Annotated in this window: 42 protein-coding genes (2 of these 42 running past the window's edge); 24 read left to right on the forward strand and 18 right to left on the reverse strand. The window is 33.5% G+C overall.

Annotation, left to right across the window (positions count from 1 at the left end):
• A protein-coding gene (locus ACZ0AH_RS13015; RefSeq protein WP_463476224.1) for an MFS transporter crosses the window boundary here: on the forward strand, nt 1-1,246 show its 3' portion. It extends 161 nt beyond the left edge of the window; the window shows 1,246 of its 1,407 coding nt (coding positions 162-1,407); its start codon lies beyond the left edge, outside the window; its stop codon occupies nt 1,244-1,246.
• A gap of 251 nt (nt 1,247-1,497) precedes the next feature.
• On the opposite strand, the gene ACZ0AH_RS13020 is transcribed toward ACZ0AH_RS13015, so the two are convergent.
• Nucleotides 1,498-1,746, reverse strand: a complete 249-nt coding sequence (locus ACZ0AH_RS13020) for a hypothetical protein (protein WP_463476225.1) — start codon at nt 1,744-1,746, stop codon at nt 1,498-1,500.
• A 485-nt stretch (nt 1,747-2,231) separates the two neighbouring features.
• On the opposite strand from ACZ0AH_RS13020, the gene ACZ0AH_RS13025 reads away from it, so the two are divergent.
• The gene (locus ACZ0AH_RS13025; RefSeq protein ID WP_463476226.1) at nt 2,232-2,837 is read left to right on the forward strand and encodes a DNA-3-methyladenine glycosylase; all 606 of its coding nucleotides are present in this window, start codon (nt 2,232-2,234) and stop codon (nt 2,835-2,837) included.
• Between the two features lie 141 nt (nt 2,838-2,978).
• On the opposite strand, the gene ACZ0AH_RS13030 is transcribed toward ACZ0AH_RS13025, so the two are convergent.
• On the reverse strand, nt 2,979-3,998 hold the full coding sequence (locus tag ACZ0AH_RS13030; RefSeq protein WP_463476227.1) for a hypothetical protein: 1,020 nt from the start codon (nt 3,996-3,998) through the stop codon (nt 2,979-2,981).
• Nucleotides 3,999-4,198: 200 nt separating this feature from the next.
• Here ACZ0AH_RS13030 and ACZ0AH_RS13035 point away from each other — a divergent pair, with 200 nt between their 5' ends.
• From ACZ0AH_RS13035 to ACZ0AH_RS13070, 8 genes are all read left to right on the forward strand, one after another.
• Nucleotides 4,199-4,714 (forward strand): RNA polymerase sigma factor, encoded by a 516-nt coding sequence (locus ACZ0AH_RS13035; protein ID WP_463476228.1) that lies wholly within the window; start codon nt 4,199-4,201, stop codon nt 4,712-4,714.
• 49 nt (nt 4,715-4,763) lie between these two features.
• Nucleotides 4,764-5,663, forward strand: coding sequence for a FecR family protein (locus tag ACZ0AH_RS13040; protein WP_463476229.1), 900 nt, complete (start codon nt 4,764-4,766; stop codon nt 5,661-5,663).
• Nucleotides 5,664-5,690: 27 nt separating this feature from the next.
• Nucleotides 5,691-8,198: a TonB-dependent receptor gene (locus tag ACZ0AH_RS13045; protein WP_463476230.1), complete on the forward strand. Its 2,508-nt coding sequence runs from the start codon at nt 5,691-5,693 to the stop codon at nt 8,196-8,198.
• A 314-nt stretch (nt 8,199-8,512) separates the two neighbouring features.
• Nucleotides 8,513-9,439: a COG4315 family predicted lipoprotein gene (locus ACZ0AH_RS13050; protein WP_463476231.1), complete on the forward strand. Its 927-nt coding sequence runs from the start codon at nt 8,513-8,515 to the stop codon at nt 9,437-9,439.
• Nucleotides 9,440-9,656: 217 nt separating this feature from the next.
• Nucleotides 9,657-10,052 (forward strand): OB-fold protein, encoded by a 396-nt coding sequence (locus ACZ0AH_RS13055; protein ID WP_463476232.1) that lies wholly within the window; start codon nt 9,657-9,659, stop codon nt 10,050-10,052.
• A gap of 2 nt (nt 10,053-10,054) precedes the next feature.
• Complete coding sequence (locus ACZ0AH_RS13060) at nt 10,055-10,897, forward strand: DUF5777 family beta-barrel protein (protein ID WP_463476233.1); 843 nt, start codon at nt 10,055-10,057, stop codon at nt 10,895-10,897.
• Between the two features lie 11 nt (nt 10,898-10,908).
• Nucleotides 10,909-11,259 carry a cytochrome c gene (locus ACZ0AH_RS13065; RefSeq protein ID WP_463476234.1) on the forward strand — a complete coding sequence of 117 codons (351 nt, stop codon included), beginning with the start codon at nt 10,909-10,911 and terminating at the stop codon, nt 11,257-11,259.
• 12 nt (nt 11,260-11,271) lie between these two features.
• Nucleotides 11,272-11,814 carry a YceI family protein gene (locus tag ACZ0AH_RS13070; RefSeq protein ID WP_463476235.1) on the forward strand — a complete coding sequence of 181 codons (543 nt, stop codon included), beginning with the start codon at nt 11,272-11,274 and terminating at the stop codon, nt 11,812-11,814.
• Between the two features lie 219 nt (nt 11,815-12,033).
• Here the strand turns inward: ACZ0AH_RS13070 and ACZ0AH_RS13075 are convergent, their stop codons facing one another.
• The 7 genes from ACZ0AH_RS13075 to ACZ0AH_RS13105 form a co-directional block, all read right to left on the reverse strand.
• Nucleotides 12,034-12,759 carry a hypothetical protein gene (locus ACZ0AH_RS13075; protein ID WP_463476236.1) on the reverse strand — a complete coding sequence of 242 codons (726 nt, stop codon included), beginning with the start codon at nt 12,757-12,759 and terminating at the stop codon, nt 12,034-12,036.
• A complete protein-coding gene (locus tag ACZ0AH_RS13080) occupies nt 12,719-16,798 on the reverse strand; it encodes a DUF6443 domain-containing protein (RefSeq protein ID WP_463476237.1) in 4,080 nt (1,359 codons plus the stop codon). The genes ACZ0AH_RS13075 and ACZ0AH_RS13080 overlap by 41 nt, the downstream gene beginning before the upstream one ends.
• 86 nt (nt 16,799-16,884) lie before the next feature.
• The gene (locus ACZ0AH_RS13085; RefSeq protein ID WP_463476238.1) at nt 16,885-22,674 is read right to left on the reverse strand and encodes a fibronectin type III domain-containing protein; all 5,790 of its coding nucleotides are present in this window, start codon (nt 22,672-22,674) and stop codon (nt 16,885-16,887) included.
• A gap of 779 nt (nt 22,675-23,453) precedes the next feature.
• Nucleotides 23,454-24,224 (reverse strand): alpha/beta hydrolase, encoded by a 771-nt coding sequence (locus ACZ0AH_RS13090; protein WP_463476239.1) that lies wholly within the window; start codon nt 24,222-24,224, stop codon nt 23,454-23,456.
• Between the two features lie 405 nt (nt 24,225-24,629).
• The gene (locus tag ACZ0AH_RS13095; RefSeq protein WP_463476240.1) at nt 24,630-24,914 is read right to left on the reverse strand and encodes a hypothetical protein; all 285 of its coding nucleotides are present in this window, start codon (nt 24,912-24,914) and stop codon (nt 24,630-24,632) included.
• 405 nt (nt 24,915-25,319) lie between these two features.
• The gene (locus ACZ0AH_RS13100; RefSeq protein ID WP_463476241.1) at nt 25,320-27,440 is read right to left on the reverse strand and encodes a M56 family metallopeptidase; all 2,121 of its coding nucleotides are present in this window, start codon (nt 27,438-27,440) and stop codon (nt 25,320-25,322) included.
• Entirely contained in the window at nt 27,437-27,799 is a 363-nt protein-coding gene (locus tag ACZ0AH_RS13105) for a BlaI/MecI/CopY family transcriptional regulator (protein WP_463476242.1), read from the reverse strand. The genes ACZ0AH_RS13100 and ACZ0AH_RS13105 overlap by 4 nt, the downstream gene beginning before the upstream one ends.
• Before the next feature lie 472 nt (nt 27,800-28,271).
• On the opposite strand from ACZ0AH_RS13105, the gene ACZ0AH_RS13110 reads away from it, so the two are divergent.
• The 8 genes from ACZ0AH_RS13110 (at nt 28,272) to ACZ0AH_RS13145 (ending at nt 39,304) form a co-directional block, all read left to right on the forward strand.
• The gene (locus ACZ0AH_RS13110; protein WP_463476243.1) at nt 28,272-29,738 is read left to right on the forward strand and encodes a glycoside hydrolase family 130 protein; all 1,467 of its coding nucleotides are present in this window, start codon (nt 28,272-28,274) and stop codon (nt 29,736-29,738) included.
• A gap of 247 nt (nt 29,739-29,985) precedes the next feature.
• Nucleotides 29,986-32,667: a T9SS type A sorting domain-containing protein gene (locus ACZ0AH_RS13115; RefSeq protein WP_463476244.1), complete on the forward strand. Its 2,682-nt coding sequence runs from the start codon at nt 29,986-29,988 to the stop codon at nt 32,665-32,667.
• A gap of 197 nt (nt 32,668-32,864) precedes the next feature.
• Nucleotides 32,865-33,458 (forward strand): hypothetical protein, encoded by a 594-nt coding sequence (locus tag ACZ0AH_RS13120; protein WP_463476245.1) that lies wholly within the window; start codon nt 32,865-32,867, stop codon nt 33,456-33,458.
• Nucleotides 33,459-33,719: 261 nt separating this feature from the next.
• Entirely contained in the window at nt 33,720-34,640 is a 921-nt protein-coding gene (locus ACZ0AH_RS13125) for an SDR family oxidoreductase (protein WP_463478110.1), read from the forward strand.
• Between the two features lie 228 nt (nt 34,641-34,868).
• Nucleotides 34,869-35,606, forward strand: coding sequence for a hypothetical protein (locus tag ACZ0AH_RS13130; RefSeq protein WP_463476246.1), 738 nt, complete (start codon nt 34,869-34,871; stop codon nt 35,604-35,606).
• A 442-nt stretch (nt 35,607-36,048) separates the two neighbouring features.
• Nucleotides 36,049-37,590, forward strand: a complete 1,542-nt coding sequence (locus tag ACZ0AH_RS13135) for a hypothetical protein (protein WP_463476247.1) — start codon at nt 36,049-36,051, stop codon at nt 37,588-37,590.
• A 186-nt stretch (nt 37,591-37,776) separates the two neighbouring features.
• Complete coding sequence (locus ACZ0AH_RS13140) at nt 37,777-38,337, forward strand: contractile injection system tape measure protein (protein ID WP_463476248.1); 561 nt, start codon at nt 37,777-37,779, stop codon at nt 38,335-38,337.
• Nucleotides 38,338-38,359: 22 nt separating this feature from the next.
• Nucleotides 38,360-39,304: a phytanoyl-CoA dioxygenase family protein gene (locus tag ACZ0AH_RS13145; RefSeq protein WP_463476249.1), complete on the forward strand. Its 945-nt coding sequence runs from the start codon at nt 38,360-38,362 to the stop codon at nt 39,302-39,304.
• A 103-nt stretch (nt 39,305-39,407) separates the two neighbouring features.
• Here ACZ0AH_RS13145 and ACZ0AH_RS13150 read toward each other — a convergent pair whose 3' ends face one another.
• Nucleotides 39,408-40,175: a phosphatidylinositol-specific phospholipase C/glycerophosphodiester phosphodiesterase family protein gene (locus ACZ0AH_RS13150; protein ID WP_463476250.1), complete on the reverse strand. Its 768-nt coding sequence runs from the start codon at nt 40,173-40,175 to the stop codon at nt 39,408-39,410.
• Nucleotides 40,176-40,345: 170 nt separating this feature from the next.
• Between ACZ0AH_RS13150 and ACZ0AH_RS13155 the strand changes: the two genes are divergently transcribed.
• Both ACZ0AH_RS13155 and ACZ0AH_RS13160 read left to right on the forward strand, forming a co-directional pair.
• Nucleotides 40,346-40,909 carry a Crp/Fnr family transcriptional regulator gene (locus ACZ0AH_RS13155; RefSeq protein ID WP_463476251.1) on the forward strand — a complete coding sequence of 188 codons (564 nt, stop codon included), beginning with the start codon at nt 40,346-40,348 and terminating at the stop codon, nt 40,907-40,909.
• 174 nt (nt 40,910-41,083) lie between these two features.
• The gene (locus tag ACZ0AH_RS13160; RefSeq protein WP_463476252.1) at nt 41,084-41,473 is read left to right on the forward strand and encodes a RidA family protein; all 390 of its coding nucleotides are present in this window, start codon (nt 41,084-41,086) and stop codon (nt 41,471-41,473) included.
• Nucleotides 41,474-41,659: 186 nt separating this feature from the next.
• Here ACZ0AH_RS13160 and ACZ0AH_RS13165 read toward each other — a convergent pair whose 3' ends face one another.
• The 3 genes from ACZ0AH_RS13165 to ACZ0AH_RS13175 all read right to left on the reverse strand — a co-directional run bounded on the left by ACZ0AH_RS13165 (nt 41,660) and on the right by ACZ0AH_RS13175 (nt 44,091).
• Nucleotides 41,660-42,439 carry a polysaccharide deacetylase family protein gene (locus ACZ0AH_RS13165; RefSeq protein ID WP_463476253.1) on the reverse strand — a complete coding sequence of 260 codons (780 nt, stop codon included), beginning with the start codon at nt 42,437-42,439 and terminating at the stop codon, nt 41,660-41,662.
• A gap of 107 nt (nt 42,440-42,546) precedes the next feature.
• Entirely contained in the window at nt 42,547-43,284 is a 738-nt protein-coding gene (locus tag ACZ0AH_RS13170; RefSeq protein ID WP_463476254.1) for a hypothetical protein, read from the reverse strand.
• A gap of 150 nt (nt 43,285-43,434) precedes the next feature.
• A complete protein-coding gene (locus ACZ0AH_RS13175; protein WP_463476255.1) occupies nt 43,435-44,091 on the reverse strand; it encodes a LysM peptidoglycan-binding domain-containing protein in 657 nt (218 codons plus the stop codon).
• A 322-nt stretch (nt 44,092-44,413) separates the two neighbouring features.
• On the opposite strand from ACZ0AH_RS13175, the gene ACZ0AH_RS13180 reads away from it, so the two are divergent.
• The 3 genes from ACZ0AH_RS13180 (at nt 44,414) to ACZ0AH_RS13190 (ending at nt 46,171) form a co-directional block, all read left to right on the forward strand.
• Nucleotides 44,414-45,484: a BamA/TamA family outer membrane protein gene (locus ACZ0AH_RS13180; RefSeq protein ID WP_463476256.1), complete on the forward strand. Its 1,071-nt coding sequence runs from the start codon at nt 44,414-44,416 to the stop codon at nt 45,482-45,484.
• 110 nt (nt 45,485-45,594) lie between these two features.
• Nucleotides 45,595-45,897: an ArsR/SmtB family transcription factor gene (locus ACZ0AH_RS13185; protein WP_463476257.1), complete on the forward strand. Its 303-nt coding sequence runs from the start codon at nt 45,595-45,597 to the stop codon at nt 45,895-45,897.
• A 40-nt stretch (nt 45,898-45,937) separates the two neighbouring features.
• On the forward strand, nt 45,938-46,171 hold the full coding sequence (locus ACZ0AH_RS13190) for a hypothetical protein (RefSeq protein ID WP_463476258.1): 234 nt from the start codon (nt 45,938-45,940) through the stop codon (nt 46,169-46,171).
• A 33-nt stretch (nt 46,172-46,204) separates the two neighbouring features.
• Here ACZ0AH_RS13190 and ACZ0AH_RS13195 read toward each other — a convergent pair whose 3' ends face one another.
• Nucleotides 46,205-47,194 (reverse strand): LysR substrate-binding domain-containing protein, encoded by a 990-nt coding sequence (locus ACZ0AH_RS13195; RefSeq protein WP_463476259.1) that lies wholly within the window; start codon nt 47,192-47,194, stop codon nt 46,205-46,207.
• A gap of 243 nt (nt 47,195-47,437) precedes the next feature.
• Between ACZ0AH_RS13195 and ACZ0AH_RS13200 the strand changes: the two genes are divergently transcribed.
• Nucleotides 47,438-47,872: an META domain-containing protein gene (locus ACZ0AH_RS13200; protein WP_463476260.1), complete on the forward strand. Its 435-nt coding sequence runs from the start codon at nt 47,438-47,440 to the stop codon at nt 47,870-47,872.
• A gap of 240 nt (nt 47,873-48,112) precedes the next feature.
• On the opposite strand, the gene ACZ0AH_RS13205 is transcribed toward ACZ0AH_RS13200, so the two are convergent.
• The 4 genes from ACZ0AH_RS13205 to ACZ0AH_RS13220 all read right to left on the reverse strand — a co-directional run.
• Nucleotides 48,113-50,356, reverse strand: a complete 2,244-nt coding sequence (locus tag ACZ0AH_RS13205) for an OmpA family protein (RefSeq protein WP_463476261.1) — start codon at nt 50,354-50,356, stop codon at nt 48,113-48,115.
• 449 nt (nt 50,357-50,805) lie between these two features.
• Entirely contained in the window at nt 50,806-52,743 is a 1,938-nt protein-coding gene (locus ACZ0AH_RS13210; protein ID WP_463476262.1) for an OmpA family protein, read from the reverse strand.
• Between the two features lie 11 nt (nt 52,744-52,754).
• A complete protein-coding gene (locus tag ACZ0AH_RS13215; RefSeq protein ID WP_463476263.1) occupies nt 52,755-53,672 on the reverse strand; it encodes a PorP/SprF family type IX secretion system membrane protein in 918 nt (305 codons plus the stop codon).
• A 61-nt stretch (nt 53,673-53,733) separates the two neighbouring features.
• Nucleotides 53,734-57,671 carry the 3' end of a DUF7507 domain-containing protein gene (locus tag ACZ0AH_RS13220; RefSeq protein ID WP_463476264.1) on the reverse strand. 12,835 nt of this gene lie beyond the right edge of the window, so 3,938 of the gene's 16,773 nt are visible here — the last part of the coding sequence; the start codon falls outside the window, past its right edge; its stop codon occupies nt 53,734-53,736.

Genomic DNA, 57,671 nt, shown 5'->3' on the forward strand with positions numbered 1-57,671 from the left:
AAATGCTATTATTAGTTATGTTTTAACGCTGGCGCTTTTTATGCCGGTAAGCGGTTTTTTATCGGATAAATTTGGCACAAGAAAAGTCTTTATTTTTGCTTTAATACTTTTTAGCATCGGATCTTTGTTTTGTGCACTTTCTCAAAATTTAACTCATTTAATTTTTGCACGTGTAGTTCAGGGTGTTGGAGGAAGTTTAATGACTCCGGTGGGAAAACTTGCCCTTATTCGGACATTTCCCAAAACAGAATTATTAAAAGCAATGAATTTTGCTATTATTCCCGCCTTGATTGGTCCTGTTTTAGGTCCGTTGGTTGGTGGTTATATGGTTGATTATTTATCGTGGCACTGGATTTTTCTTATCAACATTCCGTTTGGTATAATTGGTATTCTTTTAAGTTTGAAATACATGCCTGATTACAAGTCTCCAATAATCGATTTTGATTTAAAAGGCTTTCTTATTTTTGCAGCAGCTTCGCTCCTTTTGTCTGTTTCTTTAGAATTATTTGGAAATACAGTTCGTGTATCTCCGGTTTTACTCGTTTTAATGGCAGGATTTTTAATGCTCTATTGGTATTATCGCCATGCAATAACAGACAATAATCCGCTTTTTCCGCTCAATTTATTTCAGGTAAGAACCTTTCGCGTGGGCATTGTAGGCAATTTGGCAACACGTTTGGGTTTTAGCTCCATTCCTTTGTTATTGCCCATGATGATTCAGATTGCTTATGGTCAATCGGCCGTTACATCCGGGTGGATTGTGGCGCCAATGGCTCTTACTGCCATGTTTGGAAAATCGGCAGTAATTAAAATTCTAAATACTTTTGGTTACAGAAAAACCTTGATGGTTAACACTTTTATTATTGGTGCCTTAATTTGTGCCTTGGCGATTCCTTCAATTCACACCTCTATTTATTGGTACGTTCCTATTATTTCGGTTTTGGGTTTCTTTAATTCCATACAGTTTACCTCTATGAATTCTATTTCTATTGCCGATTTAAGAGTTTACCACACCAGCAGCGGAAACTCCTTGGTTTCTGTCAATCAGCAGCTGGCAATTGGTTTTGGTATTGCTTTCGGATTATTGGTGCTCAAAGTTTTTCAGGGTGATGTAAAACTCATTCACAACGAAATTCACAATGCTTTTCGTTATACCTTTTTGGTTGTAGGTTCTTTAACCATTTTATCCGGATTCGTTTTCAGAAGATTGCATTATAAAGACGGTGACAATTTAAAATCAGCTTAGTTAAATAAAAATCAAACTATTATTATAAATTTCATTAACGTGATTTCGTTTTCTTATAATTTCACTCTATAAAATACCTGGCAAAAAAAACAGCATCCGAAAGGAAACGAAATAAAATAATGCAACCTGTTTAAAGCAAAAAAGTGTTCAGAATCTGAACACTTTTTGTTTTTTGATTTATGGTTATTGTATTGTTGAGGGTAATTTTTTTTCCATTCTAAATTGTAATTCAAAAATTATAAAACCATACATCATTTGTATAGTGTTATCATATCACTTAGATTTTCTTTATTAATAAATGCTGTAATATATTCTTGTACTTCATTAGTCGTTTCAGCGGGTGTTTCAAACGAATTGATATGAAATTCATCATCCTGATCCAGAATGTGTATTATTTCTGTATATCCTTTGGAAATTAAACTTCCCTTTAACTTAATTATATTAAACTGTTGCTGACCATCTAATTCCTTGCGTACTTTTAGTTTTATAGCTTTTTCCATAGTAAAATAATTTAAATTAATAAGCCGTTAATTATTTCAAATATAAATATTAATTACTTCCGTTAATCGATGAAAATAAACTATAATACATTATTTATCAACACATTAATAACAATTCAAATTTTAACATTATTTAATCTGCCGAATGATTTCGTGTAAAGCCATATTATTTATTTAAATTCAGAAAATTTACTTTTACTTTTGAAAGTGCCGAAGAAGCTGCATTCAAAGAAAGCATTTTGATTTGGTTGGAAGTTTTTCTAATAGCTGTTATCTTAACAGAAATCGTTCAGTTTGCCTGAATTCGAAAGATTCAATTTGGAACAAAATAATCACAATGACAATATCCAAAGCAAATCTATTTTAGAAAAAAAATTATCCAATCAATTGATTCGTTACTTTAAGTAAAGCAATTTTTATTTAAATTAAATAACTAAATTACAAATAGTTATATTTATTTTATTAAAGTATTAAATTAATATGTTTTGAAATTACAATTATCATATTATCTCAATCCGGATGTCCTTTTTCTGGCGAAAGATTTGTTAGGAAAAGTACTTTATACGCAAATTAACGGAGAAATTACTGCCGGCATTATCGTAGAAACTGAAGCCTATTTTGGCGAAATGGACAAAGCTTCTCACGCTTACGGCGGACGAAGAACTAACAGAACCGAAATAATGTACAGTCAGGGCGGCGTTTCTTATGTTTATTTATGTTACGGAATTCATCATTTATTCAATATCGTGACTTCTGTTAATGGCGAGCCCCATGCTGTATTAATACGAGGAATCGAACCTTTGATTGGCAAGGAAATAATGGAACTCAGACGTAATATGCCTGCTATTAAAGGCGCAATTTCTGCTGGTCCGGGTTCTGCTGCAAAAGCTTTGGGAATTAATGGCTCTTTTAATGAAAAAGATTTGGGTGGAGAAGAAATCTGGATCGAAGATCATGGCATAAAATATACTGCTGATGAAATTGCAGAAACGCCAAGAGTTGGTGTTGCATATGCACAGGAAGATGCTTTTTTGCCTTGGCGATTTTTTGTAAAAGGCAATAAATATGTCAGTAAACCCAATAAGGTTTAAGCTTTAAAATATGATAAAGCATTACATTAAAAAAGCCTTGTTATCCATCAGAATAACAAGGCTTTAATTTTACACTATTGTTTTTATCTATAACTGTTTTATGACTTAAAAATCAATAATTTGATGGTATTTTAAAACGAATTACTGTTTTTGAAAATAAAGATAATTAGTAGAAGTACCTACATCACGTAATCTTATCTGTGAATTATTAAACTCGAATAATTTCCAGTTGTAATTCAATTTTCCCAGTAATTCAGAGCTGAAAGTTAGTTTCAAATTCCTGACATTATTTTGTATGGTACTCTCCCATTGACCCGTTTCTGAAGTTCCTCCTTTGGTTGCAACTACTGATTTATCACTTTTAAAGACAAATGAATATCCGGTATAAGAAGACGTTTTTTCTGAATCATCAAAATAATAGGGTATTGACCAGGAGCCTTTAGTTATTGTTGCCACAAAATCAAGCGTTACAATATTATTTTCCGGGCAATAATCAATCGCATATTTTATTGCATTTTCAAAATCCGAATTATTCGTAATCGATTTTGTCTGATTATTATAATCTATTATAGAAATTGGATATTGCAATGAAATATATTGACTGCTGCTCAGGTTTTTTATAAAATTAAAAAATGCCTGATCGCTTATTATCGATACCGCACTTGCAATTTGATTAGCGCTGTTATAAATATTAATTGTTATGGGATAATTAATATTTAGTCCGTTAATTTTGGATAAAAGATCAGGATGAAGATTCCAGTAATCGATTAAAGTATCAAAATCAGCTTCATTCGGAATGTTTTTTTCGATGTAATTATAGTAGACCATTGTTACCGGAAAATCTATTTTTACAACATCATCATCGTACGCATTTGCATTGACATTATCGATTACTTTTTGATAATCTGCGGTAGTATTAACGGCAATTTTTGTGTTGTTAACCGTAACGGTATAAGGAAGTTTTATGGTACAATAAGTAGACCTGTCGATTATATTATCCTGCACGGTTTCGACCATTGCAACCCTTTGCAAATAAGTGGTAAGAGGCGAAACACTTGTAACTGTCTGTTGCGGATTATAATCTTGCTCATCTATGTCACTCTGGCAAGACAATAAGAACAGAAAGGCTGTTATTGATACATATTTTTTTAAGGGTAACATACTTATATTTTTACAAAGGTAATAAAATTAAAGAAACTGTTTTATAAATTCAACTTCAGGGTTTTAGGGTTTCATTTTTATAAATCCCTAATTATCACGTCAAAATAACATTTCTAACTACTATAAAACAATCAGCTTTACTTTTACCCTACTTAAACTAAAAACAAATACTTTTGCTACGTACAAATTGAAAAATCCAGATGCCAAATAAAACCGAATCAAATACTTGTGACGAAATAATTTTTTCGTCTTTTTTTAAAAGTCACGTAAAAGCGCTTCGAAATTTTCTTTTTTACAAATTCGGCAATATCGATCAGGCAGAAGATGTAGCACAGGAAGCATTTGTAAAACTTTGGCAAAATTGCGCTTCTGTACCTTTAGAAAAAGCCAAATCTTATGTTTATACGATTGCCAATAACAGCAGTCTCAACGAAATTGCACATCAAAAAGTGGTTTTGAGATATGAAAAAAACTTCACCGGTTTAGACAAAACAAATGAAAGTCCCGAATATCTTTTGGAAGAAAAACAATTTCAGGCTAAACTTTTGAAAGCCATTGAAAACTTAAACGAAAAACAACGCATCGCCTTTTTGATGCATCGAATTGACGGAAAAAAATACAGCGAAATTGCCCTTGAATTAAACATTAGCGTAAAGGCTGTAGAAAAACGCATTCATTTAGCTTTATTAAGCTTACGTAAAGAAATTGATTTATAAAAGTAGGGTAAATTTAGTTCCAACTGTTTTAATATATAATACCAGCACAATGAAAAAAAATCGATTATTAGCAAAATGGCTCAACAATGATTTGTCGGAAGACGAATTAGCTGAATTTAAAGCAAGTCCCGATTTCGAAAAATATCAAAAAATTAAAGACTATACAGAACATTTAGAAGTGGATGACTGGAATGAAAACGCTATGTTAGCAAACATTCTGAAGCAGAAAAAAGTGACTCCAAAAGTGGTTCCCTTATACAAAAAAGGGTTATTCAGGGCAGCTGCAATCTTTGTTCTGGTGCTTGGAATTACCTTTGCATTGAAAATGCTGGTACATCAAACCGAAACAGCAGATTTTGGAGAACGCACCACTTTTTCATTGCCTGATAATTCTGAAGTGGTGTTGAATTCAGGTTCTGAAATAAAATATAAAAAATGGAACTGGGACAATAACAGACGTCTCGAACTAAAAGGAGAAGCTTATTTCAGGGTCGCAAAAGGCAGACGATTTGAAGTACAGACCAATCTTGGGAAAGTAGCTGTTTTAGGAACCCAGTTTAATGTAAAAGCCCGAAAAAACAGGTTTGATGTTGTATGTTATGAAGGTCGTGTAAAAGTAAATTATGCCAATATCCAAATTTTATTAACGCACGGACAAGGTGTTAGTTTTGAAAATGGAAAGCAAACTAAAATAACAATAAATGCATCGAAACCAGAATGGACGGAAGATCAGATATGTTTTTATAAAGAAAACATCAGAACGCTGTTAGATGAAGTTGAAAGGCAATATAATATTAAGATCGAACTAAATACCAAAGATACAATCTCCTTATTTACAGGAAAATTACCCGCCAAAAACCTTGATATAGCCTTGCAGATTATTAGTACAACCTATCATTTAGAGTCTAAAAAAGTCTCAAAAAATAAAATAATTTTTGACGAAAAATAAATGTTGCTCCCCAAACAATTTCATTTTTTGTTTTTTATATTTTTCCTTGTCCTGAATGCTTTTTCTCAGGACAAAGGGAAAAGCATGCCTTTTAAAAAAATCATAATTGATATTGAACAACAGCATAAAGTTACTTTTAATTACACGGAAGATATAATTGCCGGTTTGCAGTTAAGTCCGCCAAAAAAATCACTTTCTTTAGATGAAAAGCTGCAATATCTGGCAAAAAACACCAATTTATCTTTTGAAAATATCGGGAACAAATTCATTAACATTTATAAAAAAGAGATTGAATCACAAATAATTTGCGGATACGTTTTTTCCGGTACGGATAAAAAACCCATTGAAAACGCCAATATTAGCTTAAACAATAAAATGCAGCTTACAACGGATTCTAACGGTTATTTTGAGTTTAAAGAACAGGATGCAACTGCATTTTTGATTAGTCATGTTGGCTTTTTAACCAAAAGAATTATTGCAGATTATCCCGACTCGAAAAATTGTCTCAAAATACTATTAGAGCCTGAAATTACAGAACTGGCAGAAATTAAGGCCAACGCTATTTTGGCTTCGGGAATTTCAAAAAACAAAGACGGATCGTTTGAAATTAAACCCAAGAAATTTGGTATTCTTCCGGGACTTATCGAACCTGATGCTTTGCAGACGATGCAGCAGATTCCGGGTGTAAACAGCATCGACGAAAGCGTATCGAGTATCAATGTCCGCGGCGGCACGCACGATCAGAATTTATTTTTGTGGAATGGAATACGAATGTTTCAAACGGGACATTTTTTTGGTTTAATATCGGTTTTTAATCCCAATTTGGCGCATACGATTTCTATTTATAAAAACGGAAGTTCTGCTTTTTACGGCGAAAGTGTTTCTAGTGTTGTTGCGATTTCTTCTACTCCGGAAACAGCAGAAAAAAACACAGTCAGCGCAGGTATAAACATGATTAATGCTGATATATACGCAAAGTACAATCTTTCGAAAAAGAGTTATATCGAAGTTTCAGGACGCAAATCGATTACTGATTTTGTAGAAACGCCTACTTATAAAGAGTATTTCAATAAGGTATTCCAAAATACTACAATCACTGATTTTTCAGATAAACAAAATGTGGATTATCGAAGTGACAAAAAATTTGATTTTTATGATGCTACGCTAAAATATGTCCAAAAAATTGGAAATAAAGATCAATTGGTGCTTGATTTAATTACCATTAAAGATAATCTGGAGGTTTTTCAGAGTGCGAATGTTTATGATATAAACCGATCTGAAAACAATGTTTTACGCCAACAAAATTATGGCGGAAATTTGTCGTGGAAAAGAAACTGGAATAATTTCAATACAACTAAAATCAATGTTTACAACTCTTCGTATGAACTTTTGGCGAATCAAAGAACTACAATTGGCGATCAAATCGTTATTCAGGAAAATACGGTTACCAATAATGGAATGAATTTAGAGAACAATCATACGATTAATTCTAAATTTAGTTTTAACGATGGATATCAATACAACGAAATGGGGATTACAAATTTAGAGCAGGTTACAAATCCTGATTTCTACCGTAAAGTAAAAGATGTCCTGAGAACTCACGCTTTAATTTTGGAAGGAAAATACAACGATACGCTTTCTAATATCTATTTTAAGGCCGGAACTCGAATTAATTATATTGAAAAATTCAAAAAATACATTGTAGAACCCCGAATGCAATTTGGTTATGGCATCAACAAAAATCTAAATTTAGAATTGCTGGGCGAGTTAAAAAGTCAAAATTCGCAACAAATCATTGATTTGCAAAAAGATTATTTTGGTATTGAAAAAAGGCGCTGGATTATTTCTAATAACACTACAGTTCCTATTCAGAGAAGCAAACAGCTATCTTTAAATTTATTTTATAAAAAGAATGACTGGCTGCTGGATATCGAAAATTTCTACAAAAAAGTAAACGGAATTACAACTTCAAGTCAGGGTTTTCAGAACCAGTTAGAATTTGTTAAAATAAATGGCGATTATGAAGTCTGGGGAACAGAAATGCTGGTTCAGAAAAAAATGAATCACTTTCTGACCTGGTTAAGTTATACCTATAATCATAACAATTATCATTTTGCTAATTATGAATACCCAAGTTTTCCTAACAATTTTGAATTAATGCATACGGTTTCGTGGGCAGGAATTTATGAGAAAAACAATTTTAAAATTGCTTTGGGAACAAAATGGTCTTCGGGCAGACCAAAAACTTCTCCTCTGGTTTCTCAAATTGATCCTTCAGATCCTGTTTTGATTTACAACAAACCAAACAATACCAATCTGCATATTTTTTCGCAGGTTAATATTTCTTCTACTTATAAGTGGGAAACTTCAAACGGAATTCAATACAAATTAGGAATCTCAATCTTGAATATCCTAAACAGAAAAAACGAAATCAGCGAATATTACAGAATAAGTTCTCTAACTAATTCTATAGAAGAAGTTGAAACATTTGCACTGCAACGAACTCCTAATGTGAGTTTTAGGGTTTCATTATAGCCCTATTCCTACAAGGTTTTAAAAAAATCTGTCTCTTTTTTTTATTTTTTTTATAAAAACATCAATTCTTTGGTAGGGTAATCTACGTCAAGGCTGTTTTACTATTGAACACTATCAAAAGATAAAACATGACTTTTCTAAAAAAACTAATATGCAATTGCTACGACAGTTCGTAAAATAAATTATTTGAATATTGACCGAATTGCTTATTAAAAGCTAACGTGATTTCCTGATCAGGATCATTCAATAAAAACACTTTACAAATCCTGTAAAGTATATTTTTTCCCTTTTTCGATAAACTTAATTATAAAACCATGAAATTAAAACAAATTAAATTCGCTTTAGTTGCTTTTGCGGCAACAACATTTTTCTTAAGCTGCAGCAGTGACAATAATGATCCGGTTACTCCTCCTGATAATGGCGGTGGTACCAATAATCCTCCGGTAGCCAAAACGGAAGTTAATCTTGCTACAAGTGCAACATTGGGTACTTATCTAACAGATAAAAACGGAAGATCTTTGTATTTTTTCGGAACAGATGCAAACGGGCAAGTTTCGTGTACAGGTGGATGTGAAGCTTTATGGCCGGCATTTGTGGTCGATAACTTAACGGCAGATAAATTAGGTACAGGATTAACATTATCCGATTTTGCTACGGTTACGACCGCATCAGGCAAAAAGCAAGTAACGTATAAAGGATGGCCTTTGTATTATTATGCACCGGTTTCCGGAGAAGATTCATACGGTAACGGAGGTACAAATACATTAGAAGCTGCCGGAAAAACAACCGGAGACGGCGTTGGCGGTATTTGGTTTGTTGCAAAACCGGATTATTCGGTTATGGTTGTAAGAAGCCAGCTTTTAGGGCATGACGGTAAAAACTACAAATCTGATTATACTGTTGGAGATGGTCAAACTACCTATTTTACAGATGCTAAAGGTTTAACATTGTATACTTTCAAGAACGATAATTTCAAGAAAAACAACTTTACAAAAGCAGATTTTTCTAACAATGCGGTTTGGCCAATATATGAAACAGATAAAATTGTTGTGCCTTCTGTTCTTGATAAATCTAAGTTTAGTGTTATTACTGTATTTGGTAAATCGCAACTGGTTTATAACGGCTGGCCGTTGTATTATTTTGGACAAGATGCCAGCGTAAGAGGCGCAAATAAAGGAATTAGTTTTCCTAGTCCGGGCGTTTGGCCGGTACCGGTAAAAGATTCACCGCTTGCGATATAATTAATTAAACACATAGAAACATAGATTTTTCTGTAAAAAAGAATACAAAAAAGAAACACATTTCTTCTACATAGCTCACTTTGTGAATTTAATAATGAAATGCCTTTTGTCAGTACAGATCCTATGTTTCTATGTGTTAAAATTAATCAACCAATGGGTTAAATTCAAAATAGAAGATTCTACTATACTACGGTAAAATTTAAAATCAGAAATCCTCATGACTAAAACAACAATCAAAGTGCTGGTATTTATACTGGTAATCAGTTTTGGCCCTTACTATATCTATCAAAATGTTTTATATAAAGATGCCAGAGACATCAATAGTGAAAAATCAATACTAACAATTACTGCCGAAAATTTAGAATCCGAATATAATCTCAATCCTTCGCAGGCCGACTCTAAATATTTAAACAAGACAATCGAAATTGAAGGAAAAGTTTCTGAAGTTACTGATTCTTCGATGGTAATTGATCGTAAAGTATTTTGCAAAATGAATAAAAAGGTACAGAAAACTTTAATGAACAAACAGATTAATATAAAAGGAAGGTGCATTGGTTTTGATGATTTATTCTCGGTAGTAAAATTTGATCAATGCAGTATTCAACAACAATAAATATGAAAAAAATATTCTTAATAGCCAGTTTTTTAATCTGTTTATATAGTAATGCCCAGGAAGATTTACTCTCGAGCCTGGATTCAACACAAGTTGTTGATAAAACGGTAACAGCTACCTTTAAAGGTTTACAAATCGTAACGCTGCAATCGACAAAATTGCCTGCCAAAAAAGAATTTTACATGGTTATATCACATCGATTTGGCTCTGTAAAAGGCGGAATTTCGGAGTTTTTTGGTTTTGATGATGCGACTACAAAAATTGGAGGAGTTTATGGTATAACAGATTGGCTTTCGGTAAGTGCATCGCATCATACTTTGCTGAAAATAAACGAAGCGTCGGCAAAATTCAGACTTATAAGACAAAGTGAAAACTTTCCTGTTGATATTGTCGGATATAGCACGATAGATTTTAACAGCGGATTAAAAAAAGATGATTATCCTAAAATTGAGTTTTCTGACCGATTGACGTATATCAATCAAATTCTGATTTCCAGAAAATTTTCGGATAAATTATCTTTAGAATTAGCGCCTTCCTACATTCATAAAAATCTCTATAATCCTGATATTGAAAATGATAATCAGGTTACTTTAAGTGCCGGCGGCCGATTAAAACTAACCAAAAGACTTTCTCTGAATTTAGAATACGGTGCTAATTTTAATAAACCTGACTTTTATAATAACCCACTTTCCGTTGGACTTGACATAGAAACCGGCGGTCATATTTTTCAATTGCTTTTTACAAATTCTCAATCCATGACCGAAAGTGGTTATTTAACAAGTGCTGCGGGCGATTGGGGAAAAGGCGATTTTTTCTTTGGGTTTAATTTATATAGAGTTTTTTAAAAGTATAAAATATGAAAAAATATATCTTCTTATCTGGTATTATACTGTCGTTATATAGCTGCGAATCTAACACTTACGAAAGTCTGGAAGAACCAACGGTTATTGTTGGCAAAGTTACTTATAATGCAAATGTGAAATCTATTATTGATGAAAATTGTATTGGTTGTCATGCCTCGGGCGGATCACTTATACCTTTAGAAACGTATGCCGACGTTAGAGATGCGTTATTAAATAAAAAATTATTAGATCGAATTCAGCTGCAAAACGGAACTGCAGGACAAATGCCAAAAGCAGGAAGAATGCCGCAGGATAAAATAAATACAATTCTGCAATGGAATACGGATGGATTATTAGAAAAATAAAACAATAGTAAAATGAAAAAAATAATTGTACTGCTATTTTTGTTTGTTGGAATAGTGCATGTTTCGGCTCAAAAGTATATCACAAAAACCGGAAGCTTAAAATTTGAAGCTTCTGTTGATTCTTTTGAAGAAGTTGCGGCAGAAAACAAAAATACATCGGCCATTTTAGATGCTTCAACGGGAGAAATTGCCGTTTTAACTTTAATGAAAGGTTTCCGATTTAAGGTTGCCTTAATGGAAGAACATTTTAATGAAAATTATGTAGAATCGGATAAATTTCCGAAAGCAACATTTAAAGGAAAAATAGAAGATTTTGATGCTTCTAAACTTTCGGCTACAGCCAAAATATTTAAGATTTCAGGAGATTTAACCTTACACGGAAAAACAAAAAAAGTAACTGCAAACGCTAAAATCCTAAAGTCCGGTGATAAAATTACCGTAACAGGAAATTTTGATGTAAAAGCAACAGATTTTGATATCGAAATCCCAAAATTGGTTAGTAAGAAGGTTTCTGATAAAATTAATGTTAGTTTTAATTTATTGTTGGGGAAGTAAAAGAAATAATTCTATTATTGGTGTTATAAACAAGAAAAAAAAATTCTAAAATTACTTGTATTAAATATTATTTATTGCGTAGAATAAAAAAGCAAAAACCATTCATAACAGGTTTTTGCTTTTTAGTTTCTTATAGGCATAATTTTAAAGTTTCAATAAGAATTTCTTGAAAGCGAGAAATTTGCTTATTCTTTGTTTTTACAATCCTATTCTTATTGCTTAAGGATAATCAAATCCAAATATTATTTTTATTACCTTATTATCTTTTAATGTAAATTCCATAAAATATCCAGGCATATTATATCGTTTTAAAAATGGTGATTTATCATAATTATTAATTCGATAAGTGATAATTAATTTATCGTTATCTTTTTTAGTTACATTTCCATCACCTTTTATTTCAATCAATTTTTCTAAAGAAATACCTAAACTTAATTTTGATTCTGTTTCAAAAATCTTATCATCCACATTATAACTAGAATTTTGAATCAACTTTTTATCACTTTCAAAGTAGCCTATTTCAAAACAACTAAATTGATCTTTTGGATTCCCCTCATAATGATAAGCCAATAAATATTGTGACTTATTACTATTACTAAAAATAGCAATAGGACTTTCTCTTAATTTCTCAATTGTAGAAATCGTTTTATCCTTTGAATAAAATTGTTTTAAAGATTCACTATTTTCTAAAAACAATAGTTTGTTTATTGTTGAGTCCGGGGCAACTTCTTTCACATCTTCCTCAATTTTTATTTTTTTATTCCCTGCGTTAGTTGAATCTGGTTTGGGAATTAGTACTGTATCAATATTTGCTTTAACATGTTTGATTACATCTGCGTTTGTATCGCTTTTATCTTTGCATCCGAAAGCTAAAAGTACTAATAGAGTTGTTATTATCATTTTATTATTCATTAACTTTTGGTATTTTGGTTCCACTTCTTCCATTATTATTTGGATTATTAGCAATATTTATTGTTGCCAGAATTGATTTATTATTTTGTAAAAAGCCTTTTACAGCATCACTAAAAGCACTAAGTTGAGTTGCATTCCCACTTAAACCAATACAACCTAATGTTCCTTCGCTATTTCCGTCTGGATGAATCCTTAAATCACTTCTATTAGTACTAAATTGGGGGGTTAAATTAAAACTAAATCCAACACCATCACTATTCATTCCTTGATTATAATCCCCATTGCCAGAACTTCTATCACGAAAATTACTCACTGTATAATTACCATTTTCTGGCGCACCGTTGCCAAAACCACCCGCAACAGCTGAAAAGGAATCTAATGATTTACTACTTCCATTATCAAAATCAACTTGTGTTGTTACAGTAACATCTCCAATTTTACTGTTTCCTTCTCTCATAGAACCAGTAACACTTATGCTATTTCCAACTTGTTCTGAAATTATATCTGCATTGTCATATAATCTTTCTTGACTTCTCAAAGAGCCTATAGATAACATTGTATTATAATTTTTATCTTCATTTGGAAAACTTGAACTTGCCTTATTAAAAGCAACTTCACTAACTTTTACATAAGTATCGGCACCTGGAGCCTTTACTCTAGTTAGTTCTTTTCCATCAACCATTGATAAAACTATAATATCACTAGGCCCCATTCCGTCAGGATCTGTAAATCTCATTGGATTATCAAAAGTATAATTATATGGCGACCATCTTCTCATTTTTTCAGCTAAAGGATCTATTGTAGTCCATCCTGCTCTTGCCGGATCATAAAAACGTGCACCATAATCGTACATCTCAAGCCCCAGTTCGTCTTGAAATTCTTTTGCATTATACTTATATTTTTGGGCCGCACTATTTCCTGAACCCAAAACTGTTGCGTTATTATAACCCAACTGTTTTAAACCAAAAGGATAATAATTATTTTCTTCTACTATTTCAGAACTTGTTACAATTCCATCATCATCAGCATCTCCATAACTAAGACGTATATTTCCTAAATGATCTTTGTATTGGTAAATATAACTAAAAATTCCACCGTTATTAGCTACATATCCCTCTGGCTGAGGGAAAAATTGCAACACATTATTCTCATATTGGTATCCGTTTGCATAATCCGTTGTTATAGTACCTACAATTTTACGTTGTTTAACACCAGTTGCATCGTAAACATAATTAATTGTACCATCCGGCAAAGTAATTTGAGTTGGCAAATTCAGGAAGTTGTAACTAATATTCATTATGCCTTTATTGGCATCAGTTATCATATTTCCGTTGTTATCGTAGGTATATTCAATATTTGTATTACTTCCGTTTTTAAAACCTTCTGTATTAGCTGTTACGCTATCGTCTACCTTTTGAAGTTTATTTCCTGAGTCATAACTATAGGTCAGATTATCAATGGTTCCAAAAGCAGCAGTTCCCGGAATGGTATTTCCATTTCTAAATAAGGTTTTTATGTTTCCGTTTTTATCATACGTTAGATTTTCATTATAATATCCTAAATTATCAGTTGCTAATGTAAGACGGTTTAAGGGATCATAATTGTAATTATAATTTCTCAAACTAGTATCAGTATTGGCGGTTTTCCAGAATGTCTGACTAATATTTCCGTTATATAAAGCCGTACCACCCAAAGTTGGATTATTATAACTTATCTGAAAAGCGAACAAATGCGCTCCTATTGCATTAACATCGTTTATACCTTTTAACCATCCTCGTATATTATAGCTATAATCTATGTTTTGTAAACGATTTTGATAGCTTTTTCCACCTACTGCTTTATTTATAAGCTGTCCTAAATCATCATAGGTATTTGATGCTATAATTTCTTCAGGCTGAGCATTTATTTTTTGTTTTTGTACCAATAATCTTCCGGTATGGTCATATTCAAAAGTATCTACTATTGTTGTTGTTAGTGCTGCTCTTGTATTTATACTTGTGGTTTCAGTAGTTTTACCTACAAAATCAAGATTACTTTTTACTATGTTGGTAACTTGCAAATAATCATTGTAACTATAATTATAAATTGGTCTTCCTTTAAAATCGTAATAGATTACATTGGTAATCCATTTGGTGGTTCCTAAAATTCTTATTTTGCTTCCGGTTGCTAATCCTTTTACATTATTTACAGGAATAATTCCATAAGAAAGAACATCTGCAGGTACAGGTCCAATTAAATCAAAATTATACGTATCATAATAATTAATAGTGTTTATATTGATACTTGTGTTAGGAAACGCAACATTGCCGTAATAAGCAGTAACATCTCCAATTGCAGTAGCTCCCTGAACCTGTTCTGATAAAACTGCTGTACTTGCCGATGCTAAATCTTGTACTATTTTACGACCATTTGCATTCACATATTCCCCAGTATAAACAGGCCTGTTTAAAGCATCGTATTTAGTAAATAACCATTTATTATTAGCTTTCATATTAGCATCCTGGGTTAGGATTGCCCTGTCTAGTTTGTCATAAACAATATATTCCCATTCTTTTCCAGGCAGTTTCTTTTCTACCAAACGATTGCGGTAATCGTATTTATAACGATAGCCTAAATTATTAAGTGTAGCTTCATCAAAAACTCCATTTGACAATGGTGGCAATACATAGCTTAGGTTTCCGAATTGATCATACACATAATAAGTGTCGTGAGAAACTTGATTATTATAAGTTCTTTTTAAAACTACGTGGCCTTCCTTGTCTTTGAATTCTTCTGTTGTTCCGTCTAAACCGGATATCCAGTTTTCATCTTTTGTTACTGTTTTATACAATTGACCAGAGGCATAAGTAGTAGTTTGTGTTAAAGATGGTTCATAAAGCCCCAAGTCTGAAAGACGATTGCTGCTTACCGCTATAAATTGTTTTACCTCTCCCGCAATATTGGTCTGATAACCTAATTTTATTTCATGGCCTAAAGTTGTCTGGGTTTTCCAACTGTTTCCCGGAGCAGCTTGTTTAAGAACACGATTCAACGGTGATGGTTCGAATGATTTTTCGCTAAAAGGATTTAATGTATTCTCATATTTTGTGGTATTGTAATAATTTGAGACATCCGTAAGGGCGCTTGTCTGCAATAAGCCTCCATTTGTAGATGCTGCGTATGGCAGATATTCTTTGCCTTGCCTTCCAAAATCATCGTATTCTGTGTGAGTTACGATATCACGAGAATCAATCCCTCTTATTAATCCCTGAATAGTCATCGGATTTAAATCAGCTTTTTGTAAAAAAGGATTATAAAAATATTGGCTTACATTAATATCAGTTGAATAATATAAATAACTTCTAAAATAAGAAGTTGTAGTAGTAGGACTCCATTTAAAATCAGTACCGATTAATAACTTATTGCCAGCCATATCATAAACGCCGCTAATTCCTGAATAACCTCCTGTATAACTTGCGGGATGAACGATTCCTACCATAAGGTACCAAGTATCTAATGCAGGCAGATTTCCGTACCAGAAATAAGGATTTCCATTTGCGGAACCATCTAAATTAACGACGTTTTGTGTGCCGTGATAAGTTAAACCATTTTGTCCTCCGGTTCGTTTTACCCAAACTGCATATTGATAAGATTGATTTTTATCGATAGCAACCTGAGAAGTATTCCAACCACCATCTGCATCACTTAATCCATCATTGACACACCTCCATAATCGATCTGTTTTACCAAATGGATTAAGACCATCCACTCTGAGATTTTCTGTTGCTCCCCCATTATTATTAAAAAAACCTATTGTGCTGTTGCCTAATGCCCAATTATTTTTCCAATCTAATAAGTTACTTGTTTTATTAGGTCCTTTATTTATAGCAACAGTTTGGTTTATACGTCCTAAACCATCAAAATAATTTATATTACTTTGAATATCTGTTTTGGATAAAATATTATAATTACTGCTTTGCACCGCCTTTTGTGGTACTTCGGTATAAATAAAATTTTCATTACTAAATTGCTGTGCTGCAATATTCATACTTGTAAATAACAATACAAACAATATTGATAGATGTTTTTTCATGTAGTTTTATGTGATATTTAAACTAATTATATTAGAAATCTCTTGAGGTAATTCTGACCAGATAGCCATTTTAATAATTTTCATTATTAATTAGAATTATAGATATAAGTTAAAAATCCTCCTGGAGATAACGAATAAGCTAAAAGCATGTTTGAACTTGTTATACCATAATAATTACCTGTTACTGTAACTGCAGTGCCGGCAGGGACCATAACATAATTTCCGGAAACAAAACTTTGGGTACTTGACGAAAAAAATCCACTTGGCGATACACCTACTCCATTTATACTTATGCTTCCAGTACCATAACCAGTCGCTGATCCGGTCGATTGAATCACCCCATAAACATAAATTGGCTTAGTTGAATTGTTACACAAGGATCCGCTTAATCCTGCTTGATTAGTTGTAGGATATGCTCCAGATGCTCTATAATATCCAAAACTGCCAGAAATAGTAGTCATAGATACTGCTGAAGATAATGCACTATCTCCATTAGCATTGTAAGCTAATACCTGAATACTATAGCTTGTAGACATATTTAATCCAGATAATGATGCAGTATTAGAAGCAAATGTTCCAGCAAGGACGCCATTTTTATATACCTTATATCCTGTAGCTCCTGAAACATATGCCCATGACATATTAACTGTAGTTTGATTTGCATTGAGAAAAGTAAGACCAGTAGGTGTAGCTACTCGGGTAGTCATTGAAACTGCTGGTGATATAGCCCCCAACCCAGATGGATTATAAGACTGTATTTGAACATTGTAAGTTGTGTTAGCTGTTAATCCAGTTAAAGAACCAGTGGTTGTATTAGATGAATCTGTATGTACACCATTTTTATGAATTCTATAAAGTACAGCTCCCGGAACAGCTGTCCAAGACATATTAATTGAAGAGGAAGTCGAACTGGTAAAAGTTAATCCTGTTGGTGCCGGAGCTAAAGTGCTTATCGGAACAGCAGGACATAAGTCTCCATCCCCTGATAAATTATAAGCAAGAATTTGAATATTGTAGGCAGTTCCAATTGTTAATCCTGATAAAGTCCCCGTAACTGTAGGCGCCACTACAGTACTTACATACGAACCATTTGAATAAATTTTGTAACCTGTAGCACCATTAACAGCACCCCAGGAAAAATTTATTGACGAGTCTGTTGCACTGCTTAGCCACAGACCAGTTGGTATCGCAGGTAATGTAGCCATAGGCACTGAAGCACATAAAGCACCATTTCCAGAAGTATTAGTAGCCAGTATCTGGATGCCGTAAGATGTACCAGATGTCAATCCGGATAAAGAGCTTGTTGTCGTAGAACCGTTTACAGTATTCATATAAGTACCATTTACATAAATAGTGTAACTTGTTGCTCCAGCGACAGCAGACCATGAAAAGTTTACTGAACTAGATGTTGCATTGTTAAAGATTAGTCCTGTTGGCGTTGCTGGTAAAGTACTCATAAAAACTGCAGAACTAAAAGATCCAATACCAGAAGCATTTGCAGCCACTACCTGAACTCCATAAGCAGTAGAAGCAGTTAATCCAGATAAAGAGCCTGTTGTAGTAGGTGCAGTTACAGTACTTACATAGCTACCATTCGAATGAATTCTGTAACTAGTTGCGCCTGTAACAGCTGACCATGAAAAGTTTACTGAACTGGCTGTTGCACTCACAAATGCCAATCCTGTTGGAGTTGATGGTAATGTACTCATCAAAACAGCACTACATAAGGCACCATCTCCCGATTCATTAGTTGCTTGTACCTGAACATTATAAGCAGTCGATGTAACGAGTCCTGATAAGGAACCTGTCGTTATTGGAGCTGTTACACTGCTTACGTAAATGCCATTTTTATAAATTTTATATCCGGTTGCTCCCGTAACAGCAGACCAGGAAAAATTAATAGAAGATCCTGTAGCACTGCTAAAAGTCAGACCTGTTGGTGAAGACGGTAAGGTACTCATTGGTACAGAAGCACATAAAGCTCCATCTCCAGCTATATTGACAGCCAATATCTGAACGCTGTATACCTCTGAGGCATTTAACCCAGATAAAGAACCTGCGGTCGAGGTTACTGTACTGACATATACTCCATTTTTATAAATTTTATAACTGGTCGCTCCTGCACTAGCATACCATGAAAAGTTTATTGACGAAGTAGTAGCAGTAATAAAGGTAAGTCCGGTTGGCGCTTCTGGCGGTGCTAAACAAACTCCGTTTGCATTGGCAAAGCTTTGACCGTTTACAGCTATCTCATTGTCTGCCTGAGCATTTGCATCTGCTTGTGATATTGTTGAGGAATAAATTCCGGCAGGAACTGAGTAAACCGTTGGCAATCCAACTGAGCCTGCAGGACAAGTCTGACTGTTAAAAGTTAAACTTTTAGAAATGTTTTTATAAACAGTTTCGGTAGCTGTATCTGTACAATTTGTTTGTTGACCTAAATAATTATAGCAATATTTTTGTAAAACATTAAAATTGTGATCTTTTATATATTTTAGTCTGTTAAAACTATCATATTCGTAATAAGTAGTTAAACCTTTTGAATCTGTAATGGTTTTTACGCCCACAAGCGGAACATAAGTGTAAGTCGTAACCAAAGCACCAGGTAATGAATTACGTAAATTATTGATTATTGCTATATCGTTCTCATTGTAATTTTCTAATCCTACTGGTGTTACTCCCAGAGCAGCTGCTACCTGCACAAAGCTGGCATTTTCAATTTTAGCTATAGGGTTTGTTTGATTGTATCCCCATAAAATAGTCACAAAAGTTCCGTTTTCCAGAGTATATTGTTGAATATTAGCCTTAGAATCATATTTATCACAAGTAACTCTTTTTTCAGTTGCCAACTCTTTTCCGGCATAAACATATTGAGGTAATAAAAGACTTCCAAAAAGTCCAAACTGAGTTTCCTGTTCCGATAGCTGCTGGGTTCCGTTAAACGTTCGCGTAACTAAAGGCGAGCTAATCATATTTTTTGCAGTTAAATTAAATGCATTTGGTTTTGCAGCCATTTCCGGATCAGATGCAAAATAACTGTCTGATTTTAAAGTTTCATTTTTACTGTTTTTGTTTATTACAGATCTGATTTTTCCTTTAGAATTATAAATATAACTTTCAGAATTAGTGAGTAATCCCCCATTTAGATAGTTAGTTGTTAAAACACTTGATTTAGCATACCAATATGAGTTCAGGGGATACGTTTCGTAAGTGTAAACATACGAACTATTTGAATCACTAGTATAAAATGGATCTCCCAAATCAACTCCTCCAATACTATGGTAAATAATTTTTATACCTTCGAAAGGTAGTTGCCAGCTTTGTAGGTTGGTATAGGCGTATTCTTCCTGTTTTACTCTATTTCCCGATTTATCAAAGGAAGTTTCAAGTAAAAGATTACCATTTTGTTGGTATTCAATCAGAGGGAAACCTTTCTTGGTTAAATTTGGTGTGTTATAGTAATTGTATACTTTTTTTCCGTTGTTATCCAATCCATCTGCTGTTAATTCAATTTCCTCTACTCTTGAATATCCAACAATATTACCATTCATTCCAAAATCAGTAGGAGAAAGCAAATACTCTGTAAATCGGGTTGATCTCGAAGTTGGTAATCCATTATTAGGCAAACCACAATAATTACAGAACATCTCTAATTCCTGAAAAGGTTTAAAGGCACTTAAAAGTTTACCTGACGAAGTACCGTCTTCATTTATATAAAGCAGCTTTTTATTGCTTGCAATAGTTCCGGTCTTTGTGTAATTTTTTATATTCGAAATTCTAAAACCTCCTCCTATAGTGGTAGATGCATCAACACCTGTATCATCATCGTAACTAATCATTGATTGAACCATAGCTACATTATAATGATCATCTGGCTTAGTATCTTTGTTTCCAGGCATATATACCGTTACAGTATATCTCACAGAAGGATCATTATCGTATTGAACATAAATATCCTCAGTCCATACTTTTTGATGGTCTCGTTCAAAATCTGCATTATATACAGATGTTAAATCCCATCTTTTAATTAGTGATTCTACACCGTTTGTAATTTTTTTAAACTCAATAAAAGAGCCTTGCATTTCCTCAGTGGTATATTGGGTGGCAGCAGGAAGTGCAGGATAGGCATAACCATTGAAAATTTTATTCTCAAAATGAATATAAACAGATTTACTTAATGCAAAAGGCGTACTAACAGTTGGACCTGTAACATAATCAACATTACGATCCAATATTCGAGGCGCTTTATGAATAAGGCTTAAATCTGCATTATTTGGAATAAACTGATTCGTGAAGGAATTAGGTTCATAATAAAATTCTGTAAATCCTCCGGTTGGATACGTTATTTTTTTAAGCAAACCTGCTTTAGCTTTCGTATTATCAGCATATCTGTTTGATTTTGTATACGAGGTAAGAAGCGAAGGCTTGTTATAAAAATTAAAATAATCTAAATCAGGAAACAGGCCTGTGTTATATTGCTGTCCATTATAATATCCCCAATAATCGATCGCCAGCGAATTCTTATCAGGAAACTGCACACTCATATCATATTCAAATAAATGAGCGGGCTTTGTATTATCAGCAGTTTCATTTGCATTATATCCAATTTCCTTAACAGAATCTAACTTTAATCTTTTACCCAAGTAGGTATTAGAGTCCGCGGATTCATTGGATAAAAAGTAAGAATATCCAAATTGAAAAGATTTAACTTTTTTATTAGTTTTGGCAGAAAGAATATCGATAGATTCTAATTTTTGTGGATTTATAGCCACATTAGACGTATTCTGCATTAGATCCTGGCGATCTCCCAAATTAAAATTAATTATAACATCATTTGACGTTATTTTTTGAAGCATTTTTACCTCACTATTGTTATATAATTGCATAACAATAGGATGTGTATCTGGTGGAGAGTTAGTATTACAAATATAATTAAGAGCTATTGGATCCTGTGAACTAAAACGGGAAGTAATCAATTTGTTTGTATACTGAAAGTTTACTGTTTTATTATTTGTTAATTGAATTGTACTTAACTTATATGTTTTTCCTGCATATTCATCACCTCCTACAGCTCCAATACCATATGCTTTTTCGATGACATCAAATAGAAAAATATTCCCATCTGGTGTTGTTGCCTTAAATCCGGCTCCTCCTCCTAAATTTTCAAAAATAATCTCGTCTTTCTTATCTATCAGAACAATTTTATTTAGATCAGGATTTATAAAAAACTTACCTGAATATCCGGAAAAATTATAACTGTAAATATCCGGTTCGCCATTACCCTGCATTAAACTCCCCATAATAGGATGCGCATCATATGCATATCCTTCAGGAAGACCTGTTTGACTATTGCATCCTTGCCAGTGTGCCATTCCTAACTGAAATATTTTACGATGGGCAAACTCGGCAGATCCGGCGCCACTACTTATTCTCGCTTTAAACGCTGTATATTCATCAAGATAACCACCAAGATAGTTGTTAGCATTATCCCAAATATCCTCTTTACCTCTAATTTCTTGAGAAATAGAACCTTCCGGTTCCAGGCTCCATCCTAAACCTACCCATGTTGCATCATCGGCAACTTTTATTCCCGATCCGTGGTAACTAAGGTTTATAGGAATTTCCACACTATTTTCTTTTATGGTATAAAGAGGAACAGAAATGTTTGCCGTTCCTGTATAATAGCCAATTGGCACATCTCCAAAACGCCCCAATAAAGCTGCTTCTGGTGAGCTTGGTATATTGTTTACTTTCGGGGCATACGAAGAATTTGTTTGAGAAAAACTAACAGTATATGTGAATATAAATAGTATGAGATATAAATAAAATAATATTTTTCTTTTCCTTATATCTTGTAATAATTGATCGTTATTCATTTGATTATTAGTCTTTTTTGGGTTAATTCTTTTTTTTAAGCGAGTAAGTATGTAAATTATTATTTTAGTCAGTTATTAGTTAAAAACGTTATTCAACATAATCATTTTAGCATATTTTTAATAAATTAATATAATAATCATTAATAATTAATATTTTAAAAATTAAATGATTAAAAAATTAACACAATATTAATATATTTTCTTTCCATCAAAACATCATATTTTTTCTTGTTAAAAAATTTAAAAAAAGCATTTACTTAACCAATTAAATACTAATTAATTATCAAAATTTTGATAAGTATTTGTCTGGTTAAAAAGTGCGTAAAATAAATTTTTCATTATAGACAAAGTCAATAAATCCGTTAAAGTAAAAAAAGTCAAAATTTCATAAAATGACAATTCTTTAGACATAACATGTTAGAAAATGTATTAATTTAAAATTTAAGGTATATGTGAGATAAAAACAAAAATCCCCTTCCGGAAACGAAAGGGGATTTTTGTTTTATGAGTATCTTCCAGTTTAAAACCGAATTCTCAGGATTTTATAAAAGCTAAATATCCGCATTGATTGTTGGTGCATCTGTCGTTGGCATTCCGTGACACAAACCCGGATATTAATAAGTTTTACGTTTTTCAAAAGTTCGGGGGCCTTTAAAGCAGTAGTTTTGTAAGGAACAATTTGGTCGTCTTCGGCATGTAAAATTAATGCCGGAATTTCGACGCTTTTTAAATCCTCGGTAAAATAGTTTCCGTTATTAATTGATTTTAAATTGAATTGCTTATAATTTCTCGTACCAGTCTAAAATATAATCTGCCACTAATTCCCATCCTTTTTCACCACAAATAAAATGGCTTTTGCCCTGAAAAATCTTCAAATCAACACGGCTGTTTTTGTCTTTGTATTTATTTGCAATGGTTGTCGTAAGCGATTCCGGAAAGATATTGTCGTTTCCTCCGCCAATAAATAAAATTGGTTCGTGCGGTTTTGCAAAATCAATATTCGAAAATGAATTCAGAACCAATTCCCTGCTTACTTTAAAACTTTCCGGAACTGCCACGCTGTCAAAAGCATTTGCTCTTTCTGCTTCGGGCAATGTATTGAAAAAGCAGTTATTATACCACTCACGGCTTCCCATAAAATATTTTTTTCCCGAGAAAAAACCAAATGCAGGCAAAACTGATTTTAATGTTGCAAAAGGAGGAAACACATTCTTTGGCGGCGCGCCATCTATGCTTACAGCAGCTGCTGCTTTACCAAGTTCTAACAATTTCATTGCTGCCATTCCTGCCATAGAATGTCCGATAATTAATGGTTTTTCGGGCAAACTTTCAATCATTTTTGCAATGTTTTCAACCACATCTATAAATCCTGTATTAATAAGCGCAGGATGAACCTGATTTCTCAAATCGGCAGGAGCTCCTTCGTGACCCGGATTCGCCGGTGTGTAAACCGTATATCCTTTTTGTTCGTAATAATTTTTCCACTTTGCCCAACTTATGTTGTTTACAAAGTTTCCATGGATCAGAATTATGGATTTTGATTTTGTCATAAGATTAAAATATTTGATGAATAATAGCTGATTATTAATGAGGGTTTTATAATTTAGTCTGCTTTTATATGCCTTCAAAAAAATAAAGCAATCCTTACGCCTAAATTACAAATAACTTATTATCAATTAATTAAATAAAATTTATTTTTTATTTATTACTAAATTTCGCTAATTTTAGATGCTTTTTTTTGATATATAATAAAATTTCAATTGAAATACTGGCTGATTGTTAAATCCTCAATTGCCCAATCAAAAATTCAAAGTTTTGGGTAGTTTAGTTCTTTTTAACAAAAAGAAATATGCTAACAATAATTTTTAGATTAGTTTATTACTTAATTAAAAAGCCCATTCCTTTCGGTTTGGGCTTAAATGCAGTATTAATCATAAGAGTGATTTTTTATCTTATTAAAAATTTTTATATGAATAATATACCAAATTCCATTTGTTATCAATTTTCTTAAAAGTATATTGAATATCATATCCGGAATTTTCTTTGTAAATTCTATAAATTGTTGTAGAATCTTTTTTAATTGTTTTTCTTTTTATCTCATCCGGGCCTTTCTTGTTTTCAAAATCTTCTTCAGAATAAAAAAGCCAGTTTTCCTTTTCCCATTGGTAAGGTTTATTTTTTGAATTGTATTCATTTTCATCTGAATTAAATCCTTCAAGAGGAAATTTTATGTGCATCATTCTAAACTTCTTGTCCGAAGAAAAAAACTTGAAAAAGGAATCAAAATCTTCTGAAGTTTTTTGTTCAATGTTTATTTTAGACTTTTCTAACTGATTTAAATCTGTTTTATTTTTTGCACAACTTATTATAAGAAAAAGAATAATTAGATTTTTTAGAGCTCTCATAGAGATTGTGATTTTCGAAATTACCTGACAAATAGAAGAAAAAAATCGTCTAAATTTTATTATTTAACGAAGATAAAATATTTTAAACAATAATTATATTAAGTTAAATGCTTAATAAATAAAACTTGAGTTTTCAATATTCATGAATAGTCAAACTCAAAATAAAACCTATAAAAAGCAAAAAAGCCCATTCCTTTCGGTTTGGGCCTTTTATTAGTCATACAACGAGTTTTGTTGTTTTTAATTTCCAAGAACAGATTTTAACTGAATGTATTTGTTAAGGTCTTTAAAATCATGTCCTTTTGCTTTCATTGATTTAATAAAAGATGGTGTAGCACCAGTTGCTTTTGCGCCAATAACATCATCAATACTCACATCATCAAAACCAAGTTCTTTATATTGCTGTACTAAATCCGGCGTGATATTTTGTGATTTTAAAGCAACTAAATCGTCGGCATTGATTTTATATCCTGCTTTTTGAAAATTACCTGCATATTCAGGTGTTACATTCAAGGATTTCATTGCGATCAAATCCTCTGTTTTGATGTCCTTATAACCTGCTTTTTGAAATCCGCTTGCATATTCAGGTGTTACATTTAAAGATTTCATAGCCAGTAAATCACTATTTGAAATATTTTTATATCCTATTTTTTTGAATGAATCAACATAATCCTTATCAATATTAAGGGACTTAAATGCAATAACATCAGCATCTACTTCGTCGCTATTATTATTCGGATTTGAATTTTCACTACTAGCCATATCATTCGCAGATTTACGAAAATCAGAAATATATTTACCATCAATACCCTGAGATTTTAAAGCTATAATATTTCCCGGACTCAAATCTTTATAACCCGCTTTGCGTATTTCTTCAATATAAGCTTTGTCAATATCTAATGATTTAAAAGGAACCATATTATCCAGATCAATATCAGGAATTGCCTGTTTAATAGACATAATATAAGCTTCGTTTATATCTAAGGCGGCAAGCGGAATAAGCTGGTCTTTGTCGATATCATTAAAGCCATTTTTCTTCAGCATTTGTACATATGCTATTTTGATATTCACAAAAAAGAAAACCATAAGATCATTATCTTTTTTAACCACAATTCCTTCTTTAAGCATTGCTTCGCTATAAGCTGAATTGGCGCTAAATTTATAAGTTCCCATTCCTTTATCTCCTTCAAATTTTCCGGTAAAAGTCATTGTTCCCGCTTCTCTTGTTAACGTAAATGTACCTTGTTTATCTCTTGGAATATTGTCGAAATCGCTTAACTGAAAAGTGCTCGAAGAATTGTTATCATTTTCATTACTTTTAAAGTTAATTTCTACAGTTTTGCCTTTGATAGTGGCAAACCAATCCCCTTCGGTTTTCATTCCGTGTGAAATGTTCGAATGGTGTTCCGTTTCTTCTTTTTCGTGAGAAGCTAGGGTTTGACTTTGCGCTGCCGGTTGATTAAAAAGGCACGCAAACAACACCATTAAGGGCAATAGGAAAAAATATTTCCATGTGGTGTGCACGTTTGATTTTTTTGAGTTCATCATGATGATTCGTTTTTTTAATAGTGATTGATTATAATTGGTTGTAAGACTCAACGGGAATTGTGGCGCGGCTACTTTTAGCAAACTAAACTGGTAGCTTTCTCTCTCAACAGTATCTTGTTTCAGCATTTGATCATCTGTCAAAAATTCGAGATTAATTTCTAATGCTTTTCTCCATTGCCAGGCAAAAGGATTGAACCATTGAAAAATAAGAACCACCTCTGCAAGCAGAAGATCTATCGTGTGTTTTTGCTCAATATGAATTTTTTCATGAAGCAAAATCTGATTATACGTTTCCCACTCATATTTTTCCGGATTAATAAAGATATTGTTGGCAAAGGAACAAGGCGCTTTATCATCTGTAATTTCAACAATACGGAATTTCCCATCCTGAATAACCGACTGTGAATAAGCTCTGTAAAGCAAAATAACGGCCTGCATTAAAAAATTTAACCCAAAGATTATCACGCCAAACCAATACAAATAAACCAGCCATTGTAAAACTGACTCAACATTGATGCTTTGTTTGGTCTCTTCAACAAGTGTTGGCTCAACATGAACAGGATTCTTTTTTAACGCTGCAGTTTCAATCTTACTAACCGGAGCTGCAACAGTTGTAATATGTTTTTCTGCAGAAGATTTTCTAAACGATAATTGCTGAGGAACCGGCACCAAAGGCAAAATAAAAGCCAATATCATACAAGTCAGCAATACATATCTGTTTAAATAAAAGAAGGTTTCCTTTTGCAAAAGCAGTTTATAAAACACAAAACACGCTGAAAGAATAAGGGCTGTATATAAAATATAAGGTATCATATTTTTTCTTTTTTAATGATGTTTACGATTTCATCTAATTCCTTTTCTGTAAGTTTTTGCTCTTTTGCAAAAAAGGCAAGCATTCGAGGATAAGAATTATCAAAATACTGACTCACAACATCTTTCAATGCAAATTGTTGATATTCTTCTCTCGTAATTACCGGGAAAAAACAATGCATATTTCCAGCTGTTTCGTGATTCAGAAATCCTTTTTCTTCTAATATTTTTACAATTGTTGCCACACTATTATAATGTGGTTTTGGGTCTGGCAGTAATGGAATTATATCTCTTATAAAGGCTTTGTTCAAATCCCAGAACACCTGCATGATTTGTTCTTCTCGTTTGGCTAGTTTTATCATGGTTTACTATTTTCGTGCAAGATACTACTAATTAATTAGTAGACAAACTAATTTGTTAGTTATTTAACTAAGAGATTAGTTATTGAAGGAATAAAAATTTAAAAATTCCTTCCTAAATAAATTTAAACTATTGATTTTCAGAACAATAATAAACATAATGATTTTAAATATTTTTTTTGAATGTCTGTTTATGAAGTCGCAACAATTTCCATTTTAAAGCCAGATTTCATTTAAATTTAAAACTCAAGGCATTCTTTGAAAAATAAAACAGTGCTAAAAGTTTTAAAATAAAGTTTTTTTTCTTTGTTAAAATCACTAACTTGTTTTATAAATATGATTAATCTAAAGTATTGATCTTGCTTCAAACAGGTACACTTCTACATTTTTAAGCAAATATGAATGTACCATACCCGAAGTAATTTTTCAATACCATAAAAAATGCACTTAACTATTATAATTAAAAAATAAAACTATGCGAGTATCAGTCATCCGTAAAAACATATTATTCACCCCCGATTCTAAAAGAGTTGTTGCCCGATATTTTATGAATGGTGATGAACGGACCCAACAAATGGTCATACGGATAATGATGCTTGACGAAAAACAAGTATTAGAAACCTTAGAGCAGACGCTGCGTGAATTTGCCAGACGTCATCGAAATATTTCAGCCATATTTTTTAGACATTGCGAAAAAATAAGACCCGTAATCGAATCCATGCAAATTGATTATGAAGCTTTATCCCTTAACAGAAAAATGCTTATTGGGTCCTATTGCACAATGGAATATGCGATAGAATCTGCCGCTATTTTTAATCCTTCTATAGTTGAAGATTTTGATCAGTCGGGTTTAGAAGAAGGTGAAAAACGTGTTATCATTTCTTTTCGTGCAACTGGTGAAGGCCATATTTCATCAATTGTTTTTAGAAGAGGAATTCTCGATAAAAACAATAACCTTCAGGTAATGAAAATTGGTCATAATATTGACAAGGCCGAAATTATGCATAAAAGCTTTTTTAATAAAGAAAGGTTTTTATTGAAATTATCCGAAATGCATACACAAGACAAATACATTACGCAAATCATGCAGGATTTGCCGGATGAATTTGAATATGCTGTTCTGAAAAGTATGGTAAATACAGCTTTAAGCGATCCGTCAATTCGTGAAGAAAGAAGAACTGCATTAAACGAAATAATCTGGCTGGCAAAATCATTTTATGATTTAGAATTCAAACATGATTCTGATATTACAGAACGTGTTATTTTTCCAATTTCGGACTCTGAAAGCCGTGGTATCGAAGACGCCCGTTTTGTTCGCTTTGTCGATGACGATGATTCGGTTCGTGTTATGGCAACTTATACCGCTTATAATGGTCACACGATATTGCCTAAACTTATTTCTACCGAAGATTTTTATACTTTTAGAGTAATGCCTTTGCACGGAATTGGTGCTCAAAATAAAAACCTGGCTTTGTTTCCAAGAAAAATAAAAGGCAAATACGTCATGCTTGCCAGAATTGATGGCGTTAACAATTATATCATGTATTCTGAAAGAGTGACACAATGGAACAATCCTGTTCTTCTTCAGGAACCGCGTTATACATGGGAATTTACACAAATAGGAAATTGCGGATCACCACTTTGGACCGAAGAAGGCTGGCTCGTTATTACGCATGGCGTGGGTACAATGAGACGTTATTGTATTGGCGCTTCATTGTTTGATCTCGATGATCCGTCTAAAGAAATAGGAAGACTAAAAGAACCGCTGCTTTCGCCTCTTGAAGATGAACGAGAAGGTTATGTACCGAATGTTGTGTATTCATGCGGCGCCATTATTCATAACAATAGTCTGATATTACCATATGCAGTATCTGATTATTCCTCTACTTATGCAATTGTTGATATGGCAGAATTAATAGATGCTTTGAAGAAAAGCAACTAATTCAAACAATTAATTTAGTATCTGAAAAAGCTTAATTCTTATGGATTAAGCTTTTTTTATGCTTTTTATTTTCTAAAATTAAATTTCTTTTTTAATTATAATACCAGCAAACATCAACTATAAACACAATTTACTCTTTGTGAAATAATTAAATCAATTATTTTTTAACAATATATTAATATTTTTCTTATTATTGTAGCACAGTATAGTATAGTACTGCATCTTAACTAACTAAACCTAAATTATTATGCAAGAAAAAATTACAATAGAAAAATGTTCTCTTAAATCGCTGCTTACCATACTATTGTTATTCGTAGCAATATATAGTTCAGCCCAAACGTATGAATTCGAAAACGGAACGCTCACCAATAGCGCCAATATTCAGAATTGTGATGCGTGCTCCAACAAAATAGTCGGTAATTTGGGCGGAAACAGCAGTGTTTCGGTAAATGCAACTGTATCGGCCTCAGGTTGGTATAATCTTCAATTATTTTATTGTACGGGCGATCCGCGAACAATTCGGTTAACTGCCGGTTCAGCTGCAACAATAGTTATTCCGTGCGATCCAAGTGGCGGATGGAGCACTGCAGCTTCAAAAACCATAAGTGTGTATCTAAACAGCGGAACCACTGCCCTGCTTTGGGACAACACGAGTACATGGGCGCCTAATCTGGATAAATTTGTTCTAACGCCTATTAGTTCCTCAAGTACACAAACAGTTTCTTTTGGCACCAATAATAGCGTAGTTTACAATCTGGGCACTAAAACCTATAGCGTAAAATTTAATGGCGCGACGGTAATTACCAATGCATCGGCTTATGCTTTTAGCGATCAGCAATATGTGAGCAGTAATTTTGCTTCGGCAGTTTATACCACACAATCCTTTACAGATAATATTGGCAGCGGCACCAAACATATTTTCACTTTAAGTGGAAATTATACACTGGGAATGCAGCAAATTTTTTATACCTATACCAATAAAAATTATCTGGCCGTACAAGTAGTTCTTACCGGAAACGGTTCTAACTGTTATAAAATGTCACCATTAACAAGTTATCAGGTTACGCCAAACTTTGGTACCGGAGACACCAGAGCAGTATTTGTTCCTTATGATAATGACGCATGGGTTCGTTATAATGCATATCCGCTTAATTTAGCCGATTTTACGGCATCTGAGGTTACTAATATTTATAACAATACCAATCGCAAAGGCTTAGTTATTGGATCTCTTGAACATACAAAATGGAAAACCGGTATTACGGTAAACGGCGCTGGCACATCGTCTGCCTATGTTTCGGTTATTGCAGGATGGACCAAAAAAGAAATTACTAGAGATACCCGTGGTCATGGTTGGGTAAATGTGGGTCAGACGAGTTGCGCTTCGCCAAAAGTAATTATAAATGCCACTGATGACTGGCGAACTGGTTTTGAGGAATTTGCACAAGCAAACGCAGCGCTTCAGCCTAAATATATTTTTGACTGGACTGCGCCAAAACCAATTGGCTGGAACAGTTGGGGTGCTATGCAAACCAGTATTAATCAGACGAAGGTAAATGCTGTTGTAGACTTTTTTCATAATGATTGTCCGGCATACAAAACCGAAGACAACACACTATTTATAGACCTTGATTCGTATTGGGATAATATGAGCGATGCGCAATTGGCACAATTTGTTGCGTATGCAAAAAGCAAAGGGTTTAAGGCCGGAATTTACTGGGCTCCGTTTGTAGATTGGGGCAAATACAACCGTCAGGTCGAAGGCAGTTCTTATAATTATAACCAATGTTGGACAATTGTTAACGGAAGTCCTTTTGAGCTCGACGGCGCTTATGCCATGGATCCTACAAGTCCGGGAACTAAAGCCAGAATACACTATTTTATCAACCGCTTTAAAGCTGCAGGATTCGAAATGGTAAAAGTCGACTTTTTGACGCACGCGAGCATAGAAGCCGATAGTTTTGTAAACTACCAATTACACACCGGAATGGAAGCTTATCAGGAAGGAATGAAATATTTAATCGATGAAATTAACGGAACAATGCTGGTCGAAGCAGCAATATCGCCTAATCTGGCAACAGGTCCATATGTTCATGTACGTCGTATTGCGTGCGATGCATACAGCAGCATTGGCGATACTGATTATACGCTTAACAGTACAACTTATGGCTGGTGGCAAAATCAGATTTATGATTATCTTGATGCTGATCACGTTGTATTTGGCACTGTATCTGATGGCGAAAACCGTGCGAGATTACTAAGCAGCGTCGTAACGGGAACGGTTACAAGCGGTGATGATTTCTCAGTTGCAGGAGCCTGGAAAGCTAAATCACAAAATCTTTTGCAGAATAATGATGTTATGAATGTTGCCCGTAACGACATGCATTTTATTCCTGCCGATGGTAATACGGGTTACAATGCCGCCAACATTTTTTCGGCGACACAGGATAACGTTACTTATGTCGCTGTATTCAATTACAGTAATGCTGCTGCAACCAATAATGTTAGTTTAAGCCGTCTTGGTTTGGGTTCCGGAAATTATACCGTAAAAGAGTTATATTCCGGTACTACAAGCACAGCGCAAGGTACATTAAGTGTGCAATTACCAAAAGCTGATGCCGCGATATATGCCATTTCCCTGGGATCAACATTAAGCAGTCCGCAATATAATTGGGGAATTGCCTCGACTAATTATATATTTCCGAATCCGGCATCAACAACTTTCAGGATAAAATTTGACAATGCCATAAATGGTCCGGTTGCTTTATCTGTGTACGATATGGGCGGAAAAGAGGTTTGGAAAACGTCTATAGATGCTCAGGATTTAATGAGTTCAGAAGTACCTGTAAATAATCTGACTAACGGCGTTTATATGATAAAAGTTTCAACGCCCGGAAGTCCGGCAAAAAGCTACAAATTTGTTAAGAAATAAGTAAATTATGTTTCAAAAAATCCTGATTTTCATGTTCATTGAAAGTCAGGATTTTTTATTCCAACAAAACTGTTTTCTATTTAAATTTTGAAATATATTCCCTGCAAAGGCAATAAATCCATTGATTAAATGTTTTATTAAGAGACCTAATGTGTTTCGTTATAACGACTCATTTGTTTTATTAATATGAAAAAAGTATGAAAAAAATATTATTCCTCGTTACTATAATTAGTATTTCGCTTCAAGGATATGCACAAAAAGAACTAAATGGCAAATACAAACCAATTCAGTCTAAAAATGGTGAAGTGAAGGAAGTTCCGCCTCCGGCAAATACGCCGCCAACCGCAGATCCTGCACCTTTAAAAGATTCAATTGTTTTGAAAATTAATCCGGATGATCTTTATAAAAATAATATCCTGTATAAAAAAGAAGCCAATGTTGAAGGTATATTCTATAGAAGAAATGAATATTTAGGAAGTTTTGTAACCAGTTCATTTACATCAACAGTACGTTATCGTGACGCTGCTTTTGTAGATGGCGATAAAATCAGGGTTTATCTAAATGATAAAGTTATTGAGCCGGAAGTAAATTTGGTTGGCGAATATAAAGGGTTCAAAATAAATCTGGTAAAAGGAATCAATAAAATCGATTTTGAAGCTTTAAACGAAGGTTCTGCTTCGCCAAATACGGCTGAATTTCAGGTGTATGACGACAAAGGCGCTGTGATTGAAGCCAGCCAATGGAATGTTGGTACAGGTTATAAAGCGACTATTATATTGTATAAAGAATGAGATTATATTAGCCTCAAATAAATCCTTTAAATTAATTTATCAAAATCCCGTATTATATTTCTGTAATAATATATGATAATTCTATAAAAAGATAGATAGCGCGTTTTTTATATTTGATTGATTATCAACGATAATTAAGAGTTTTACAAATCATAAAGAACTTTAAATCTATTTATTATGGAGGCAAAAAACGTAATATCCCGCCGCTCTGCAATTACGGGTATGGGCGCAGTACTTGCAACCGCGTCAATTAATCCTATAATGGCAAATGCCTTAAATACCGATCCATTTTATATTTCGAATGGTACCGAAGATCCAACATCCAAATATCCCAAACCGCCATTTAAAGAACAATCTCAACCATGGCCGGGTTTAGTGAGTAAAATGGATCCGCGGCCTGACCACGGCGAAAAAAGCTATAAAGGTACAGGACGACTTAAAGGCCGCAAAGCACTGATAACAGGAGGTGATTCCGGAATGGGCAGGGCTGCAGCAATTGCCTATGCAAGAGAAGGCGCTGATGTAGCAATAAATTATTTTCCTACCGAAGAAGAAGATGCCAGAGAAGTTATCCAGCTAATAAAAGCCGAAGGACGCAAAGCTGTTGCAATTCCGGGAGATTTGCGCAATGAGGAATTCTGCAAATCACTTGTTGAGCAAGCCCAAAAAGCACTCGGCGGACTTGATATTGTGGTCAATAATGCAGCACGACAACAAACACATGCATCAATTTTGGATATTTCGACAGAACAATTCGACTGGACTATGAAAACCAATATTTATGCACCATTCTGGATTATTAAAGCAGCACTTCCCTATCTAAAACCCGGCGCTTCAATAATTGGAACCAGTTCTGTACAAGCATACGCACCAACTGAAGATTTATATGATTATGCACAAACCAAAGCGGCTACCACAAATTATATTAAATCATTGGCCAAACAGCTTGCGCCAAAAGGAATCAGGGTAAATGGCGTTGCGCCGGGACCAATCTGGACTCCGCTACAAGTTAGCGGAGGTGCTACAATGGAAAAACTTAAAGAATTTGGAGGACAAACCCCAATGGGAAGACCCGGACAACCCGCAGAACTTGCTTCTATTTATGTACAGCTCGCCGCAAATGATGCCAGCTACGCAACAGGCCAAATTTATGGTTCAAGTGGTGGTGAAGGAAATCCTTAATAATAAAAAAACTTGGACTAAATTATTTTAATCGTAAAGTTCATTCTGCAAAAAAATCCTGTTTCACGACGAAACAGGATTTTTTTACAGGTTAATTTTTCTGCTAAATTTCTTTTCCTAAAACTCTTCAGAAAATTTAAATTGTTATATTTACTTTTTTAGCTGACAAAATAACCCTGCAAGTATATAAATTTCGATACTGTTGGTTAATAATTTTAAGAAGTCAAAATGGAAAAACATATAGAATCAGTAGCATCGTTACCTCTGGAAAATAATCCAACAACATATTCTCACATACAAAAAGCCGATTTATTACCGGATACGGAATCTCGCTTAGATTCCATGGAAATGAAGGAAAAACCCATGATGGATCCCAGTATTCCGTTTAGGGATTTGACCAATCTTGCAAGCAAAAAAGAAAGTATTGCCAAAATTATTGACAAACTTGATGTTGAAACCAATATCAGGTATCAAAGAACGGTTGAAGATACGTATTGCAATGTGTATTCTTACGATTATTGTTATTTCTCAAAAGTCTATCTTCCAACAGTTTGGTGGACGGATGAATCTCTGGAAAAAGTTTTGAAAGGACAAGAAATAGAACCTGTTTTTGAGCAGACTGTTGATCGCATTTATTCCAGCGCGATACACGATTGGTTTTTGCAATGGGGAATTAATTTTGGATGGGAAAGAATGTTTACGGCTGATGAAATTCAGAATAAGGTAAATGCTAATGGCGGAATTGGAATAATTTGTGCCAAAAGAAGAGAAAAAGGACTTTCCGGACATATTGTTCCTGTTGTTCCCGAATCGGATCTGCATAAGGCGTATCGCGAAAACGGAAAAGTAGTATATCCGCTACAATCTCAGGCAGGGAAATTAAATTATAATTACTTTTCAGAAGTTCGAAAAGACTGGTGGAATGATGAATTATACTCTTCATACGTCTTTTATTACCATGAATAAACAAAACAGTAAAGATATTTGTTTTAACCTTTCAAAAAAATATTGATTTTCAGCGTGTTAACTACTTGGAAATAACATAATAAAAAACTACTTTTGCAACTTGGAAAAAAGAAGGATCGCAAAAGTTGCCATTTCGCTATTCTTCTGCTTAAATTATTGATATAAAAGTAATTAATGTCAAAAGTAATTTTATAACCCCATTATAAAAATTTACTTTTTTCTCAGCCTTTCAGTCGATAAAAAGTGCAAAATTCCAAAGACTAAAATATAGATTCCTATAATTTTAAAAGTAAATCAAAACTTTTTTAATGGATGCAAACATATGCTGAATCCATTAAGAGTTTTTTATCTCTGATTTTTAAGAGATTATATTCGTATTTCCGAATAAAAAAGAATGACTTTAAGAACTTGAATTAACCATAAAAAAAGAAAGTAAGTATAAATGAAAGACAATCAGACAAAAAAATATTATTGGGGAATAGGATTAGAAAACGAAACCTACATGCAGTTTGAAGAATCCCTAATAGTTTCTGGTGAATTTATACAAGAAAAAATCGGTTTTGAAAAATATAGTATTGACTACAGAAAATGCTATAAACCGGAAAGTTTAGCTCCTATTTTGAAAAAAGCTTTTGGTTTGAATGAAAACTACAAAGTGAGCCGAATGATGAATAGTCATTCGCTGGAAAAACTTGACATTAACTATCAGCACAAAACACTATCAGCAAAAAAACCTTCTGCTGATACTGAAACTGCCGAAGTAAGCGCACAACCACTGGAAAATCCTGAATATTTAGGAAAATCTATTATGGAACTTTTTCTGGAGAATCAGCCTTACAACATTCAAAGTATGATTACCCAAAGAAACAAAACGATGGGTTCTGTACATTTTGATGGTGATTCTATCGAATTTGTAACCAAATATTTTGAAAACAGAACAATAGCTGATTCCTGCAAAGAATTAAAAGCTACCAAGAAATTGTTTTTGGATAAAATCAACGAATCATCTGTTTTAAACGGAAAATTAAATTTTCCGGATTACAACAATGGTCTTAATATGTTCATGACCAATCAGGAGAACCTGGTTTTGTTTAATAATGGAACGTATCATTTTCATATAACTTTGCCGTCATTAACAGAAGACAGCAGAATTGTTGATTATAACGAATTTGAAAAAACACACGCAAACGCCATTTATTTATTGCAATGGTTTGAGCCTTTTTTTATAGCAACTCTTGGAAGTCCTGATATTATGGGCGTTATAAGTGATACATATAGCTTAGACAAAAAATTTACTTTAGGTTCTATGCGAAATGCCATGTCACGCTATATTGGTGTTGGAACTTATAATAAAGCAATGCCAAAAGGTAAAATCCTGACCTATAATGTTGATGATTTTAGAAAATTGCTAAAATTTGAAAAAGAAGAAAATATTTGGTGGCGCGATCAGATTGAGGCAGATATGGAATATGAAATGCTTTCGGAAGTTGGTCTTGATTTTAATCAGGAAAAAATGTACCAAAGCGGTTTCGAATTCAGAAGTTTTGATGAATTTCCGGCTGAATATTTAAACGATGTCCTTTTTTCTATTATTTTGATTTGCGAGCATTCTTTAAACTTGCCGGATGTTCAGTGGGGACATGATAGCAAAGCCTGGAATAATTTGGTTTTTAAAACTTTAAAATCAGGTTATGCAACCGAAATCAATGAAGATGAAAAAGCTGAAGTTTTAAATTTACTTCAACTATTGAATCCTTCAGATGAAAATTACAATATATTAAAATCTGAATTTGAAGCTATCGTAATGTTAGATGAATTTTTCTTTAAAATTCTGGCTGTTTTACACGATAAATACAAAGACGACAATGTTTGCCTGGATGCGATGTACGGACAAAAAACAAGTTTCCCTCCAAAATGGGACAACTTTAATAAATACCAGACAGAAAGACACTTGAAACAAATTGGCGCTTTTTGCGAAAATTAAAATTTTATATTTTACAAAATAAAGATATTCAAATCCACATCAAATTATGATGTGGATTTTTTTTATATCCAAAATTTATAAAATTTCATTGCGATAAAACCCATATCAGGTATAAATACTTATATCCTATTCGCAAAAGATGTCTATTTTTATATCCTTTATACACCAATTAATAATTGATACAAAATGGGGAAACCTTCTGAGATAAAAATAACATTAAAAGAATATGAGCCTTCAAATAATAATCCCATTTCAGTCAAAAATTCAGGAATTGTACTTTTAAGCAGTTATCTAATCATGGTGTTTGAAAGGCTTCATCTTGTCGAAGATAAACATTTTGTTACGCTGCAAAAACAAAAAGATGCCGTACAATATTTGCAATATATTATTACCGGATTAACCGAAACAGAAGAAGCTTATTTGCCGCTCAATAAAGTATTATGCGGTTTAGCACTCACGGATTCTGTTAGTGATAGAATAGAAATTTCAGAACAGGACAAACACCTTATCGAAGGATTGATAACCTCTGTAATTGAGCATTGGCCTACAATTGGCAAATCTTCAATAGACGGATTTAGAGGCAACTGGCTCGTTCGGGACGGTTTGCTTTTAGAATTAGAAGACAAATGGCAGCTTACGGTAAGCAATAAGGCTTATGATGTATTAATAAACAAATCTCCCTTTACTTTTTCTGTTATAAAATTTCCATGGATGAACAAGCCTTTGTTTGTCAATTGGCATTATTAGAAAATGAAACTGTAAAACAATCGTGAAAAATAAACTATCAGGAAATTATATGAATTGGACTAATCTTGAAAAATTATGGAAACGCGCGCTTTATCCTTCTGAAGTTTCTGGTTCGGATAATACGAGCTGGAACGAAGAAATTAAAACCTTATACCAATTAGGGATTAGTATGGATGATACTTTACAGTTTTTATATTTTGAAAAACCTGATTTTGAAACTTTTAAAAATTGGATCAACAATCGAAAGAAAAACGAAAATATAGAATTTGAAGATTATAAAGATAATATCCTCACAGAAGAAGATCTCCAGTTTTGGAACGAAAACGGGTATGTTATAGTAAAAAATGCAATTTCAAAAAAAGACTGCGAAGAAACACAACAGGCGATTTGGGATTTTTTAGAAATGGATCCTGACAAAAAAGATTCCTGGTATAAAACACATGAAAATCAAAAAGGATTAATGCTTAATTTTTTTGATCATGAAACCTTAAACAAAAACAGGTTTTCACCAAAAATAAAAAAAGCATACGAACAGCTTTATAACACATCCAAAATATATAAAACCATTGATAAAGTGAGTTTTAATCCTCCTGAAACTAACAGCTTTACTTTTTTAGGAAGTAGGCTTCATTGGGATACCAGTTTAAAACAGCCTATAAAATTTGGACTTCAGGGATTGCTTTATCTCACAGATTGTGGCGCTGATGATGGCGCTTTTCATTGTGTTCCGGGATTTCATAACAAAATAAATCATTGGCTTGATAACCTTGAACCAGATGAAAACCCAAGAGAAAAAGCCCTTAAAACATTGCAGCCAAAACCTGTAATTGGTAATGCAGGCGATTTTATAATCTGGAATAATAAGCTTCCGCATTGTGCAACCCCAAACAAAGGCAAAAATCCAAGAATGGTGCAATATCTCACTTATTTACCGGATGATTATAATGATTCTGGAGAATGGATTTAATTACTTACTTCGGCATAATTAATAAACAAAACTAAAAATCCCATCAATATAAAATGGGATTTTTTTATGCTTTTTAATCTGATAAATTCTACTCTTTGAATATTTATTTCTGTGTTTTGGCATTGATAAATTGCGTCAATTCCGGAACATTATCTGTTGCAATATAATCGACTTTTAAATTCATTAAAGTTATCCAGGTATTTGCATTGTCCTGCGTAGCCCAAAATCTGATTTTTTTATGCTGATCGTGAACTTTTTTAATGATCGCCTGTATTTTTTCCGAATCAGTTTTGGTCATTGCGTCTTTACCATTCCAGGACGCAATTCTTTTCAAATCCTCACTAATCATTTCAACGCGCGATAATTGTTCTGATGTGTAATTTTCGTTCAGTCTTCCGTCAAAATAAATAAATTCAGGATAATCCTTCCAGTTTGCCGGATTTGGCCTGTTTCCCGAAATAAGCACTTTTAAGTTTTTATTCGAAATAAGATCAGGATATGTTTTTAGTTGTTCAGCAATTAATTTTAAGGTTGCATCAGCATCAGATTTAATGTCAATCATTAAAATTAAAGGCTTATTATCCGGATATGTTTTTCCGTCTAAATCCTTTAATTTCGAAGAAAGCGGCTCTAAATAAAGACTTCGCAGCGTGTTAGAAGCTGTAATATCTTTTGAATTATGGGCAACCGGCAAATCGTTATTTACTATAAAAACATCAGCTTCTATAACGCCGGCTTCATTAGCATATGCTTCATAAAATGGCTGTTTACCGGCATAATCATTATGCGAATGTATGTTTGATGAACTGTATTCCTGCGCTTGTACAAACACTAAAAAATGGAGGCAAAAAAGGGTGATTGTTCTTTTCATTTCAATTGAATTTATTTCTTTTTAAAGTCGTAGGTAACTTCATAACGAAAGTAATTTGTCAGGATCAAATTGTTTTTATGGCTGGATTAAGGTTGTGTTACTTTATACGCACAAACAGTTATTCTTACTCTTAGGACTTTCGCTCATATTTCAATAACTTTGAACTTTATATGCAAGCAAATCTTAGAGAACATATCGAAAAAATAATTCCGCTGACAGATGATGAGTTTGCTTTTGTGTCCACTCATTTTACCACCAAAAAGTTTAAGAAACATCAATTTCTTATTCAGGAAAGTCATCCTGTAAAGTATTCTTATTTTATAATTTCCGGACTTTTAAAATTAGTTTACACCGATAATAAAGCAAAACAGCATATTGTTTCTTTTGCTATGGAAGATTGGTGGGAAAGTGATTATTATGCCTTTTTTACTCAAACCGAAGCTACAATGTCATTAGAATGTCTGGAAGATACTGAGGTACTTTGCTGTACGCTTGAAGATTATAAAAAGTTATGTGATGGTTTGCAAAAAATGGAACGTTTTTTTCTGGAAAAAGCAACTTTTGGTTTTCTGGGCTCTCAACGTCGGATAATTTCCTGGCAGACTTCTAACTCAAAAGAACGTTACGAGCATTTTCTAAAACAATATCCATCTCTTACGCAACGTGTTCCCAAAAGCTTAATTGCTTCTTATTTAGGCGTTTCCCGAGAAACCCTGAGCAGATTATCTTCCTGATGTGACAAATCTCACTACAAATTCGTGAGGAATGTCAAGACGCTATTCCGGTTGTTATCTACAATTTTGCAGTACAAATTTTAAACTGTAATCGTAAAAACAACAACAAAATTTTTAGCCTTACTGTTATTATCAACGCTGTCAATATTGGCACAAACTAAAAATGGAAAACAAATGGAAAAAAGAGCAATTAATCCTTGGGAATGGCAAAACCAACGCAGTTATGTACAAGCCGTAGAAGTAAAAAATCCGGAAGGAACACTTTATGTTTCAGGACAAACGGCGATAAGTGCTGACGGAATTTCAAGTGACGAAAACATGGAATCTCAAATAAAACTGGCGTTAAAAAATCTGGAACAAGTAATCACACAGGCGGGCTACGAATGCAAAGGAATCGTTAGATTAAATATTTACACTACAAATACTGCTGAACTTTGGCCGCATTTTAATCTTATTCAGGATTGGGTTGCGAAACATGGCATGAAACAAGCCACAACTTTACTGGAAGTAAAAAGCCTTTTTGAAACTTTAAAAGTGGAATTGGAAGCAACTGTAGTTAAATAATCTATCCCATAAAATTTCAAATTATGGGTTTAAATTATTGAATTATTTTTAAACCAAAAAGTAGATTAATTCGTACATATAAATAACGATCGTCCTGAATGAGATAAGTTCAATTCACTGTTTACGTTTTTGGAAAAATATTGGATTTTATCTCATTTGGATTGTTGTTTTTTCTATTTCAAAATATTATTGCTGCGGAAGCAAATCATCCAAATCAGATAAAGTATAGAATTTAAGATCATTAAGCTTCATATATTTACAAATAAATTCTAAGGTTTCAATTTTTGTTTGATAATTTTCAGTAACATTTATGACTGGTTTATGACCGCATAAAATCAAAATTTTATCGTTCTTTTTGGCATAATCCAACAATTCTAAAAGATACGGAATACTAAAATGAATGTGGCTGTTATCGATATCAAACGCAAATACAATTTTTGATTTATTAAAATAACTGTCTTGTTTTTCAGGAACTTCACCTCCAAAAGCCCTTCCTCTTATAATTTTATATTTAGACGATAATGCTTTGTCAAGTGCATCAGATCTTTCTCCGTACGGATAAGCGAAAGACGTAACTTTAAACGATAATTTTTTCATGGAAACAATCATAGGATCTATTTCCTGCTTTACATAAGCGTCGATTCCGTGTTTTTGAACAAATTTTACGGCATTGTAATGATGATAACCGTGACCCGCAATTTCATGACCTTCTTTTTGCATTTGCAGCAATTTTTGTATCTGAGGTTTTCCTATCGAATCGATTCTGCAGACATTAAAAGTGGCTTTCCAAGAGTATTTTTTCAAAGCCTGATCTGCCATATACCATTCGTCTACATAAGCATCATCAAAAGATAAAATAACACCGGCTTTATATGATTTTGGCTCCGGTTTTTGTTTTTTGGTTTCGCAGGAAAAAAAAGTTAAGAACATTACAAACAACATTGCTTTAATAAAAAATATCTTCATGAATTGTTTTGGCGTTAAAAGTTAAGTTCTTAAATAAGAAAAATATTAATCAATTTAAAGATAGGTATTTCTTAATTACCAAAAATCAATTAATATCTTTTATATTTTTATTTGCTGGCGCATTCGAAATAACCTTCTCTTTGAACAGAACTTTTACACCAGGTCGACATTGGAACAATATAAGCATCCGGACGTCTTTTTTTTGCTTTGAGCAATATTGCTTCGGCTTCAGATCGATCATTAACGATTGCAATACTTCGGTAAGATCCCTGTCTGAAATAGATAACAGCGTTTGGAATTCCAAATCTTCTATCCATAATTCCAATTTCGTCCTGCGCACTTTTCAGGTTCGAATCTCCGCCCAAAATCACGCCCCATGCACTATTTTCATTTACAGCTTTTTGGGCATTTTCGACCAGAACAGCATTAGACGAAATTGTCTTTTTTACAGAAGCCTGAATAAGATTGGTTTCCTTTTTTAGTTCCGTGCTTTTGGTTTGAATATCTGAGATTTTCTTTTTTAAATCCGGATTTGTAGTTTCCTTTTTTGCTTCGGCCAAAAGCTTCGAAGTACTGTCTAATTGTTTTGCCTGAGCGCTTATAGTTGCCTGAGCTTCTTTTAAAGCAATATCAGATTTCGTGATTCCTTTTTTCCATTTCATGCCCACAATACTTCCTTCTTCAAAACCGGCTTTTATCATGATATCATTGAAGGTTGTTGGAAATAATAATAAGGCAATAAAAACAATAAGCAGCACAAAATCTCTTAATAAGGCAGCCAGATCTTTTCCGGTTGCTACAATAGCAGAAAAAAATGAGGGCGTAATATTGGTTTCTTTTTCCATGATTTTTAGTATTTATATTTCCATAATTATTTCTGTGTTTATGTCGTAAATAATTTATTTATGGAGATAAATTGCTGCTTCTTATAATTATATAAATAACATAATCAATTAAGATATTTCTTTTTTTATACCACAGCATTCTTAATTTGATCAAACCTGAGTAAATCTTCCCCATAAAGCGTCTGCTCTGTTAAATACGTTTGGCGTTGTTTCCTGTATCGAATCGTGGAATTTTGAAAAGTTTCCTGCGCTGCAATGAATCACTTTTTTCATTTTTCCATTCTCTATTTCAGACACAATACCTACATGCCCAATTTTTGAGCCTGCTCCAAATACCACAATACATCCAACTTCCGGAATCGTTAGTTTTTCAAAAATACCGGCCTGGCTGTTAACATCTTCAACCATTGAATCTGTGTAGATCCAACCACCAAATTTTTTATAAAATGGTATTGTTGATTTTCTGGATAATCCAAAGACCCAACAAACAAAACCGCTGCAATCGCATTCATTATTAGATGTAGGTTCTTTTAAGGCAGGATTCATTCCGCCCGAACCTAACTTATATTTAATGCCGTGATTGACCACAGATCGTGCGCGTACGATAAAATTATTTGGATTTTCCGGTTCTGTAGATTTCACTTCTTCAGGAACATCTTCAACATTTGGAATCTGAATCAGCTGACCTACAAAAATGTGGTCTACATTTTTGATATCCTTATTAAAAGCTAATATCAGACTGACCGGAACTGAAAACTTTTTGGCTATTTTCGATAAGGTATCGCTGCTTTTTACTTTATAAAACATGATTAAAGTTTTAGGGGTTATACAATGGTTTGAAATTAATCTTATGCCAAAATTAATTGTTTTGAAACCATAAAACACGGGGATAAACACCCTATTTTCAATCAGTTAAATCAAATACATTCTAAAAGAAGAAACTCATTTTACCTCTGTAATTAAAGTTTACCTCTAAGATTCAGCTAAATTTTGTTTTTCAAAAAAAAATACTTTAAGTTTTATAAAGAATAAATAAATACACACAAAAATTGTATATTTATTCTTTTTACATGCAGTCCGGAAATACATTGAACAGTTAATAATGAGTAACTTATAAATAAATCCACAGATGCAGAAAATCTTAACTTCCATAATAGTGCTCTTATGTTTCTCATTTGCATCGGGTCAGACAAAAGTAACCGACAGTACTAAAACTTCGGCGAAAGCCAAGAATATCGATTTTAATGTAATGCCTTATCTTAATTACAACAGAACTCTTGATTTTATGTTTGGCGCAATCCCAATGATGATGTACAAACTGGACAAAAACGACACTATTTCGCCTAAATCCTTGTCTGGTATTTCTGCCGTTTATACGACCAATAAATCTTATTTTATAGCTTCTTTCAATAAATTGTATTTTAAAGAAGATACCTGGCGCGCGCAATTGTTTTTTGTAACAGGAAATCAAAACGCACAATTTTATGTGGATGATATTGATACGCCTGATTTTTATGATTATGCCACTAAAAAAACAATTGTTGGCGTAACGCTTCAGCGTAAAATAATTAAATATTTATATGGTGGTCTGGGATATTCTTATGCACATTATGATACTGCTTATCAAGATGATATCCAGCCATCTTCGGTATCTCACACAAATGGTTTGCAGGTAAATATGATGTATGATACGCGCGACGCTGTTTATTATCCTACTAAAGGGGAGAAAATAAAATTGCGATGGATTAGTTATCCGGAATGGCTTGGAAATGATGTTAGTGCCAGTAAAATTCTCTCGGAATACAATAAATATTTTCCGATGCGCAACGGAACTGATGTTCTCGCAGCCCGTTTTGCCGGAAAATTTGGCTTGGGAAATATTTCTTTCGAACAGCAAGTTACTATTGGTGGAGAAGATGTGAGAGGATATTCTGAAGGAAAATATCGCGGCGACGGACTTATGGCAATACAAGGTGAATACCGGTACAACTTTAATAAAAAAATGGGGCTTGTAGGTTTTGCCGGAGTTGCTACTATTTATGGTTCTGATACGGAAAGTTTCAACTGGAATTTATATCCGGGAGCTGGTGTAGGATATCGCTACAGGGCTTTTAAAACCGAAAAATTTAATGTAGGACTTGATGCCGCTATTGGAAAAGGCGATTGGGGAATTTATTTCAGAATTGGTGAAGCTTTTTAAAACTCATTATTTCTAATCTGGAACATTAAATTCATCCTATTTTTAAAAATATCACAAACTTGCAAAATAACGTATCGATATATCTCGATATATAATTATATATTTGTAATATGGATATTGTAGAAATAAATAAGGTATTGTCTAACCAAATTCGGATAGATATGCTAAACTGGCTCAAAAAACCGGAAGATAATTTTCCGCAGCAAATATATGTTCCTGATTTTAGTGATGGCGTTTGTGTTTGTCACATTCAGGATAAAACAGGATTGTCTCAATCGACTGTTTCACATTATTTAACGATGCTTCAAAAAGTAAATTTGCTGATTGCGACCAGACATGGAAAATGGACGTATTACAGAAGAAATGAAAGCGAAATTGAGAAGTATATTCAGACATTGTCTACCGAACTCTAAACTATTTTTCATTTAAAAAGTCAACAAAACAATTCAATTAATGGAACAAGATTTATTACTTATAGGAGCCAGCGCTTTAAGAAAAGCGGCCATGAATGAAGAAGCAAAAAAATATATTCTTTCGAATGAAATTTTATTCAAAACACTCAAAAAAGCGGCAGACAGATATATTGGCGGCGAAACATTAGAATTATTGCTGCTTCTAAAAAATAAACGGTTATATAAATTTCAATTTTTAAAATTCCAAATTCCAATTTACTTAGGTACTACTTAAGGTTTGGAATTTGGAATTTTAAATATTGGAATTTTAACCTTTCTTACTTTGTGCTATAAAATCACTTACTGATTTGGCAAAATATGGCGAATCATTCCAACGTATTTTGCGGTAAGCAAAATCTTTTTTTAGGGATTCGGGAAGGCAATTCCAGATTGCTTCATTCATTTTTTCAAGCAATAATTTTTTTGAAAACGAATCAGAAACTACAAGGCTAATTTCTCTTACCGGTTTTGGTTCTCTAAAGGGTTTAAAAAGTTCTAAATCCTTTTCATTCAAAACAGAAAGTTCCGGTATAATGGCAAATCCTAATTGTGCACGAACCAAATTCTTTAAAGTTTCAATTGAGGTAATATCATATGTAAACTGTTCTTTTATTTTCCCCGGATTTTTTATTCCGCATATATCCAGCAATTGTGCATTGTAACAAAACTCGCTATGCAGCAGCAATAATTCGGTTTTGTCTCCTGGCTGGAGCTCATAAAAATCTTTATCAACCATTGGATGGTGTTTATTTAGATAAGCCACAAAAGGTTCCTTGAAAATTGGGTGTTCAATCAAATTTGGATTTCCTGTAGGAGTCGCCATTAATACAACATCTAATGCACCTGTTTCCAGTTCTTTCATTAATTGTCCTGTATTGGCTTCTTTTATAATAAAGTGAACTTTGGGAGTTGCCTCTTTCATGGCCTTAATAAATAACGGAATTAAATATGGAGATAATGTAGTTATTACCCCTACTTTGACTTCGCCTTCTAATAAGTTTTTTTCATTCACCACAAAATCCCGAATTTCATCCGCTTCGCGCAGAATCTTTTTTGCCCGGTTTATAATTTCTATGCCAAGTAATGTAGGCGTTAATGGTACTTTATTTCTGTCGAAAATTTTAATACCAATTTCTTCTTCCAGATTTTTTAACTGAATCGTAAGTCCCGGCTGTGTAACCATACATATTTCAGCAGCTCTTGCAAAATGACGTTCTTCATCTAATGCTACAATATATTTTAATTGCTGTATGGTCATAATTATAAATTTATTTTATAAAGATAAATAAAATACTAAATCTGCTTATAACAGAATTTTCAAAATGCAGTTATTTTTAAAAATCCTGAATTCTCATTTCGTAAAATATCTTAGATTGATTTTAATTTTATGTTTTTATTCTCTTTTTTTAAGGGAAAAGCCCTGTTTAAGTAAAAATAAGCGTCCTTATTTCCACCATAATCTATTAAAAATCTTTAATTTTAAGTTCTAAAATCCACTTTTATGAAAAACTACATTCTACTATTCGTTTCTGTTTTAGCATTATCTTTTAATTCTTGCACCACAATGAAAGAAACCACAAAAACTGCTGATCTCTATAATACTTCATGGGAACTAGAATATATTTCTGGTCCGCGTATTGCTTTTGAAGGTTTATATCCTGATAAAAAACCATTTATAAAATTTAATGAATCTACAAAAGAAGTATCTGGAAATGCAGGATGTAACGGATATAGTGCTCCATATACTTTAAAAGGAAAATCTTTAACTTTTGGAGAACAAGGACCAGCTACAATGATGTATTGTGAAGGTGGCGGCGAACAGACTTTTTTACAAATGATCAAAAAAGTTAATGCTTACTCAATTGACAAAGATGGAAAACTTAATTTATTATTAAATGATGTTCCAATGATGAGATTTAAAAAAGTAACTAAATAATTTTACCTCTTTAAATTAAACTAATAAATAAAAAACACCTTTCACTATTATTTCTAAATAGTGAAAGGTGTTTTTTATGTAAAATTATAGAACAATACTTCTTAAGATTATATCTCAATATATAGATTTGAAAATACACTTGGTAATTTTAATTAATGATATTAAATAGAAAAAGGGCCTAACTTTAAAAGTCAAACCCTTTTTCACCAACCGAATCTATCTTCCTAGAAACTTGAGTTTCTATTTATTATTCTGATCTTTTATATATATAATAAATTCAGATCTTCTGTTTAATTCATATTCAGCTTCTGTACATTTTGATTCGTTACCACAATTATTAATAAGCTGTGTTTCTCCGTATCCGTCACCCCAGATTCTGTCTTTAGGAATTCCACCTTCAATAATGATGTAATCCATAGTAGTTTTTGCTCTGTTTTTCGATAGTCTTAAATTGTAATCATCTTTACCTCTGCTATCTGTATGCGACTTAACTTCTATTGAAATACTAGGACGCGTTTTCATTAAATTAATTACTTTATCCAATTCAACTTTAGATGTTTTACGTAACGTATATCCTCCGTAATCAAAATAAATTGGATTCAATTTTAATCTCTCTGTAAGATTATCACCTTCTTTAAGCGTTACTACTTTATTATCTACAATAACTGATAACTCATTAAATAAAGCAACTGGTATTTCTTTCTTATCAGCAATTTTCTGACCTTCAACAAATATTCTTTCTGTTGTATATCCTTTCTTTTTAAATTCGAAAGTATGGTTTTTCAACGGTGGTAAATCAATTGTATAGTTACCGGATTCGTCTGAAAATAATGTTTTAACAGGCTGGTTTAAATCATCATATACTACAATTTCAACACCACTTAACGCTTCTCCGCTGATACTGTCTTTTACAGTTCCGTAATAAACCGGATTAACTTTAAATGGAAAAGTTAAAGGTGTAATTTCTGTAAACTTGTAGATATCATCATCGCCTGTTCCGTCTTTTCTATTAGAAGAGAAAAATCCTTTTTTAGAGTCATTATCTATTACATAAGCAAAATCATCGCTAATTGTATTTATTGGCTCTCCAACGTTTACCACTACATATTTACCATCGCTGTTTTTTGCTGCTGCAAAAACATCTAATCCTCCTAAACCCGGGTGTCCGTCAGAAGAGAAATATAATATTCCGCTGTTGTCTACAAAAGGAAATGTTTCCCTGCCGTATGTATTTATTTCTTCTCCTAAAGATTCTGCTTTGTTAGCAAATCCTCCGCTTTTTTTTCTGCTGATTACATATAAATCAGTATCTGTCATTTTCTTTTGTCTGTTCGACACAAAATATAACTGGTCATCTTCAGGGCTTAATGCAGGATGCGCAGATGAAGTTCCATCCATATTAATTGGATAAGGAAGTTCTTGTATGTTAACCCATTTACCATTTACTTTCTGAGCCTGAAAAAGCTTAAGATCCGCATTTGATTTTTTGGTGTCTTTTTGAACTGTTAAATTTGGATTTTTTGACTTGTCAATTTCTGCTGATCTTGTAAAATACATTGTCAAACCATCTTTTGTCAGTACTGGTGTACTTTGATGGTATTTTGTATTAATATCTCCTGCAAGTTTTTTTGCATTTTCGAGTTTTCCTTCCTCATTGATTTGGGCTGAATATAACTTAAGAAAAGGTTTTTCGTTCCAATCATTTCTTCGTTTAATAAAATACCCGGAATCTTTGGCTGTAGCAAAAATCACTTCTTTATACTTAGGCAGTTTTTTAAAGTTTTTAGCTTCAGTATCTTGTTTTTCTACTATTTTATCGTCTTTTTTCTTGTTTTTATCTTCAATTTCTGTTTTTGCTGCTAGTTTATTGCCATCATCTTTTCTTCTTTTGGCAGCATTTTCTCTGATAATTCTGATTTTTTCAGCTTTTTCAAATTTAGCTATTTCAAGTACCTGCTGTATTGCTTCTTCATTTGGAATGAATGCAACTCCAAAATCTGAAACTTTAGAATTTACACCTGACTGATCTAAATTATCATATCTGTTTGATTGTTCCTGAATCGCTTTTGAATATTCTTTCGGGTCCCATTTTTTAGCTTCTTCCGGTTTCCCTGCTTTGTTGTAATATTTGCTCATGACAGCAAATGTCTGATCAGCCTGATTGTTTGCTCTTAAACATATTGAATATCTGTAATAGTATTCCGGTGCATAATCAGATCCGTCTTCCATTAATTTAGTGTACCATTTTAATGCGTTGGCATAATCTGAATTAAAAAAGTAAGTATCTCCTAAACGACCGTAAACTTCTTTCGATTTGTTTCCCTTTTCGATCAATTTTTCATACATTTTTCCCGCCTTTATAAAAGCAAGTTCATCGTATTTTGCATTTGCTCTTGCGACTTGTTTATCTTGCTTTTGAGAAAAGCCGATTGTACTACTTAAACAAAAAAGTAAAATAAGTATTTTGTGTATTTTTATTCCCATAATTAATTTTAATTAGTTTTATTTAGAAAAATCTTGGTAACATTATTTTGGATTTAGATCTCTCGAAAATTCAAATCTTAAAAAAGATTTTTATGAGATGCTGAATATTAGTTTACAAACTTGTTGTTTTAGATATCGCATAAACATCTATATCACAAGAACCTGAGACTTAAAATCCAAGAATTACAGGTAATGAATTTCATGTTTCATTGCTGTATTATTCAATGGGCAAAATTATAATATCATCTATTCTTGATGCGACACGGAAAGTCATAAAACCGACATAATACGGTAAAATGTAAACTATTGTTTAAAATAAAGTATTAAATAAAGAGGAATAGGATTTGAATTTATCGCATAAAAAAGCGCCTTGAACTAAATTCAAGACGCTTTTGTTTTGGTGTTTACTATTTAAAGGAGTATTTTAGAAATAATCTTTTTGAATATTATTATATTGCTATTATAATAAATTCACTTCGCCTGTTGGCCTGATGCTGTTCTTCGGTGCATTTTACACCATCAGAACATCCGTTTACAAGTTGTGTTTCTCCATAACCTTTGCCGGTTAATCTGTTAGGATCTATGCCTTTTTTTACCAGCCATTCTACGGTCGATTTTGCTCTTTTATCAGATAAGGTTTCGTTGTATTTAAATGAGGCACGGCTATCTGTATACGATCGAATATCGAGTTTGAGGGTTGGATTGTGCTTTAAAGCGGCAAGTATTTTTTCTAAATCCATTTCGGCCTGGCTTTCAATATCAAATTTATTCAGATCAAAATAAATCATTTTTATGCCAAAACATTTTGCCAAATCGTCTCCAATTTTCAATTTACAGCGTGCACTGTCCAGAGTTATTGGTAAACTGGTTTTTCCATTTAGTTTTCCAATTGTAGCTGTAACTTCTTTTGGTGAATAATCCGGTTTTTCGGCTTTTATTGTATACGTTTTACCGCATTCTATTGGTAAACTGTAAAATCCTGCGGCATCTGAAATTGTGGTATTTTTGAGGACTTGATTTTCATATAAACTGACTTTTGTTTCGGGTAAAATGATCCCTGTTATTGCATTGGTAATAACTCCGTCTAATTCCTGAATGCATTTTAGTTTTCTGGTTTCTAAAAACGTATAAATATCATCAGAACCTTGCCCGCCATCTTTATTAGAACTGAAATAACCACGTCTGGAAACGGGATCAATAATATAAGCAAAATCGTCTTTTGGAGAATTAATATCGGCACCCAGATTCTGTATTCCGCTAATGGTTCCGTTGTCTTCGATCTGACCAACAAAAACATCTAATCCGCCAAGTCCGGGATGTCCATCTGATGAAAAATATATTTCATCTTCATTGGTTACGTACGGAAACGTTTCTTTTCCTTCGGTATTGATACTTTTTCCTAAGTTTACAGGTGTTCCAAAACTGTTATCATTATTAATGTTGACTTTATAAATATCCGATTGTCCTAGACTTCCCGGCATATCTGATGCAAAATACATTGTTTTTTCGTCCGGACTAAGTGCAGGATGTGCGGTGCTGTAATTATCGCTCGCAAACGAAACTGGCGTTATATTCGTCCATTTGTCTTTTTCGAGTGTGGCTTTGTATATTTTTATTAAGGTTGTCTGAGTAGTATCTTTTCCTTTTTTGCCTTTTACGAAATTGTTTCTGGTAAAATAAACCGTTTTGCCATCTTTTGTAAATACCGGAGAAGATTCGTGAAATCTGGAATTTATCTCCGTTTTGAATTTGTTTACTTTTGAAGGAAGATTTGTTGCCGGATCAATATCGGCATCATAAATATTGGTAAAATATTCTCCCGTCCATTTGTGTTTTCGCTGTGTAAAATTTCCTGTGTCTCTTGCCGAAGCAAAATATATTTTATTGTTATAAACAAATGCTCCGTAATCTGAGTATTTACTGTTTATTCCGGCGTTTTCTATTTGATAACGTCCTGAATTTATTTCGATTTCTTCGCGATAATTTTCATCTTGTTTGTAAATTTTAACTCTGTTATCTGCTGTATTTCCGGCATTGAATTCATCGAAAATTTTATTCGCTTTTTCGGTTTGTCCGGTTGATTTTAGCGATTGTGCGTATCGATAATAATATTCGGGTTCAACGGCTACATTCATCGCAAATAAATCACTATAAGATTTTGCGGCATTTTCAAAATCAGAATTAAAGTAATAGGAATTTCCCAGTTTTTTAAACATATCCTCAGATTTATACCCTTTATCGGCTAAACGCTGATATGTTTTAATGGCATCCATATAAGCATAATTGCTGTAGTTTTTATCTCCGGCATTTAACTTTGACTGCTGGGAATAAATGCTAAATGAAAAAACATTTACAATTGTCAGGTATAGTAGTATATAATTTTTCATCGTGCTTGTTTTTAAAAGAAACGTGGGATTGTCATTTTACCATTATTTTTGAAGAATTCATAACGCAGAAATATCTCGTGTGATCCTGAATTATAATTGTTTAAATGAGTGGTTTCTCTGTCGTAACCATATCCTATATAAAGTCCGTCAGTAATCTGAAATCCAGCCATTGCACTTAAGGATGCGCTCCATCTGTAAGCAACTCCAACCACAAATTTATCGATGAACATAAAATTGGCAGAAACATCTACCTGAAGCGGCGCACCTTCTACCATTTTGGCCAAAACAGCGGGTTTGAATCTTATATATTCTAATTTATCCAGATTGAATACATAACCTGCCATTAAATAATAATTGATTTTATCTTTGAAAATCGCCACATCGTTATCATCATATCGATTGGTTTCGATGAAATTAGGAACTGATAATCCGATGTAAGCCCTATCTGAATGCCAATAAACCCCTGCTCCTACATTTGGTGAAAATTTATTGTCCAGATCCTGAAATTGCGGATCTCCCTGATCTGCAGGATTCAATTTGTTGATGTCTAAATTGAAGATATTGGCAGTTCCTTTTATTCCGAAGGAAAGTTTAAAATCGGCAGAAGTCTGAACGGTATATGAAATATCGGCAGATAAGTTGTTTTCGTTAGTTGGACCAATTTTATCGTTAACCAGCGATATACCAACTCCTAATCTACTATTGTTTATGGGCGTATTGATAGAAAAACTGCTGGTTTCCGGCGCTCCGTCAAGACCAATCCATTGCGTGCGGTACAAACCGAAAATACTAAGTGCGCCGCGAGAACCTGCATAGGCAGGATTTATATTGATGGTGTTGTACATGTATTGGGTAAACTGCGAGTCTTGTTGTGCAAATCCCAAAGCAGCTACAAACATAATAACCAAGGAAAATAATTTAGTTCTCATAGTAGATAATTTATTTGGTGCATATATTACTCATTAAAAAACCATTTGATTCAACATGATATTAATTTCCATTTCCGGATAAGTATAAATAGCCTGTTTTACTTACTGGTTCATTTAAATAGGTTGTATAAGTAATTACATAGAAATAAGTTCCGTCCGGTAATCCTTTTTGTTTTTTAACGGTTGCTCTTCCTTCAGAAATACCTCTGAAAGCAACCGCTTGATTGTCATAACCGTAAGCATCGTAAACTAAAACTCCCCAGCGATCATAAATTTGAACGTAAGCATTGTGATAACATTCAATTCCGTCTATTCTGAACATTTCATTTTTACCGTCACCATCCGGAGAGACGGCATTGTATACAATTATCTTACAAGCATTTAGAGGAAGGATTGTAGGGTCATTTTCGAAATTAGAATTATCATCAGAAAGGTCGGTTACCGTTAATCCGTCAGGACTTGCAGCTTCTGCAACTGCCTGGTTTTCGACGTTTCCAACATCAATATCATTGGCGGTTAAAACATAAGTACCAACAAATGTTGTTGTGTTTGTCTCGCCTTGTTTTAGGATAATTGGACCTCCGGTAATGCTAAGTCCGGGTTTAGGATCTTTGACAACAATATTTACCAAGACAACATTTCCGGTATTGGTTACACTAAAGTGATAGGTTATTGTTTCGCCAATTTCGGCATAACCATTTTTGTTTTCATCGTTAAATACGGCTGTTTTGATAATGGCGATTGCAGGTTTCACTGTTAAGTCAATAACTGTTGGATCATCATCTCCGGTTAAAGCAGGATCTGTACTGTCTGAAATATCTGTTACCGGATTTCCTGCAGGATCATCTCCAATCGCAAGCGCTGTATTAATAACTGCTCCGTTTGCCACATCAGCCACTGTTACGGTATATGATGCTGTAGCTGTTCCCGTTGCGCCTGGTGCCAATGTACCCGGAGTTACCGCAATTGAAGTAGTGGTTAACATTGGATCTGTTATCACGACATTGGTAAGAACAACGTTTCCTGTGTTTCTAACGGTGAAACTATAATTGATTACTGAACCTACTCCACCGCTTCCTGTTAACTGTCCGCCTTTTATTAAAGTAAGATCTTTAAATTGAATAATTGGTGTAACAGTTGGGTCATCATCGCCAATTAACGATGGATTATCACTATCTGATAAATCCTGAATTGCAGTTCCAACTAGAGGTTGTGCTGTAACCAATGCCTGATTTACCACAAATCCGGTGTTAATATCGGCTTGTGTTAATACATAAGTTCCGGTGTAACTGGTTACATTAAATTCGCCAACTGCCAGACTTATCGGGCTGCCTGTAATTGTGGCTTTTGGATCTGTAAGGGTTACGTTGTTTAAGTCTATTGATCCTGTATTTGTGATACGGAATGAATAACGAATTAATTCTCCCGGCTGTGCATAACCATCGCCATTTGTATCTGAGAAAACACCTCTTTTTAGTACTGAAACTGAGGGTTGAGAAACTGAAATTTTAATAACAGCCTGATCGCAATTTACAGCATTCAGGTTTTCGCAAATTTGATAAACAATGGTATAAATTCCTGAAGTTGTGCCTGCCGGAACGCTTACTAATCCGGTTGCTGTATTTAAAACCGGAACTGCTCCGCCTGAAATTGCATCTGCCTGAGCAACTACATTGATTTTGACCTGCGCTAATGTTGGCGAAGTATTATCCAATAAATCATTAGTTAAAACATTTACCACATTATTTGCTCCGTCTGCGCCATTTATTCCGGTTGCTGTATCGTCATTTGCAATAATTGGTCCTGAAATAACGGTTATTATAATATCAGCCTGACTGCAATTTGCTGCATTTAAATTTTCACAAATTTGATAGCTAATCGTATATGTTCCGCTTGGAGTTCCTGCAGGAACGCTTATATTTCCTGTTGCGATATCTAAAACCGGAACCGGGCCTGCATTAATTGGTGCTGCAGGAGTTACAATGCTAATCGTAATTTCTGATAGTTGTGCCGCTGCTCCATTCAAATTGTCATTTGTAATCGCATTTATTACATCGGCCTGACCGGTAAAACCATTTATATTTAAAATGGTATCGTTATTCGCTTCGATTGCCGTAGCCGTTACGGTAATAAATACGGTTGCGTCATCAAAATTTGAAGGATTTAAGTTCTCTGCAATTCTATATTGAATACGGTATAATCCTGCCGGTGTTTTTGGCGGAACGCTTACAATTCCGGTTGCAGGATCTAAAGATGGCAAGTTTGGATTTCCATTTATTGAATCTGCCGGTGCCAGAATTGTAATTGTAATTTGATTGATATTTATGGCAACTTTTGCTTTTTTAGCTTCTATTGATGAATCGTTGAAACTATCGTTATCCAGAACATTCAATAAATTTGCTGATCCTGTATAACCGTTTACATTTAACTCAACATCATTATTGGCAACAATTGAAGCTGCTGTAACCTCAACAACAATATTGGCTTCGCTGCAATTTACCGGGTTTAGTTTTTCGCAAATACTATAATAAATCGTATAAGTTCCGCCTGAAGTTTCTGCCGGAACATCTACACTTCCGGTTAAAGTATTTAAAGTCGGAACCGGGCTTCCCGCAACATAATCAGCCGGAGTTGCTGTATTTATTGAAGTTATATTGATTTGAGATAATTGAACGGCAGTTCCGTTTAGTAAATCGTTTGTAATTGCGTTTACAACATTTTCTGCACCAACATATCCGTTTACATTTGGTGCCGAATCATCTACAGCCAAAATTGGTGCTCCAGCAACGCTGATGAAAACTGTAGCATCATTGCAATTTATTGGGTTTAGTTTTTCACAAATATGATATTTAATCTCATAATTTCCTGCCGGAGTTCCTGCAAGAATACTTACTTTTCCGGTTAGAGGTTCTAAAACAGGAACTGGTCCACTATTAATTGACGTTGCCGGAACATCAACCGAAACATTTACCTGATTCAGGTTTGTGATAATTCCATTTAAAGTATCATTTGTTAAAACATCTATAGCATTATTTGTTGCCACATAACCATTTATATTGGCTAAAATATCATCATTAGCTTCTATTGCCGGAGCGTTTACTACAATTGTTATAATGGCAGTATCGTTGTTTAATAAAGTTGTCGCTTCTCTAAGCGTGTAAGTAATCGTATATGTACCCGCAGTTGTTCCCGCCGGAACACTAACAATACCGGTTGCAGCATCTAATGTAGGAACTGTACCTCCGCTTATTGGTGTTGCAGGAATAACATTGGTAATCAGAACATCTGACGGATTTACTAAAACTCCGTTTAAAGTATCATTATCCAAAGCATTAATTGCATTTGCTGTTCCAACAAAACCATTAATTCCGGTTGCATTATCATCAACGGCATCAATTGGCGCAGCAATAACCCTGATTCTGATAACTGCTTCATCACAATTTGTTGGATTTAATCTTCCGCAGATTTTATATCCAATAAAATATTCGCCTGCATGCGTGCCGGGAGGAACATCTACATTTCCTGTCAGTTCGTTTAGTACAGGAACTGAACCGTTAATAGAACTTGCCGGAGAAAGCAATGTTCCTTTAAAATCTAAGAAATCCATTGGCAATCCGTCCAGAGTATCATTATCATAAGCATTCAGTACATTATTTGCTCCCGTATTTCCGTTAATATTATCGACAGCATCATCATTTGCAACAATTGGTGCTACTACAACAAGAATAGTGATCGTTGCTTCATCACAATTTGCCGGATTTAATTTATCGCAGATTATATATTTAATTTGATATGTTCCTGCAGATGTACGCTTCGGAATGGACACTAATCCGGTTGCAGGAAGCAAGAATGGAACCGCGCCTCCGTCAATAGGAGTTGCAGGAGAAACGACAGTTCTAACGACCAAATTAATATCATTAAGAATTGCTCCGTCATATTTATCATTCACTGTAAAGGCATTTAATACTTCCGGAGCTCCAAGATATCCGTCAATGTTGG

This window comes from Flavobacterium sp. AC105 (genome assembly GCF_979258495.1).

Coding starts and splice junctions, on each gene's coding strand:
- ACZ0AH_RS13020 (WP_463476225.1), bottom strand. CDS start 1,746: ATGGAAAAAGCTATAAAACTAAAAGTACGCAAGGAATTAGATGGTCAG.
- ACZ0AH_RS13030 (WP_463476227.1), bottom strand. CDS start 3,998: ATGTTACCCTTAAAAAAATATGTATCAATAACAGCCTTTCTGTTCTTA.
- ACZ0AH_RS13035 (WP_463476228.1), top strand. CDS start 4,199: ATGCCAAATAAAACCGAATCAAATACTTGTGACGAAATAATTTTTTCG.
- ACZ0AH_RS13040 (WP_463476229.1), top strand. CDS start 4,764: ATGAAAAAAAATCGATTATTAGCAAAATGGCTCAACAATGATTTGTCG.
- ACZ0AH_RS13050 (WP_463476231.1), top strand. CDS start 8,513: ATGAAATTAAAACAAATTAAATTCGCTTTAGTTGCTTTTGCGGCAACA.
- ACZ0AH_RS13055 (WP_463476232.1), top strand. CDS start 9,657: ATGACTAAAACAACAATCAAAGTGCTGGTATTTATACTGGTAATCAGT.
- ACZ0AH_RS13060 (WP_463476233.1), top strand. CDS start 10,055: ATGAAAAAAATATTCTTAATAGCCAGTTTTTTAATCTGTTTATATAGT.
- ACZ0AH_RS13065 (WP_463476234.1), top strand. CDS start 10,909: ATGAAAAAATATATCTTCTTATCTGGTATTATACTGTCGTTATATAGC.
- ACZ0AH_RS13070 (WP_463476235.1), top strand. CDS start 11,272: ATGAAAAAAATAATTGTACTGCTATTTTTGTTTGTTGGAATAGTGCAT.
- ACZ0AH_RS13075 (WP_463476236.1), bottom strand. CDS start 12,759: ATGGAAGAAGTGGAACCAAAATACCAAAAGTTAATGAATAATAAAATG.
- ACZ0AH_RS13080 (WP_463476237.1), bottom strand. CDS start 16,798: ATGAAAAAACATCTATCAATATTGTTTGTATTGTTATTTACAAGTATG.
- ACZ0AH_RS13085 (WP_463476238.1), bottom strand. CDS start 22,674: ATGAATAACGATCAATTATTACAAGATATAAGGAAAAGAAAAATATTA.
- ACZ0AH_RS13090 (WP_463476239.1), bottom strand. CDS start 24,224: ATGACAAAATCAAAATCCATAATTCTGATCCATGGAAACTTTGTAAAC.
- ACZ0AH_RS13095 (WP_463476240.1), bottom strand. CDS start 24,914: ATGATGCACATAAAATTTCCTCTTGAAGGATTTAATTCAGATGAAAAT.
- ACZ0AH_RS13100 (WP_463476241.1), bottom strand. CDS start 27,440: ATGATACCTTATATTTTATATACAGCCCTTATTCTTTCAGCGTGTTTT.
- ACZ0AH_RS13105 (WP_463476242.1), bottom strand. CDS start 27,799: ATGATAAAACTAGCCAAACGAGAAGAACAAATCATGCAGGTGTTCTGG.
- ACZ0AH_RS13110 (WP_463476243.1), top strand. CDS start 28,272: ATGCGAGTATCAGTCATCCGTAAAAACATATTATTCACCCCCGATTCT.
- ACZ0AH_RS13115 (WP_463476244.1), top strand. CDS start 29,986: ATGCAAGAAAAAATTACAATAGAAAAATGTTCTCTTAAATCGCTGCTT.
- ACZ0AH_RS13120 (WP_463476245.1), top strand. CDS start 32,865: ATGAAAAAAATATTATTCCTCGTTACTATAATTAGTATTTCGCTTCAA.
- ACZ0AH_RS13125 (WP_463478110.1), top strand. CDS start 33,720: ATGGCAAATGCCTTAAATACCGATCCATTTTATATTTCGAATGGTACC.
- ACZ0AH_RS13130 (WP_463476246.1), top strand. CDS start 34,869: ATGGAAAAACATATAGAATCAGTAGCATCGTTACCTCTGGAAAATAAT.
- ACZ0AH_RS13135 (WP_463476247.1), top strand. CDS start 36,049: ATGAAAGACAATCAGACAAAAAAATATTATTGGGGAATAGGATTAGAA.
- ACZ0AH_RS13140 (WP_463476248.1), top strand. CDS start 37,777: ATGGGGAAACCTTCTGAGATAAAAATAACATTAAAAGAATATGAGCCT.
- ACZ0AH_RS13150 (WP_463476250.1), bottom strand. CDS start 40,175: ATGAAAAGAACAATCACCCTTTTTTGCCTCCATTTTTTAGTGTTTGTA.
- ACZ0AH_RS13155 (WP_463476251.1), top strand. CDS start 40,346: ATGCAAGCAAATCTTAGAGAACATATCGAAAAAATAATTCCGCTGACA.
- ACZ0AH_RS13160 (WP_463476252.1), top strand. CDS start 41,084: ATGGAAAAAAGAGCAATTAATCCTTGGGAATGGCAAAACCAACGCAGT.
- ACZ0AH_RS13165 (WP_463476253.1), bottom strand. CDS start 42,439: ATGAAGATATTTTTTATTAAAGCAATGTTGTTTGTAATGTTCTTAACT.
- ACZ0AH_RS13170 (WP_463476254.1), bottom strand. CDS start 43,284: ATGGAAAAAGAAACCAATATTACGCCCTCATTTTTTTCTGCTATTGTA.
- ACZ0AH_RS13175 (WP_463476255.1), bottom strand. CDS start 44,091: ATGTTTTATAAAGTAAAAAGCAGCGATACCTTATCGAAAATAGCCAAA.
- ACZ0AH_RS13180 (WP_463476256.1), top strand. CDS start 44,414: ATGCAGAAAATCTTAACTTCCATAATAGTGCTCTTATGTTTCTCATTT.
- ACZ0AH_RS13185 (WP_463476257.1), top strand. CDS start 45,595: ATGGATATTGTAGAAATAAATAAGGTATTGTCTAACCAAATTCGGATA.
- ACZ0AH_RS13190 (WP_463476258.1), top strand. CDS start 45,938: ATGGAACAAGATTTATTACTTATAGGAGCCAGCGCTTTAAGAAAAGCG.
- ACZ0AH_RS13195 (WP_463476259.1), bottom strand. CDS start 47,194: ATGACCATACAGCAATTAAAATATATTGTAGCATTAGATGAAGAACGT.
- ACZ0AH_RS13200 (WP_463476260.1), top strand. CDS start 47,438: ATGAAAAACTACATTCTACTATTCGTTTCTGTTTTAGCATTATCTTTT.
- ACZ0AH_RS13205 (WP_463476261.1), bottom strand. CDS start 50,356: ATGGGAATAAAAATACACAAAATACTTATTTTACTTTTTTGTTTAAGT.
- ACZ0AH_RS13210 (WP_463476262.1), bottom strand. CDS start 52,743: ATGAAAAATTATATACTACTATACCTGACAATTGTAAATGTTTTTTCA.
- ACZ0AH_RS13215 (WP_463476263.1), bottom strand. CDS start 53,672: ATGAGAACTAAATTATTTTCCTTGGTTATTATGTTTGTAGCTGCTTTG.